45 protein-coding genes are annotated in these 57,671 nt (G+C 40.4%); 13 read left to right on the top strand and 32 right to left on the bottom strand.

Features of this window, described 5'->3' with window-relative positions; translation table 11 throughout:
- Positions 1 to 81 precede the first annotated feature (81 nt).
- From ADS77_RS00480 to ADS77_RS21465, 13 genes are all read right to left on the bottom strand, one after another.
- Positions 82 to 375, bottom strand: a complete 294-nt coding sequence (locus ADS77_RS00480; protein WP_054452308.1) for a cyclic-phosphate processing receiver domain-containing protein — start codon at positions 373 to 375, stop codon at positions 82 to 84.
- A 73-nt stretch (positions 376 to 448) separates the two neighbouring features.
- Positions 449 to 1,546, bottom strand: coding sequence for a cell division protein FtsZ (locus tag ADS77_RS00485; protein ID WP_054452310.1), 1,098 nt, complete (start codon positions 1,544 to 1,546; stop codon positions 449 to 451).
- A 72-nt stretch (positions 1,547 to 1,618) separates the two neighbouring features.
- Complete coding sequence (locus ADS77_RS00490; RefSeq protein WP_082355568.1) at positions 1,619 to 2,593, bottom strand: helix-turn-helix transcriptional regulator; 975 nt, start codon at positions 2,591 to 2,593, stop codon at positions 1,619 to 1,621.
- 15 nt (positions 2,594 to 2,608) lie between these two features.
- Entirely contained in the window at positions 2,609 to 5,179 is a 2,571-nt protein-coding gene (locus ADS77_RS00495) for a DEAD/DEAH box helicase (RefSeq protein ID WP_054452312.1), read from the bottom strand.
- Positions 5,172 to 7,169, bottom strand: coding sequence for a hypothetical protein (locus tag ADS77_RS00500; RefSeq protein ID WP_054452314.1), 1,998 nt, complete (start codon positions 7,167 to 7,169; stop codon positions 5,172 to 5,174). Before ADS77_RS00500 ends, ADS77_RS00495 begins: the two co-directional genes overlap by 8 nt.
- On the bottom strand, positions 7,162 to 8,421 hold the full coding sequence (locus ADS77_RS00505) for a hypothetical protein (RefSeq protein WP_054452316.1): 1,260 nt from the start codon (positions 8,419 to 8,421) through the stop codon (positions 7,162 to 7,164). The genes ADS77_RS00500 and ADS77_RS00505 overlap by 8 nt, the downstream gene beginning before the upstream one ends.
- A gap of 99 nt (positions 8,422 to 8,520) precedes the next feature.
- A complete protein-coding gene (locus ADS77_RS00510; RefSeq protein WP_054452318.1) occupies positions 8,521 to 11,895 on the bottom strand; it encodes a type I restriction endonuclease subunit R in 3,375 nt (1,124 codons plus the stop codon).
- Positions 11,896 to 11,943: 48 nt separating this feature from the next.
- Entirely contained in the window at positions 11,944 to 13,449 is a 1,506-nt protein-coding gene (locus tag ADS77_RS00515; protein ID WP_054452320.1) for a restriction endonuclease subunit S, read from the bottom strand.
- Positions 13,439 to 13,561: a hypothetical protein gene (locus ADS77_RS22850; protein WP_268794789.1), complete on the bottom strand. Its 123-nt coding sequence runs from the start codon at positions 13,559 to 13,561 to the stop codon at positions 13,439 to 13,441. Before ADS77_RS22850 ends, ADS77_RS00515 begins: the two co-directional genes overlap by 11 nt.
- Positions 13,551 to 14,993, bottom strand: coding sequence for an ATP-binding protein (locus tag ADS77_RS00520; protein ID WP_054452321.1), 1,443 nt, complete (start codon positions 14,991 to 14,993; stop codon positions 13,551 to 13,553). Before ADS77_RS00520 ends, ADS77_RS22850 begins: the two co-directional genes overlap by 11 nt.
- Positions 14,983 to 15,591, bottom strand: coding sequence for a DUF1016 N-terminal domain-containing protein (locus tag ADS77_RS00525; protein WP_235575687.1), 609 nt, complete (start codon positions 15,589 to 15,591; stop codon positions 14,983 to 14,985). The genes ADS77_RS00520 and ADS77_RS00525 overlap by 11 nt, the downstream gene beginning before the upstream one ends.
- Positions 15,566 to 17,293, bottom strand: a complete 1,728-nt coding sequence (locus tag ADS77_RS00530; protein ID WP_054452323.1) for a type I restriction-modification system subunit M — start codon at positions 17,291 to 17,293, stop codon at positions 15,566 to 15,568. Before ADS77_RS00530 ends, ADS77_RS00525 begins: the two co-directional genes overlap by 26 nt.
- Before the next feature lie 200 nt (positions 17,294 to 17,493).
- Entirely contained in the window at positions 17,494 to 17,739 is a 246-nt protein-coding gene (locus ADS77_RS21465; protein WP_082355570.1) for a YfhL family 4Fe-4S dicluster ferredoxin, read from the bottom strand.
- Positions 17,740 to 17,951: 212 nt separating this feature from the next.
- Between ADS77_RS21465 and ADS77_RS00535 the strand changes: the two genes are divergently transcribed.
- Together ADS77_RS00535 and ADS77_RS00540 are read left to right on the top strand one after the other, a co-directional pair.
- On the top strand, positions 17,952 to 18,119 hold the full coding sequence (locus tag ADS77_RS00535; protein ID WP_405630015.1) for a helix-turn-helix domain-containing protein: 168 nt from the start codon (positions 17,952 to 17,954) through the stop codon (positions 18,117 to 18,119).
- A gap of 592 nt (positions 18,120 to 18,711) precedes the next feature.
- Positions 18,712 to 19,443, top strand: a complete 732-nt coding sequence (locus tag ADS77_RS00540) for a FadR/GntR family transcriptional regulator (RefSeq protein ID WP_054204096.1) — start codon at positions 18,712 to 18,714, stop codon at positions 19,441 to 19,443.
- 262 nt (positions 19,444 to 19,705) lie between these two features.
- Here ADS77_RS00540 and ADS77_RS00545 read toward each other — a convergent pair whose 3' ends face one another.
- The 12 genes from ADS77_RS00545 to ADS77_RS00600 form a co-directional block, all read right to left on the bottom strand.
- Positions 19,706 to 22,660 (bottom strand): TonB-dependent receptor, encoded by a 2,955-nt coding sequence (locus tag ADS77_RS00545; protein WP_054452326.1) that lies wholly within the window; start codon positions 22,658 to 22,660, stop codon positions 19,706 to 19,708.
- 484 nt (positions 22,661 to 23,144) lie between these two features.
- The gene (locus tag ADS77_RS00550; protein WP_054452328.1) at positions 23,145 to 24,113 is read right to left on the bottom strand and encodes a class 1 fructose-bisphosphatase; all 969 of its coding nucleotides are present in this window, start codon (positions 24,111 to 24,113) and stop codon (positions 23,145 to 23,147) included.
- Positions 24,113 to 25,192: a class II fructose-bisphosphate aldolase gene (gene fbaA / locus ADS77_RS00555; protein ID WP_054452330.1), complete on the bottom strand. Its 1,080-nt coding sequence runs from the start codon at positions 25,190 to 25,192 to the stop codon at positions 24,113 to 24,115. The genes ADS77_RS00550 and fbaA overlap by 1 nt, the downstream gene beginning before the upstream one ends.
- A 10-nt stretch (positions 25,193 to 25,202) precedes the next feature.
- Positions 25,203 to 25,823, bottom strand: a complete 621-nt coding sequence (eda, locus tag ADS77_RS00560) for a bifunctional 4-hydroxy-2-oxoglutarate aldolase/2-dehydro-3-deoxy-phosphogluconate aldolase (protein ID WP_054204092.1) — start codon at positions 25,821 to 25,823, stop codon at positions 25,203 to 25,205.
- An 84-nt stretch (positions 25,824 to 25,907) separates the two neighbouring features.
- Positions 25,908 to 26,834: a sugar kinase gene (locus tag ADS77_RS00565; protein WP_054452332.1), complete on the bottom strand. Its 927-nt coding sequence runs from the start codon at positions 26,832 to 26,834 to the stop codon at positions 25,908 to 25,910.
- 65 nt (positions 26,835 to 26,899) lie between these two features.
- Positions 26,900 to 28,198, bottom strand: coding sequence for an MFS transporter (locus ADS77_RS00570; RefSeq protein ID WP_054452335.1), 1,299 nt, complete (start codon positions 28,196 to 28,198; stop codon positions 26,900 to 26,902).
- Between the two features lies 1 nt (position 28,199).
- The gene (locus ADS77_RS00575) at positions 28,200 to 28,547 is read right to left on the bottom strand and encodes a cupin domain-containing protein (protein WP_054204089.1); all 348 of its coding nucleotides are present in this window, start codon (positions 28,545 to 28,547) and stop codon (positions 28,200 to 28,202) included.
- An 11-nt stretch (positions 28,548 to 28,558) separates the two neighbouring features.
- Positions 28,559 to 30,721: a heparinase II/III family protein gene (locus ADS77_RS00580; RefSeq protein WP_410054808.1), complete on the bottom strand. Its 2,163-nt coding sequence runs from the start codon at positions 30,719 to 30,721 to the stop codon at positions 28,559 to 28,561.
- Positions 30,722 to 30,776: 55 nt separating this feature from the next.
- On the bottom strand, positions 30,777 to 33,035 hold the full coding sequence (locus ADS77_RS00585) for a polysaccharide lyase 6 family protein (protein ID WP_054452338.1): 2,259 nt from the start codon (positions 33,033 to 33,035) through the stop codon (positions 30,777 to 30,779).
- 118 nt (positions 33,036 to 33,153) lie between these two features.
- Positions 33,154 to 34,032 (bottom strand): NAD(P)-dependent oxidoreductase, encoded by an 879-nt coding sequence (locus tag ADS77_RS00590; protein ID WP_054204086.1) that lies wholly within the window; start codon positions 34,030 to 34,032, stop codon positions 33,154 to 33,156.
- A 605-nt stretch (positions 34,033 to 34,637) separates the two neighbouring features.
- The gene (gene yegQ, locus ADS77_RS00595) at positions 34,638 to 36,032 is read right to left on the bottom strand and encodes a tRNA 5-hydroxyuridine modification protein YegQ (protein ID WP_054452681.1); all 1,395 of its coding nucleotides are present in this window, start codon (positions 36,030 to 36,032) and stop codon (positions 34,638 to 34,640) included.
- 215 nt (positions 36,033 to 36,247) lie between these two features.
- On the bottom strand, positions 36,248 to 36,835 hold the full coding sequence (locus ADS77_RS00600) for a hypothetical protein (protein WP_054204085.1): 588 nt from the start codon (positions 36,833 to 36,835) through the stop codon (positions 36,248 to 36,250).
- A gap of 298 nt (positions 36,836 to 37,133) precedes the next feature.
- Here ADS77_RS00600 and ndk point away from each other — a divergent pair, with 298 nt between their 5' ends.
- The 9 genes from ndk to der all read left to right on the top strand — a co-directional run bounded on the left by ndk (position 37,134) and on the right by der (position 47,857).
- The gene (gene ndk / locus ADS77_RS00605; protein WP_054204084.1) at positions 37,134 to 37,565 is read left to right on the top strand and encodes a nucleoside-diphosphate kinase; all 432 of its coding nucleotides are present in this window, start codon (positions 37,134 to 37,136) and stop codon (positions 37,563 to 37,565) included.
- 185 nt (positions 37,566 to 37,750) lie between these two features.
- Positions 37,751 to 38,884 carry a bifunctional tRNA (adenosine(37)-C2)-methyltransferase TrmG/ribosomal RNA large subunit methyltransferase RlmN gene (locus ADS77_RS00610; protein ID WP_054204083.1) on the top strand — a complete coding sequence of 378 codons (1,134 nt, stop codon included), beginning with the start codon at positions 37,751 to 37,753 and terminating at the stop codon, positions 38,882 to 38,884.
- A 108-nt stretch (positions 38,885 to 38,992) separates the two neighbouring features.
- Positions 38,993 to 41,056 (top strand): type IV pilus biogenesis/stability protein PilW, encoded by a 2,064-nt coding sequence (gene pilW / locus ADS77_RS00615; protein ID WP_054452341.1) that lies wholly within the window; start codon positions 38,993 to 38,995, stop codon positions 41,054 to 41,056.
- Entirely contained in the window at positions 41,053 to 41,961 is a 909-nt protein-coding gene (locus ADS77_RS00620) for a RodZ domain-containing protein (protein WP_054452343.1), read from the top strand. The genes pilW and ADS77_RS00620 overlap by 4 nt, the downstream gene beginning before the upstream one ends.
- A 5-nt stretch (positions 41,962 to 41,966) precedes the next feature.
- Positions 41,967 to 43,085 (top strand): flavodoxin-dependent (E)-4-hydroxy-3-methylbut-2-enyl-diphosphate synthase, encoded by a 1,119-nt coding sequence (ispG, locus tag ADS77_RS00625; RefSeq protein WP_054204080.1) that lies wholly within the window; start codon positions 41,967 to 41,969, stop codon positions 43,083 to 43,085.
- A 127-nt stretch (positions 43,086 to 43,212) separates the two neighbouring features.
- Positions 43,213 to 44,493 carry a histidine--tRNA ligase gene (hisS, locus tag ADS77_RS00630; RefSeq protein WP_054452345.1) on the top strand — a complete coding sequence of 427 codons (1,281 nt, stop codon included), beginning with the start codon at positions 43,213 to 43,215 and terminating at the stop codon, positions 44,491 to 44,493.
- An 18-nt stretch (positions 44,494 to 44,511) separates the two neighbouring features.
- Positions 44,512 to 45,132, top strand: a complete 621-nt coding sequence (locus ADS77_RS00635) for a YfgM family protein (protein ID WP_054204078.1) — start codon at positions 44,512 to 44,514, stop codon at positions 45,130 to 45,132.
- Between the two features lie 9 nt (positions 45,133 to 45,141).
- Positions 45,142 to 46,320, top strand: coding sequence for an outer membrane protein assembly factor BamB (gene bamB / locus ADS77_RS00640; protein ID WP_054204077.1), 1,179 nt, complete (start codon positions 45,142 to 45,144; stop codon positions 46,318 to 46,320).
- Positions 46,321 to 46,393: 73 nt separating this feature from the next.
- Positions 46,394 to 47,857 (top strand): ribosome biogenesis GTPase Der, encoded by a 1,464-nt coding sequence (gene der / locus ADS77_RS00645; RefSeq protein ID WP_054204076.1) that lies wholly within the window; start codon positions 46,394 to 46,396, stop codon positions 47,855 to 47,857.
- 260 nt (positions 47,858 to 48,117) lie between these two features.
- Here der and ADS77_RS00650 read toward each other — a convergent pair whose 3' ends face one another.
- The 4 genes from ADS77_RS00650 to ADS77_RS00665 are packed head-to-tail and all read right to left on the bottom strand — an operon-like array spanning position 48,118 to position 55,012.
- Positions 48,118 to 49,269: a cytochrome-c peroxidase gene (locus ADS77_RS00650; protein ID WP_054452347.1), complete on the bottom strand. Its 1,152-nt coding sequence runs from the start codon at positions 49,267 to 49,269 to the stop codon at positions 48,118 to 48,120.
- Entirely contained in the window at positions 49,269 to 49,499 is a 231-nt protein-coding gene (locus ADS77_RS00655; protein ID WP_054204073.1) for a hypothetical protein, read from the bottom strand. The genes ADS77_RS00650 and ADS77_RS00655 overlap by 1 nt, the downstream gene beginning before the upstream one ends.
- A 12-nt stretch (positions 49,500 to 49,511) precedes the next feature.
- Positions 49,512 to 52,205, bottom strand: coding sequence for a TonB-dependent receptor plug domain-containing protein (locus ADS77_RS00660; protein ID WP_054452348.1), 2,694 nt, complete (start codon positions 52,203 to 52,205; stop codon positions 49,512 to 49,514).
- On the bottom strand, positions 52,205 to 55,012 hold the full coding sequence (locus tag ADS77_RS00665; protein ID WP_054452350.1) for a cadherin-like domain-containing protein: 2,808 nt from the start codon (positions 55,010 to 55,012) through the stop codon (positions 52,205 to 52,207). The genes ADS77_RS00660 and ADS77_RS00665 overlap by 1 nt, the downstream gene beginning before the upstream one ends.
- A gap of 160 nt (positions 55,013 to 55,172) precedes the next feature.
- Here ADS77_RS00665 and ADS77_RS00670 point away from each other — a divergent pair, with 160 nt between their 5' ends.
- Positions 55,173 to 55,553, top strand: a complete 381-nt coding sequence (locus ADS77_RS00670) for a VOC family protein (protein WP_054204185.1) — start codon at positions 55,173 to 55,175, stop codon at positions 55,551 to 55,553.
- 107 nt (positions 55,554 to 55,660) lie between these two features.
- Positions 55,661 to 55,897, top strand: a complete 237-nt coding sequence (locus ADS77_RS00675; protein ID WP_054204070.1) for a hypothetical protein — start codon at positions 55,661 to 55,663, stop codon at positions 55,895 to 55,897.
- Between the two features lie 24 nt (positions 55,898 to 55,921).
- On the opposite strand, the gene ADS77_RS00680 is transcribed toward ADS77_RS00675, so the two are convergent.
- From ADS77_RS00680 to ADS77_RS00690, 3 genes are all read right to left on the bottom strand, one after another.
- Positions 55,922 to 56,515: a DUF4202 domain-containing protein gene (locus ADS77_RS00680; protein WP_082355571.1), complete on the bottom strand. Its 594-nt coding sequence runs from the start codon at positions 56,513 to 56,515 to the stop codon at positions 55,922 to 55,924.
- 109 nt (positions 56,516 to 56,624) lie between these two features.
- Positions 56,625 to 57,089 carry a mechanosensitive ion channel family protein gene (locus ADS77_RS00685; RefSeq protein WP_054204068.1) on the bottom strand — a complete coding sequence of 155 codons (465 nt, stop codon included), beginning with the start codon at positions 57,087 to 57,089 and terminating at the stop codon, positions 56,625 to 56,627.
- An 8-nt stretch (positions 57,090 to 57,097) separates the two neighbouring features.
- On the bottom strand, positions 57,098 to 57,568 hold the full coding sequence (locus ADS77_RS00690; protein ID WP_054204067.1) for a TlpA family protein disulfide reductase: 471 nt from the start codon (positions 57,566 to 57,568) through the stop codon (positions 57,098 to 57,100).
- Positions 57,569 to 57,671: the final 103 nt, after the last annotated feature.

Consider the following 57,671-nt stretch of genomic DNA (forward strand, 5'->3'; position numbering starts at 1 on the left):
CAGGGGTATCAAAAATATCCGATACTTTTCGCTCAGTGGCGATCACTTTAGAACGTGACTCATTTTTAGTCTCATTCAGTATTAATGCCTAGCCAGTAAATTAATTTGTGCAATTGCGCATTCCATTTTAATTCGTGCTGAGCTATTGGCTGAATGAACGGCTATTGTTGGTGGTACAAAGCCATCAATAAACACTGCCCGCTCAATCCAAAGTAAAACGTCATAGCCAGTGCCTTTGTTATCATTACCTAAATCATGATCAAGGCTGAGCTGTTTTACTTTTCCGCTCTTCAAAAATGCAATCACTTCATCAGGCCAATAGGCTCGTAACCAACCGGCTGGTGTTTCTCTTTCATCATCTAAATATACGTTCATAGGTATCTCACTGAGAAATGTTTTCAGACTCTGAAAGCAATAACTAACAACACTTTAAGCTATATAATAATAGTTATTTTCCAGATGGTGCTGGAGCTTGGTTACGTATAAACGCTGGTATGTCAAAAATATCAGAAGCTTGAGGTTTAACTCTTGCAGCTGGCGACTGTTCGACTTCGCTACTAGGCGCATTATTGAAAGGTTCAACAATCATCTTAGCGCTTGCACCGGTTGCGATGATCAACAGCTCATAATTAGTTGCTAAGCTCTCAATTTTAGATACACCACAGATCACTAGCGCATTAGGGCTTACTTGTTGGCGAACCGTGTCGGTAATGAGATTATAACTTCCTAATGAGATCTCGTCTTTACAGTTTACTTGCACAATAACACCCGAACTGGATGACATATCCACTTGGTTCACTAACGGATTATTGAGCGCGTCATCAAGTGCGTTAGGGAATTCATCCTCAAGATCACATTTACCCACACCTAAAACAGCATCACCTTTGCAATCCATAATTTTCGCAAAGTCATTTAAATCAACGTTAATCAAACCTTGATAGCACAGCATATCAATCAATGATTTGATAAGTGAGTGTAATATTTGGTTGCTGTGTTTAAATGCATCAAATAAATCAACGTCATCCCCTAACACCTGAATCAGCTGATCATTAGGTAAAGTGATCACTGCATTTGCATGCTCTTTTAAGGCGTTCAACCCGGTTTGTGCAACATGTGATCTAAACTGCCCTTCACTGCTAAAAGGCAGTGTTGCAACAAATATCACAGGCTTATTTTGTTCACGAGCAAGCTCTGCGATATAAGGACTGGCGCCGGTACCAGTACCACCACCTAGCCCTGTTGCGCACAATAAAATATCGCAGCTATTTATTAATGTTAACAGTTGATCTTTGCTTTCTTGCGCCGCTTGTAAACCAACCTCAGGATCGGCGCCAGCACCATAACCATGTGTCAGTTCAGCGCCAATCAGCACGGCATCATCACTTTGGGTATGTTCGAGCACTACTTTATCGGTATTAACACTAAATAACTTTGCTTGTTTACTCTCGCGCTGCTCATAAATACTATTTAACGTATTACAGCCACAACCTCCAATGCCAAATACACCAATAGATAAACCATCTTGCTGCTCAATTAATTGAAACATAACTACTCCTTAACTTTTAAAGGAGCATAACAAACCGGTGCGTCAAAAATTGACGCATCCAACTAATTAGAGTTATTGATAGTTACTAGCAGCCGCTTTAAGTTTTGTGATGATTCTTTTCCTGATTTGCTCAGGTTTTATAACTTCAAGCCAATGAGCACATTTAAATAGCTCATTGGTGAGTTGTTCTGTATCAATCGTTTGATAGGTGAGTAATACATTTTTATCGTCAATATATTGTTTGTCAGTCAGCTCACCAAGTTCAATAAAACCTTGATTAACTGCCGAGTGGTTAGGCACTTTTACAATTAACTCGATCGTTTCTTGCTTCATGCCTTTATTAATCGCACTGCGCAGCGACTTTAACTGCTCATTGTTTGGCTCACGTCGTGTTTTTTGCAAAATGTGTACATTACGAATGCGGTAAACCGGCATCTGGTAACATTTATCGTGAAGCGACCCCACCATAAACTGCGCCATTAAAACGCCGCCTTGCTCGACTAAGTTATAAAAGCTCAATTCAGCAAATTTTAGCCAATGTGCCTCATCATAAAGCACCCTATAAAGCTCAGCGCTCACCGCACGCTTATGCTTAATCGCATGCTCAATTTGCGTCACTAACTGAGTATCAACATTCACTTTTAACGACGGTTTAGGCAGGGTTGCAAGCCAGTCAGGCACATGACCATTAAAACGTTTAAGAGCCTGCTCTGCTTTAGTATGCACAGAGCGTATCACATCGCTCGGTATAGATTGCGGTAGTAGCTGCTCTAGCAGCAAATAATGCTCTGCAACTTCAGTACTCATTACTCTTGAGTTACCACCTCTCCACTGCGCATTGATTGACCAGCCAAACGGTTTACTGCGCGTGTCTTTTTCAAGGCCAAAACAACCTTGCTCGTAGAGTGATTGTAGGTCACGTTGGAGCATGCGGGTTGAAAGGTCAAAGCCACGTTCAATTAACTGCTGTTGTAATTGTTGTGTCGAGATAGAGCTTGGCCCCATTGGCACAAGCTCGAGAATAAATAAATGACGATGTGAATTCATTAATAAACTTTTATATCAAGGAGTAAAATCCGGTGCAGCTGAGCATAATTCATCATAATAATGTGAAAACGCATCATCTCGTTCACTTATAGGGATGACAACTCCATGTAATTGTGAGCGAAGTTGATCCCAGCGTGCATGCAATACCTGCCAATTATATTCGTCATAAGTTCCCTTAAATATAACCTGCTTAATTTCAATAAACGGAAGCTCTCCCCCTTGGTCTTGTTGCTCATAAAACTCTTTCTCCCAACGAGATCCGAGCCTATCAACACGACCTATTTGTTGCTCAACAACGCCAGGATTCCACTCTGGGTGTAATAAATATACGAACCGACAAGCTTGATGTAAATTTAACCCTTCTCTTCCAACTACTGACTGTGCAACTAACACATAAGGAAAACTGTTCTTACGATTAAAACCCAGCTGTAACATGCGACGACTTGCCGCTGATGTATTCCCATACATTAAGCGCGCCATGCCACCTCTAACATGTTCATACTCTTCTTTTACCCTTGCTTCTATACAGGGCCAAAGCTTGCTTGCTTCTTTTTCATCTAATTGACCATCACCATCGGCATCACCTTCATTCTCTGCTGTGACTGCACCCATTAGATCAATAAAACCCTGAGCAACCTCTTCAGATGTTAAATTAAAATCGCTTGAATCTGATAGCTCATAAATAGCACGCGTCATAAAGGTAAGAACAGCATGTTCCTCTGAGCAGGCTTGTTCAACAGATTTTTTAAATGCTTTGAAGAGCTGTTCACAACGTGTATCCAATAAAGAGATTGAGTGTTCAATATTTTCAATCAGGTGTTGTTTAGTTTGATCAACTTGATTAGCATGCTTTTCATATTGACGTTTTAAACGATCATTTATTTCATCAATACTCCAATTTAAACCAAGTTGCTTTGACGCAAATTTGGCCGCATGCACTTCAGAGTCATCATTTTCTTTATCACTGATATGAACTTTAGTTTGAGGCCAAAACTCTTTTTTATCTAGCCTGCGTAGCATTTCTCTTGCATTTAATAAATTAACTAATATCCTCATAGGCTTGGTCAACTTACCAAACACTAATGCTTTTTGACCCAACATTAAATTATTTTCAATTTCTGAAATAACTTTTAATAATGCAGGATGTTGATATAACGATTCATCTCCACTTGCATATACCTCAGTAATCTGTTTTTTCCACCAGTGAGCCCGTTGAAGCTTTTTACTATCATCATTGTTCAAATCATTTTCTAGCTCGTCATCTTCATGAGATGAATAAGCTGAGTTATCTATAATTGCAGCAATCCCGTGACCATTAGCTAGTGTAAGTCGTGCTCTTTTTGAAGTCGCATCTTGCATAATTGAAGCAGCAGATAGCCCTTCAACAGAGCACACTATTTGCTTCCACTGCTCTGATAGTTCTTCTACTTTAATTTCTACCTGGGTATGCTTCCTATATGCATTAATTGGTAAATTTGAAACAGAGTGAAATTGTTGAATTGTTGGGTCTTGTCGCTTATCTCTTCTTAATAAATAAGGTTTCAACGAATTCTCAAACGCTCTAGCGGCCCGCTGAAAACTCAACCGAGATTGCTCATCAACCTTCCAATATAACTTGAGTTTAGCGACAGCTTTAGCATAGTTATCAACACTCTTTAAAATAGGCTGCTGATCAGATTCGGATAACTCTATTCTATTGAGCATTTGTTGCCATTGCTCAACATTTAACTCAACAGGTGTAGCCGTCATAGCTAACCGGCGACCATTATCATTTTGAATAATAATTTCATTCAAAATTCGGCTTAAGCTACTGCTTTCACCTCGACTTTTATGTGCTTCATCTATAACAACTAAGTCAAATGAACCGAGTCCTAAACCTACCGTTTTTTCCAACAAATTTCGGTATTCACTTCCAGCAGAAAAATTATCCCCGCCAAATGAATTTACACCCCATTCAAAGTTTTCAATGATGCAATATAAAATTTTCTTTCTAGGATCACTATTCGATAAGTAATATGTTTGTTCAACTATTCTACGTGCGCAATATTCAGCATCCATATATTTTAGGTCTTCATGGCTATTGTAACCATTAGGTAACCTGTTATTTTTAGCTTTTCGCCACTGTGCATACACTTCTGGTAGCAGTGCCCAACGACTTGAATGAGAATTACCACCAATGCGCCAATTCGCAAAATTTTGAGATAATAAAATAACCGACTGTTTATCCCAATGCTCTTGCTTATCACCATCAGCCCAAGCAGACATAAAACGCCAGAGACTATTTACTGTGTGCTGTGGCGCTAAATCTGCTTCGCGATCATTAAGCTCTTTTTGCCATTGGAATCCTAATGTTGTGGGCACAATAATGGCTGTACGACCACCTGCTTGTTTAACAGCATGGATAAGCTCAACTGCTATTCGTGTTTTACCCATGCCAACTTCATCAGCAATAATTACTCCTGTGTTAGCTATCCTATTTAATATCGCATTTACACTTTCTTTTTGGGTTGAGTTCAGACGCTCATTGAATGCGAGAGTATCTTTTATTATTTTAGCAACCTTTTCCCAACCTAAAAAATTACTCACCTTTGCCTCCAAGCGTTATTAACTGATTCAATTCCAAACTATGTTCAATTTTTCTTAATAATGACTCATATAAACGACCTTGCTCAGTACTTGAGTCTTCTGCAAAAAGAGGTCTAAAAGGGGCTGCCCATAAAGGGGACAATGGATTAATATTAATTTCTTTAAAGTAAAAGATTGCTGCTGACTTACTCATTTGACAAAATATTTGCTCTAAACGATAACACCACTGTTCCCAGTTGAATGGATCTAGTTCTGTTTGTTTTTGTGCTACATGTTCAATCAATAACATCATTTTATTTATATAATAATTAGAACCTGATGCCTCTTGCTGACAATTTAATGCCACTGAATGACTTTCATCTAGCACCTCGCCATCGAAACCGTCCTCTGCGGGCAAAGTAGGGAATGCGCCTAGCAAGTTCCATGCGTCATCTATCTCTAACTCAGGCAAAGCGGTTGCTGCCATTCGTCCAAACTCATCGAATACAGGTATATAAATGCTGTGCGTCTCATCTTTGATATTCCACGTAACTTTCACTTGCCTCGGAGTATTATCGGGCCAAATTATATTTTCACCTTTACACTCACACGCGTAATTTTCAGCGTACCAAACTTGATAGCTTTTTGTATCATCAGTATTAGGTCGTAATAAGCAACCTGTCTTAGTTAAGCTACAAATAGTAAAATAACTTATCGGTGCAGCTACAAATTCACCGTCGAGTTCTGGCATCCCTTTCCCTGAGCACAACTGCGTAGCATCTGTAATAATAGTTTCTTCATCCCAATTAATAGGCAATTTATCACTAATACAATTAGCTGAGTCATCTTCGCCATACCAACTCAATTCTTTTGGAGAAAACACAACTCCCGCTTCTAGGTTGCCGCCATGCAAACTTGCTTTACTTAAAAAGCCAGGCGTTGTTAAATTTCCTGACCCTAAATACAACCATGATCTTTTGCAGATATCGTCACTTCCATTTTTGGCTGAAAATATAAACTTTGCATGCAATGATCTTCGATAATTTTTACTTTGATAAACAGCATCGTAAGCAGGCCTAACTGACCAATCATTTGTATTTAATATATCTAAAGTTTGAGCGACTAGTTGACAATTATCAGGGTTGACATAAATATCTTTTTCAGCTGTTTTAGTTAAGAGACCAGCCTGCTGTAATACTTTTTCAATCTCAGAAATCACTTTTGGCACTTTGCTCTTATTATCTCCACCTTCATAAAAACCAGAACCAAGGGCTAAATAATTGCACTTTGTATTATTACTATGTGTTTTTATTAAATGTGGTAACTGTGTAATGAGTGCTTGCTTTGTATTATCAAAAAAGCGAGGTTGTACATTTTTTACTGGCTTAATTTCACCTAAAACATGTTGATAGTGTTTAAACCTTAACGCTGTCGCTGTCGCTGTTGCTATTGCTGTTGCTGTTGCTGTTGCTTTATTTTCTATTCTTACGCTATTTAATATATCGATATTAAAAAAAGTTAAAGTGTGATTGATAAAATCATTCACCTTGGCAATATCAGTTTGCACTTGATGATTATCACTATAGGCTACTTCATAATCAATCGACCAAACCATATCTAAACTGTCTTCTATTGTTTGGCGTGTCCAATTCCCCGTAGACACAATAACCCTAATAATTTTTTGCTCTGTTAGCTTATTTTTAAATAGTAATAACGCTACTTTTGCATGTAACAATCTAAACTTTTTTTCTGTATTAGATTTAGCTGCTAAATGAACCAACCCAGGGCAGTCAACCGCAGATATCTGGTGATGGTTTGGGTCTAACATCATGGCTAAATAACCACTTCCTTCATAGGCTCTTTGTGATTTAATTGTTTGCGTAAACTTATCAAGTGCATCATTAAAAAAGTGAGTATCTGCCGAATATCCAGTCAACAAGCCAAATTCACCAATACAATCTGTCGGTGGCACAAAATAAGCCGATAAAGAAAGTGGTAATGGATTACTCATCTGCTTTCTCCTTTTTATTTAGCCACATATCAAGCTGCCCATCGAAGTCAATATTCAGTAAATACAAGTTCCAAAAACGAAATGAAACGCCTTTTGGAAACAAGCTTTCTGTTTCGCCAGCGTCGTTAGCTTCTTGCTGCTCGCCACCAAAAGCAGATCCTTTAATAACAGCTTTATCTCTTACTTTAAGTACTAAATTATCTCTTTCAACAACACTTAAAATAATTAATTCATCCTGACTTTGTAAGCATTCACGTGCAAAACTCAGCGCTAATTTATCAGGCGTAGGATCATGGCTTAAATTAACAAAACTAGTTGCTGCCGACTTCACTCTGGTTAATGCGTTTTGCAAATCTAAAGGAGTGCCTTTACGTAAATCTAAACTCCCCGACTTTTCATTAGCAACTGCGGTTTCAATAGCGTCTAATAACATCATCACACTATCTCTGAGTATGAAAAAGTAAGCTCCGCTTTTTATGTCTTTAAAATGTAAGTCTGTTAATTCTGATGGTTTTCGCCAATTTATACATGGGTTTGTATTTATATTACTAACCCACGTTAATGCATTTCTTCTTCGAAGTGCAGACTCATCATTACCAGAAACCAAACGATCTTTTAAAATGGCTTTAGCGTCTGCCGCTAAACTATAAATAGGCGCTAGCGCCTTTATTAAACCACTTACTCTAGGGCTTCTATGATTACCTAGCACCCACTTAACTAAAAAATTAACAATACTACTGTTATGACATTTAAAATCAGCGCAGCCGGCAATAACTAACTTCAATCCATTGTCGTTCAAACTATAGCTATTAAATCGCTCTCCTTGTGATTCAACTAACCCAAGCCCTGGTAATAATTGCACAGTAGCCATACGCATAGGCTGTGTTACATAATAATTGTTAGCGCCAACTACTTTATATGATAAATCTTTTGCACCTGCTAACTTGGAGTTTCCCCTTAACCTTTCATCAGACTGCCAATTATTTTTTTCAAACGACAAAATACAGCCGAGCGCTTCAATTGCATTTGCAACTTGTATGTTACTTACCTGCTTACCTTCTAATCTTACTTTTTCAGCCACATGAATGCCCAAACAGGCTAAAAAAACATTTTTACTAAATTTTACCCCACCTAAATTAGGTACTGCCAAGTCATTAAATGCACGTACAGCAACTGCAAGACCCAAGGTGCGAGTACGTCGTTCAGATTCAAGTTTATCAGGGCCAAGTAGACCCCAGTTTATTATTGTCATGTAAACCTTCTTAGGCCGTTATTTTATTAAAGTAAATAAAAAGCACTCAACCGAAATCTTGCAAACTCAGTCAGCAAAATAAACGAGTTAACGGATGTTTTACCCCTCTTTATTCGCTTTCACGCTCTGCGCTTGTTCAAATATTTCTTTGTATACTTCATCGCGGCTGATTGGTGGGTACTTAAATTTAGCCAGTATTAAAATAAGCTCTACTCTTAGGGATGATTTAATGTCTTCGCGGTGGTTCCAATCTACAAATTTAACTTTGTCGTCTACGATTACTTTTACCGCTTGGGCAAGCTCAATGAGCTTATCTTCGGGGTAGTCAAAGTCGTATTTAACGGCAAGTGCTTTTAATGCATCGTAAAAGCCTTTTTCTTCAATATCGATTCCTAGCTCGTCGCCGGCTTTCATTTCGTCGCGTACGCTGTAAATCATATCAACCATGCTTTCTGAAAAGTCATCTAGTACGCTGCTTACCAGTACGTCATCTTCTTTTCGCTCGTTGTAGCGCTGTACTAGCGATTCAAAGCGTTTAGTAAAGTCGATGCCTTGGGTTTGGTTTACTTTTTTAAGCTCGCCTATGGCTTTAGCTAGCATTTGTTGCAGTATTTTAATTTTGGTATTGGGGAGTTTTATTTTTTCTATTTTGGCGATGTAGTCGTCATTAAAAATATCAATTTCGCCCCCGTCTTCATTGCCGAGTTTAAATACTTCTTCTACGCCGTCGCTTTGTAGGGCTTCGGCTATCATTTCACGTACTTTGGCGTTCATTTGCGCGGTATCGGGCGCTTCGCCTTTGGTTAGCTTGTAAATAATAGAGCGAATAGCGAGGTAAAAGTGAATGTGGTTACGCTCGTTTTCGTTAATTTTTTCACTACCACAACATACATCGTAAGCGGCTTTTAAACGCTTAACTAAATCCATAAAACGCTTTTGGCGCTTTTCAGTAATTAGCGCAAACTCGGCGGCGTGGTTTAAGTTATTTAGCTGCGTAACTGCTTCGCCTGTAAAGTAAGGGCTGCTGTCAAATTTATGAAATAACTGGGCAAGTAGCGCTAAGTGATTTTTTACTTCAATAACCGACGCGGTAATATCTTCAAAGTTGGTTTCGTCTGTTTTTGAATACTGCGCTAACGCTTTATTCATTTCAGATTTAATACCGATGTAGTCGACTACCAAGCCTTTATCTTTGCCTTCAAACTGGCGATTAACCCGCGAAATAGTTTGTATTAAGCTGTGCTTTTGCAGTGGCTTATCAATGTACATGGTGTCTAAAAATGGCACGTCAAAACCGGTTAGCCACATGTCTACCACTATGGCTATTTTAAAGTTTGAATGTTTGTTTTTAAATTGCTTATCAAGCTCTTTACGCTCGTCTTTACTGCCAAGTAAATTATACAAGCGTGAGACGTCGTCTTTACCACGCGTCATCACCATTTTTACTTTTTCAGAAGGGGCTGCAATACGGCCTTCGCTAATAGCACGCTTTCGCTCGGTATCCGATAAATTTTGAGCGTTGTCCTGCTCGTTTAAAGAGTCGACAACCTCAAACCAATCTGGGCGTAATTCTTCTAATTCTTGATACAACTGATAAGCAATGCCACGCGAGCTGCACACAAACATTGCCTTACCTGCAACTGTTGAGCATTCTTCAACACGTTTTTCGTAGTGCTGTACAAAATCTTTTGCTAACACTTTAATACGGTCTGGGTCACCTAGAATGCTATTCATGTTGGCGGTGGCTTTTTTACTGTCTTCTATTTGCAGCTCGTTACTGCCAGCATCGGCGCATTCTTTGTAATAGGCTTCAATTTCGGCCAGCTTACTGTTGTTTAAACACACTTTGGCCGCGCGGCCTTCGTAAACTATGCGCACGGTTATTTCATCTTTGACCGATTCGGTCATGGTGTACGAGTCAACCACTTCACCAAATACATCTAAAGTCGCGTCGACTGGCGTGCCAGTAAAACCAACATAGGTGGCATTGGGCAGTGAGTCGTGCAGGTATTTAGCAAAACCAAAGGTTTTTCTCACTCCGGCATTAGGGCCTTTGTCGGTAATAGTAATTTTTTGATCAAGATTAACTTGGCTACGATGCGCCTCATCAGAAATACAAATAACGTTAGTGCGCTCGGTTAATAACTGAGTGTCTTCGGTAAACTTATGAATGGTCGTTAAAAATACACCGCCACTATTACGCCCTTTAAGTAACTCGCGTAAGTGAGTACGGCTGGTGACTGTTTTAACTGTGTCGTCGCCAATGTAGGTTTTAGCATTACCAAACTGCAGGGAGAGTTGATCGTCTAAATCGGTGCGGTCGGTAATTAAAATAATGGTGGGGCTTTTAAGTTCAACGCTTTTCATCAACAAGCGTGTTAAAAATTGCATGGTGTAACTTTTACCGCAACCCGTTGCGCCAAAGTACGTACCACCTTTACCATCACCTTGTGGCTTTAAATGCCGTTTTATATTTTCGAACAATTTATTAGCCGCATAATATTGCGGATAACGCGGCACAATTTTTATCTCTTTTTTGCCAGCGCTTTTATTATCAGAATCAGGGAAAAACACAAAGTTGCGCATTACATCGCGCAAGCGCGCTTTATCAAACAAGCCCTGCAATAAGGTATGTAACGAGTTTATGCCCTCTTGCGCGGTTAGCTCTTGCCCCGTTACCTTACCCCACGAGTAAAAAAACTGATACGGCGCAAATAAGTTACCCATTTTGTTGTTTACGCCATCGCTTATAACGCACAAGGTATTAAACACAAACAACTGCGGAATAGCGCGTCTGTAGCGCACCGTTAACTGCTCATACGCTTCAAAAATAGGGGCTTGCTCGCGTATCGCGCTTTTAAATTCAAACACAACTAGTGGTAAACCATTCACATATAAAATGCCATCGGGAATACGCAGTTCAATATTGTCGTAGCTTGTGGGGCTTTCTATTTCTAACTGGGTAACAAAGCGGTAAATGTTGTCGTCTTGCAGGTAAGTAACGCTGGCTTCACTTACATTATCGAGAGCCATATTATCCAAAGCAGCCATAGCACTGCCTGCTATTAGGCTGCTTTTAATACCTTGCTCAACGTTGTCGTAGTCAAGCAGCTGAATATACAAATCCTTTTGCGCCGCACTACCTGCCACCATGCCACGCTCGCGACTCAGTACTTCTCGTTTAAGTACTTCCCGTTTAAGTAAAAAGCCATCACTGAGCCACTTACAAAAGGTTTTATTACTCTCATATAAATCACTGGCTGGCAGCTTTTCAAGCTTTGCAATAATTGAGTCTACTTCACCGGTGGTAATATTATTTTTAGCGTAACGCTTGGTTAAAAAAGCACGAAGGTCGTCTTTAATTAATACCTCACTATTATTGCGGCTTAGCTCACCACCGAGTAAATGCGGGTAGCCTTGCTCGCCTAATAGCTCAACCACCGCTTGTTCTAATTTGGCTTCAGTAAATTTCATCAAACATCCTTATTGTTGTTTTTATGGCCTTTAAACGCTTAGCTAAGGTTAATCTACTATTTCTTCATCAGTGGCTACATCGGGTATTTGTAATTCGCCAGAGATGAGTTTGGGTAGCAAAGTATTTCGTAAACTTTCAAGCTGGTTGATATTTAATTTGTTGAAATCTATCTTGTTAAAATAATCCTCGATTACTCTGTCAAACTTATAAAGAACTTCTACTGAAGGAAAAAGTAGCTCTAAGCTATTAAGTACTTTAGTTGTCATGCTTGGTACAGCTGACCCTACATTCATTGCTGCAAAGTCTAAAGCTTTCAAGTGGTAAAACATAAACTTTGCAACCTTTGGTACTTTAGGGATCGTGTAAAACATAGTATCAACAGTCCAAAATGAGCCATTTATATGCATAATATTACTCAAAGTGCCTTTCCTAGGGATAAGTACAGACTCCCCATCATACAAAAAACTTTCGGCATAACGCATAAGTCCGCCCGAGCCGTAAACAGGATACTTTCCATCATCTAATTTTTTGTGATCTTTACCATATTTAACTTCAAGTAAATCACTTAGATATTTTTGCTTCCAGCCTTTTGGTATCCAGCCTAGTTGTTCGCTGTGCTCGAACTCATTGGTGAAGTGGGCGTGGGTGTTGGCGTGTTGGGCCAATATGTTAGGGTTGGCGTTAAAGTTTGCTTTAACGGGTGTTTCAGCGGTTTTACCTAATATTTGCACTGCTGCTTGTGTTGCTTCTTTTGTTGGTAACTGTGCTTGTAACTCGTGAGCGAGCGCAATGAGTGAGGCTTTGCATTCTGTCGCATTTTTTAAACTGTTCAGTGCCACTAAGCGGCGCTGTGCTTTTTGTATTAACTCGTCAGGCAGACTAGTTTCAAGGTTTTCTAAGTTAAAATCAACGCTCGCAAGTAGGTTGTCGAACACAGGATCAAAGTCGACAAACCAGCTTTTGAACAAGGTCTGCGCCATCTGCTCAAGGGTTTGGTTTGTTTGATTATTGAGTATGATTTTCTCATCCAAAGAGCGAGCAATATCAGCGATATATTTACTTTGATTAAAACTAACCTTAGGACAAGGTAGCAATTCAATAATCTTTCCACTTATATTCGCTTGGTTCGCACTTCCAGATGAATTAGAAACTAAAAACTCTTGGCTTTGTGGTAACGATAATAAATAGAATAAAAAATCGGGATGAATTCTACCCTTATTCTTTAATTGTATTCTACCTACACGCTGATTTATCCATGCGGCTGGTTCATTCTTCCAAACTCTAGCAACACGGCCAACTAACGATTGCGGTGCATTTGGTCCAGAGCCTGTCATTGAAATTAATATATCACCTTCTTTAGCTTGCCAAGCTTTTGTTGCTTGAGCTAATTCATCCGATATATATCCGCTATCAGCATAGTTAACTGTACCAAAACGCACATTTTTAATTTTAAGAACTTTATTTGAACTTTTTTCAATAAAATCCTTACTTTTATATGCGTTTCCACCTTGTACTTTGGCATATTCGCCAAATGTAGTTTGCTCAAAGCCCATAACCCATCGCCTCCACATTTTTTCGGATCGCTTTACCTAACTCAGTCGCTTGGTTCATTTGGTAATAAAACGTTTGGCTAAATGCGAGTTGTTTATATTTATTATTTTTCATTGTTTAACACCTGCCAATATCCGTCTTTGTTTGAACCAATCCGTTTTATTACCTTGTGGTCTTTTAACCATTTAATATGACGCTCAACCGTTGCCGTGCCCACATTAAGCTGTTTAGCGAATACTTTTGTAGACAATGAAGGCGAGTGCTTAATACACGTTAACAATGGCTGAATATTTTTAGGAACAACCGAACTATGATTTATTCCATCATTTATTCCATCATTTATTCCATCATTTATTCCATCATTTATTCCATCACTCGCTACTGATACTTCATTACTACTTTGTATTTTTCTTGGAAACTCCCAATCGGTAAAATCACCTGACTCAGAAAACACTGGTAAACCGATGTTCGCCTTGGTGCAATACTCTTTTATTCTTTGTATACCGCTGCCCCACTGCTCAACTAAGTCCAGCTCCTTAAATACTCTTGCAATTACCGTATTGCGAATTTCAGAGCGACCTTTTAACGCATCAAGCATAGTTAATCCATTTGGTAAACCGCCTGGCGATACAATATTTACAATATCATCGTAAATACCTATTTTTATATCTCGTCCAAAATTGCTGTAATCTCGATGCATTACCGCATTGAGTAATGCTTCTCGAATTGCTGGAAATGGGATTTCAAAGGTATCGGTGCGTTGCAGCCCCAGTACCTCTGCGCGTAAATGAAGATGGTTTTTTATAAATAATTCTGCGTTTTCTATTTGCTGAAAAAGATCACCCGTGTACTCTTTTTTATCTAAAAAGATAGACATAGTGGTGCCTTTAAATCGGCTACATTTTATTTCTACATGCTCATAAAAGCCTAATAAGATTAACAAGCCATGTGTGGGGTAAAGCGTATTATTATCGTTTTTGACCAGCTTTAAACTTAATAACTTTTCTGGCGTTAATGGTTTACCATGCGCTGCAAAACGCTGTTGAAGTGGCGTTAAATCAAGGGTTGATAAATCCACTTCGTAATTAATAAGTGAGTCAAAGCTAATATGGTTACGCTGGCGTTCAAGCTCTATCACTTGCGCCTGACTGACTAGGCGATTAGTGGCACCAATACGTTGATAACAACCCAGCTCTTTGCCTTTACTCTTTAAATAATAAGGGAGTAATGCTCCGCGCTGCACTTCTATTACTAATAACTCAACCCCGTTAATATTCTCTATATATATATTAGGTAATAGCGTAGGCGCAACCAGCTCATGCATTGTTGAACTAATTTTATCCATTAATTCAAATAGGTCAAAATGTTGCAAACCTATAAGCGTTCTATTATCAGAAACGCCTATAACCAACTTTCCACCCGCAGAGTTGGCAAACGAGATAATGCTTTTAACCCACTCTTTACTGGTTGGTAATTGCACTTTAAATTCTAAACTTTTGCTTTCACCTTTTTCTATTTCATGCAATAAAGGATGTTTATTTTCCATTGCATCGCTCTCCATAATTCTGCGTTTCCACGATTTTAAGGATCGCTTTACCAAGCCCTAATAAGAACGGTTGTAGGTTATTTATAATACCTTGCTCTACGGGTTGTTTGTTTTTACTTGAGAGCAAACGCTCGTAGTAAAGCGTACCAATTTGACGTTCTAACGCGCGCGCCGACCAATTTTGTAAAATGGCTTCATCTCGATACCAGTTGCGCGCAGTTGAACTATCAACCCGTAATAGTACACGATAATGCGTCCAGCTTAATTCGAGACGCACTGCGTCTCGTTTTTCAAAGGCGAGATAAAAGCGGCGCATATTACGCAGGTTGGTTATGTCAAATCCTCTGCCATAGTCTGTGCTGAGTTGCTGCGATAAACGTTTTAATGTTGCTTTGCCGTAGGCTGCGCGTGTTTCACCGCCTTGCTCATCCTCTACAATTAAGCGCCCTATTTGCCAATACGCTTGTAGCATGGCGGTATTAACAGTTTGTTTAACTTGCCCACGGGCTTGCTCAACAATGCGGCGAATATCAACTAATAAGAGCTCGTTTTGAGTCGATGGCTGTTCTTCACTATGAGTCATTACGTTTTGCTCCATCACGCTCTTCACCATAGCCTAAGGCCTGCAAGTTTTTACGAATGGCGTTATCAAGTTCATCGGCTTGATTCATTTGGCTATAAAGGGTTTGGCTAAGTTCGCTCATTTTAGTTTCGAACGGGATACCGTCGTCGATAATATCGGCCGCGCCTACATAGCGCCCTGGAGTAAGTACATAGTCGTTCGCTTTTATATCGGCAAGGGTGGCTGATTTACAGTAACCGGCGACATCTTTGTACTCTTGCTCTTTATTTTCGCTTTGCTCTTTTTGTGCGCTTTGCTCTTTATCTGCGCTTTCTGGCTTCGCAGTTTCAGTGGTTAGCTCTTCGCCGCGCCAAATATGGTAGGTTTGGGTAATTTTAGCTATGTCGTCGTTGGTGAGTTCTTTTAAGGTGCGGTTAACCATAGTGCCCATTTCGCGGGCGTCTATAAATAGCGTTTCGCCTTGGCGATCGCGGCGCTTTAGTAGGCCTTTTTCGTTATTACCGCGTTTGTCTTTACTGATAAACCATAAACACACCGGAATTTGTGTGGTGTAAAACAGCTGCCCTGGTAGGGCTATCATGCAATCGACTAAATCGTTTTCGATTATTTTTTGGCGAATATCGCCCTCGCCACTGGTGTTAGAGCTCATTGAGCCATTAGCCAGTACAAAGCCAGCGGTGCCATGTTCGCTGAGTTTTGAGATCATGTGCATGATCCACGCATAGTTGGCATTACCGGTAGGCGGTGTTGGGTAGCCTGCCCAGCGGGCATCGTCGACTAGTTCGTTATCGGCGCGCCACTGTTTTTGGTTAAACGGTGGGTTTGCCATAATGTAATCGGCTTTTAGGTCGGGGTGCTGATCTTTAAAAAAGGTATCGCCCGCTATATCGCCTAAATTGCCCGAAATACCGCGCACGGCGAGGTTCATTTTTGCCAGTTTATAAGTGGTGTTAGTGTACTCCTGCCCATAAATAGACACATTTTTTTGATTACCGTTATGGCTATTTATAAATTTAAGCGACTGCACAAACATACCGCCCGAGCCACAACAGGGGTCGTAAATTTTACCTTCGAATGGTTCAATCATATCAGCAATGAGTGTAACGATTGACTTAGGCGTATAGAACTCGCCTCCACCTTTACCTTCAGAGGCGGCAAATTTACCTAAAAAGTATTCGTACACACGGCCAACTAAGTCTTCTTCTGTTTTTTCGTTTTGGTTGGCAATGGTGTCGATATTATTAATGGTATCGATTAACGCAGAGAGCTTACTGGCATCAAGCCCTAAGCGTGAAAAGTAGTTATCGGGCAATGCGCCCGCGAGTGATTTATTGTTTTTTTCAACGCCGTGCAGGGCGGTATCTATTTTTACAGCGATATCGCCTTGCTTGGCGTTGGCTTGAATGTATGACCAGCGAGCGTCTTCTGGTAGGTAAAACACGTTATCCATCGCATAAAAGTCAACCATATCAATGTATTCATCACCATACTCGGCAATAATGGCTTTTTGACGTACTTCAAACTTATCACTAATAAATTTAAGAAAGATTAAGCTTAAAACAATGTGTTTATATTCGGCTGATTCAACACTGCCACGTAGTTTATTGGCGGCATCCCAAAGCGATTCTTCAAACCCGACTTGTGCTTGTTTTGTGGTTTTTTTAGCAACTTTTTTAGTAGCGGGCTTTGTGGCGGTTTTTTTAGGTGCGGTTTCCATAGCTATCTCAGACCAGAATATCAATACAAATTATTGAGTTATCATACCGTAAAGAGCGCGAATTATTGAGACTTAATTAAAAATATATGAAGGGATATTTATCGATCACAATACGCAATATGCGAGCAGTTTGATTGCTGCGACAGTATCGCCACTTTCGCTTCGTAGTAACCCATTAAGCATAAAAACCAACCGACAAACTACCCCGTTAACCTCACATATTTCTCTGCCAGCTCATCTATACTTTCACGGTGATTAGGATCGGGCTTTATGCAGTCAATTGGGCATACACTCACGCACGTAGGTTTGTCGTAGTGGCCTACGCATTCGGTGCATTTTGCAGGGTCGATTTGGTAAATTTTAGCGCCCATATAAATCGCTTCATTTGGGCACTCTGGATCGCACATGTCGCAGTTAATGCACTTACTATTTATTAGTAAAGCCACTCTCTAACCTCATTTATTAAAGCTAGTACTTCTAGCATAAATTTGCAGTCGCAAATTATGCATTTTATGCTGGGTTTCCTTGTTGATCTCAATCAATAGAAATCATATTAGTTAATTCGCATTCAACCATTAACTTTACAACCCAAAAATGGACACAGTAATGTCCAATCAAGTTCGCGAGGTTCTATCATTAATTATTAAGCGAAAGTGATGTGCAGCTGGCTTTTGCTGAGCATTTAAAAGAGCGCCGCAAAAAAGCAAAGATGTCACGCGAGGCGTTAGCTAAAAAAAGCACAGTACCTGCATCTACAATAAAAAAGTTTGAGGTTACAGGGCTTATTTCATTCAGGCAGCTATTGCTTTATAGAGCAACAGCTTGATAATACGTACGCCATGAATAAGCATTTAACGGGTAGTTAATTGCCTTAGGTTAATTGTATTGAGCGATTAAATTAATAATAAATGATACTCAATAGCGCTCATAAGGAAATATCATATTTTCTAGCGCAAATCCCAACCCTATAGAATGCATACTTGTTCTTTTAATTTTACTCAACGAATACACTGGGAGCCCTTTATTTATTCCGAGTTATATAAAGTTAGCCCTCGCATTTTTGGCTGTTTATTTTTCCATCACTGATTTAACGACTAGCAATACCATGCCAACAGAAAACGTTCATAAATACATTTAACCCACTAATTATATTGATGAAAAAATATTCTCGGATGACAACATCTCCTCTTCAGCGCTGAATAATTTAAATAAAGCAGTTTCAATCGTCTGTTTGCAGCTAAATTTAAAACAAAAGCAAATTGACAAGCTAAACTAAGAAATGTAATTTACCAATTAGATTAATTTTTTTACCAACTTTTTTACCAATTTGTGGAGTGATTTAGCCTACTCGGTTCGGCTTAATTATTATCCACATCAAAGCTGTGCATCTACCGTTTACTAAACTTGGGGAATATAAAATGAAAAGGCGTAGACGTTTTTGGAACGTTGTTGATAAGTTAGAAGCCGCAATAGATCAAGGTGTCTATCATGTTGGAAGCCGTTTACCTGCAGAACGTGAATTAGCAGAAACTCATCAAGTAAGTAGGCCTACAATTCGAGAGGCTATTATTGCGCTTGAAGTCAGAGGCCGTGTTGAAGTTAAGACCGGCTCGGGTGTATTTGTTACAGACACTAATAAAGTAGAGGCTAGCGATAAGCCCATTAGTGCATTTGAACTAACACAGGCCAGAGCACTCATTGAAGCTGAAGCTGCGGCCTTAGCAGCGGCAACAATTCAAGATCACGAACTGGCCGATTTAAAGCAAAGTTTAGATGATATGCAAGTGCCAGAAATGGCGATTGAAGCTGATCAACGCTTTCATGAGATCATTGCTAAGTCGACCCGTAACAACGCAATTTTCATGTCAATTCAAAACTTATGGAAGTTAAGACGCAGCGAGCCACAAATCATCGCGGCCTATGACGATGTGTGTTCACAAAGCGACGAGCAGCGTTTACAAGAGCACACATGTATTTATGATGCTATCGCCAGCCATGACTCATCGGCAGCCCGTAAAGCCATGCACAACCACTTTAACCGTTTAATTAATTCACTCTTTGCCGCAAGCGAGAAAAAGGCCCTTGAAGAAATAAAACGTAAAACAAGTGAAACGCGTGGCTTGTATTCTATCTCTCATTTAACTCAATAAATCTTACTTTTCTATTCCCTAAAAGGCACATAACTGTGCCTTTGCTATGTGTGTTGTCTTATTTTTTAACGACCCCGCCTTCTGCTATGATTATTTAATAAAACGGCTTTCAAATAGGCTAAACAGCCAATATACATTTTATTAAATGTACGCACACAAATGTTTTAAGCGTTGGGTACACCTAAAAATAATGCAAAAAAAAAGCAAGCCTAGTGGCTTGCTTTTATACCAATTACCAATTGGTACTCACACAATTAACTTATTAAAAACGGTAACTTGCACCAAAAGTAATACGACGATCTGTTAAGCCTTGATAACACAGTAATGATCCTTCGTTAACACAAGACTGACTCACATCTGACTTCGTTAAGTTCACGGCTTCTATACCAACACTAAATTGCTCGGTTACATCATAATTAACACTTGCGTTTAACTGACCACGGTCCTCTTGAACAACTGGGAAGCCCCATGGGTAACTAGATGTACTGCCAAAGTCTTCTGAGCGGTAACCTTCTCGCCACGTGTATCTTGCACGCGCTGAAAAACCATATTTTTCATAGTACAAGGTAAAGTTATATGCGTTTTCAGAAAGATCTAAAAGCGGCTGTTTGGCAGAGACATCAATGTTCTCAATGCCCGTTGTTAATGCAAATACGGCGTTTGCACGGCTCGTTGCATTATCAATTGCTTCACCTCCTGATGATTTTTGATACGTATAATTAGCCATCACGCCAAAGCCTGATGCCCAGCCTAAGTCGCTTTCGAATTCAGATAAGTCATATTGAAATGCCAACTCAATACCTTGTTGGGTGCGTGTATCAGCATCATTAACTGTCGTTTGAGTAGGCACACACAAACCAACTCCGGGCTCTGGCCCAAAGACATTAATATCGGCAATGGGGTTAAATGTGCCACCGGCTTCACAGGTTGGTCCTACAACATCACGAAATCCCGTGGTTGGGTCTTCATAGGGGTCAACTTGCTTTGTGACATGCAGGTCTTTGCGCTTTTTATGAAAATAGCCCACGCTTACTAACGCTGAAGGAGCGAAGTACCACTCGGTTGAAATATCAAACGATGTTACCTCTTCTGGCCCTAAGCCTGGGTTACCAATGGCAACCGCTGAATTAGGACTTGTGCTGTATGACACGGACGTAGATAAGTCGTCATAATCAGGGCGACGAATATCTTTAGACCAACCCAAACGAACTAACACATCTTCAGACACGTCTGCGCTGATGTTTATACGTGGTAATACAAAATTATAATCCGCTTCAGACACGACTTGTGAAACGACTTGATTCCCATCATCGTCGGTTGTTACTGAGTTACCTGTTGACGTAATGTCCGTTTGTAAATATCGTACGCCAACATTACCTCGAAACATTTCATATTCGAAATTTGCTTGTGCGTACAATGCATGCGTTGTTTCTTCAATGTCAAAAAATGCACTCACCTGAGATGTAGGCGAACTGATTGGCGCACGATCAGAACCTGTAAGCGCATTATTTGCTGTAATCGCATCATTTAATACTTCAAGTACATAGTCTGGGTTTGAGCCGGCAAGCTCAGGGTTAACTAATAAAAAGTCTTTTATAAAGAGTGTTCGCCCGTCTGCTTTGTTAAAATTATCAGGCCCGGCCACCAGCAGCTCTGCAAATAAATCACCTGATGGGCTATCTGCCATTTTACGCAAGCCCACATTATTACGTACTTGATCTGAGGTGCTGCTTGATCTGTTATAACGGTACCCAAAATCGACCGACGTGATCATGCTGTCTAAGTAATAATTAAAATCAGCTCTGATCGCATCTTCTTTATTTTCTGTCGTATCACGCCCTTGGTTTACATCGCGTAATACAACATTTGCAGGGTCTAGTAACTGTGCACTGGTTGGCGCATTTGCTTCACCTTGGGCAATACCAAATGCAAGCGCTCCCCCGCTCAAGTCATATTCAAAAGGGGTGCCATTTTCGTTCGAGTCATTGGTTGCTACATTAGGGTTAATGAAGTTCAATGTTGTATTGAAGCTTGGTGTATTTGAATCAGAGCGTGACGATGACGCTTCCATACTCACAAATAACTTATCACCCTGCCATTGCCCACCCAATCGAAATATTTGGCTATCAGTTTGACGTGCATTTGTATCACTTGAAAAGCGTAAATTAGGATCTGCTCCCCCGTCTTCAACAGGGATAACACCTTTTAACGCCGCTTGAATACTTCCTAAATCTTGGCCGTCTAATACGCCAAAATCAACCGTTTCAAATTCGTTAGGAGCTGCAACATTACGAAGGTCACTCACGCCAGAGGCTTGAACCCGTGAGCTTTCTTGACGTCTGTCTTGGTCGTTCATCACGGCATCAAAAAAGAACTTGGTGTTCTCATTAGGTGCCCATTCTAGCGTACCAGCAAAGTTAACCGTTTCTGACTCGTAATTATCATAATCCTGAATCAAGAATTGAATAGGTAAAAAGTCAAAAGACTGGGCACTTGCTGCATCACTCCCCGCTGCGACGGAGTTATCGCGATCAGCTCGAGGACGAAATGCTGTTACGTCTTGCTCTGCATAACTTGCGCTAAATACAGCGCCAAATTCGCCACCAGAATCTAGTTGCCAATTGTCACCCCAAGAACCCGATATTCTTGGTTTAATGCTATCAGTGGAGAGGCTGCTGTCTTCAGCTTGTACGCGAAAAGCTGCTAACGTATCATTAAGTTGCAATGGGCGGATTGTACGAAGGTTAATCGTGCCTCCTACAGATCCTTCTATTGTTTTAGCTTCTGGTGATTTAATCACTTCAACACCAGAGATCATCGATGCCGACACATCTTCAAAACTGATACCTGTTCTACCAGAGCCGGAACCCACTGTAGAAACACCATTAATTTCTGTACGATTCGCATTCGTACCACGAATTTGTACCCCCGTACCGACACCTGCTTGACGCGTGATCTGTACACCGGTTACATTTTCTAATACTTCAGCTAAATTTTGATCCGGTAACTTACCAATATCTACGGCTTCTATCACTTCTACAAGGCTTGCGGCTGAACGTTTTTGTGCTAATGCATTAGTAAGCGACTGCCTGATACCTGACACTTCAATTACTTCAAGTTCATCCACAGATTGCTGCTTTGCTTCTTGCGCTGATGCAACATTCAATGCTGTAGCTGAAAGTATCGCTAATGTAACGCTAGATAATTTATGCTTCATAGTGTTTCCTGTGTGTTCGAATGCTTTGGTTTATATTTGTTGTCATTGGCCGTTCGCTTTCACAAAAGGTTAACCAAATAATTACACTTGAACAAAAAAAGATCAACCCTTTTGGTAATAACATTTAATAAAAAAGTCGACCAATTTACATTACCAATAAGTCACCGTGCAGATATAAAAGTAAGGCATTGATAAATAGCAATTTAAATAATTACAGGATTAATTCTATTGCTGAATTAATTTACCTTTAAGACTAATGTAGCAGTAGTAAAATTCAAAAAAAACAAATTGGTTAACCAAATAATCAATTCATAACGGGCAGCTTGCCAAATATGAGCACCGAGTTGCGCACCAAAACTGACACCCGTTTATCATTGGTCGTATTCATGCCAGTAAAGAAGATCTCGTTAAACTTACACTGGGGTTTGCTGTATCTGATTAACACCTGTCATAACGCATCGCCTCAAAATACACCACTGTTTTGTTATGACTCATAAACAGTCCGATTAAAAAATGCCACAGCAGAAGATGACCCCATGACAACCGCTACTCGCTGGTGAAGACTGTGTGGCTCTATGGTTAAAATTCGCTGACCACGAGCGCTGGCTTGTCCTCCTGCGTTTTCAATCAACATCGACAGCGGATTGGCTTCATAAAGTAACCTTATTTTGCCATTGTCATTACCCGCACGTTTGTCCTCTGGATACAGAAATGTGCCGCCTCTTGATAAAATACGGTGAATATCCCCTACCATAGCTGCACTCCAGCGCATTGAGCTTTTTTCAAACGCTTGGCTCGCATACAGTACGTTATCGAAATAAGTCTGAATAGTTTCATGCCAATAGCGGTAGTTAGCCATATTCACAGCAAACTCTTTACTTTCGTGCGCAACGGTCATTTCAGGGGTTGTTAGCAAAAAGCCGCCATGAGTTAAATCCAGCGTATAACAGCGTGTTGGGCCACCTGTGCTCATCACTAACAAAGTGGAAGGGCCATAAAGCACATAGCCTGCGCACAGCTGTTTTATACCAGCTTGAACAAACTGTTCATCACTGTCATGGGGCACATCATCACGCTTCGCATAAATGGTAAAAATAGTGCCGATTTGACCATTTACATCAATATTTGAAGAACCATCGAGCGGGTCAAAAGCAACAATATAGCGACCATCGGGATTACCTGGCACAGCATGATCTTCTTCTTCGGAGGCAATAGCAGCAACCGAATCTTCCTCAAGTAACATATCTTTGAGTAACTGATTGGCAATCACATCGAGCTTTTTTTGTACTTCACCTTGGATATTTTCATCTAGCGTAGAGCCTAACACCCCTGCAAGTTCTCCTTGGCCTACACGAAATGCAATCTCTTTACTGGTCGCTAAAATAGTGCGGATCAACATAATTAAATCTGTTTCCACACCATCATTTTTTAAAACTGGGATTAGTCGTTTCATTATGAGTACCTATTAACGCAATTAAGGTCGGTAAAACACTGTAATAATCTCATCGTCATGTTTTGCTCTGAATGGCTTAACCACACTCGCGGATCATAGTATTTTTTATTCGGCTTATCGTTGCCATCTGGGTTACCTATTTGACTATGTAAGTAATTTTTATTGTTTTGATAATAATTAAGTACGCCGTCCCAACACGCCCATTGCGTATCGGTGTCAATGTTCATTTTTACAACGCCATACGTTAATGACTCTGTTATTTTTTCTTGCTCTGAACCACTACCACCATGAAATACAAAATTTAAGCTATTGTGGGGCAGGTTAAACTTTTGCGAAACATAGGCTTGTGAGTCTTTTAAAATACGGGGGGTTAAAACAACGTTGCCCGGTTTATAAACGCCGTGAACGTTGCCAAACGAGGCTGCAATAATGAAGTTAGCACTGACTTTACTTAACCTTTCATAGGCGTATGCTACTTCTTTAGGTTGCGTATAAAGGGATGCGCTATCAAGGTGGCTATTATCCACGCCATCTTCTTCGCCCCCAGTACACCCTAGTTCAATTTCCAAGGTCATGCCCATTTTTGCCATACGCGCTAAATAACGCTCACAAATTGCTATATTTTCTTCTAATGGCTCTTCAGAAAGATCGATCATATGTGAGCTAAAAAGAGGCTGCCCTGTTTGCTGAAAATAACGTTCGCCTTCATCTAATAAGCCATCAATCCACGGCAGTAACTTTTTCGCAGCATGATCCGTATGCAACATAACCGGCACGCCATAATGCTCAGCGACACTATGAACATACTTAGCCGCACTTACAGCACCAAGCACTGCACTTTGTTGCTCAGGTAAGGCAAGACCTTTGCCACAAAAAAATTGCGCGCCACCGTTCGACAGTTGAATAATAACAGGCGACTGCGCTTTTTTTGCTGCATTCAAGGTTGCATTAATCGATGATGTACCAATAACATTAACCGCAGGTAACGCATATTGGTGCTCTCTGGCATGCCCATATACTTGTGTAACATTATTTCCAACAATTACGCCGGGGTTAACTTTGGCTAATAAAGATCCCATTATCTATCCCTTATACTTTGTTTGCCTCAACACAGGCATCGGTAATCGCCTGCCAGTTTTCTTGTTCAACCCACTCTTTAGGCGCAACCCAAGTACCTCCGACGGCAATTACATTGTCTAAAGCAAGGTACTCATGTTTATTTTGCGCATTGACCCCACCTGTTGGGCAAAATGTAACGCTTTGAAATACGGTTGACACTGCTTTCAAAAATGGTGCGCCCCCTGATAATGAAGCAGGAAATAACTTTTGCTCAGTAAAACCTGCTTCTAATGCAAGTAAAATATCAGCGGTGTTAGACACACCAGGCACGACGGGCACTGAGCATTGTTTTAATGATTCAAGTAGTAAAGGTGAAACCGCCGGAGTAACAATAAAATCAACACCCGCATCAAGTGCCTGCTGTAAAATTTCAGCATTGATGACTGTACCTGCGCCCACTTTTAATGAAGGTACGGCTTCCTTGATAGCCCTTATTGTCGCTAACGATGCATCCGTGCGTAACACGACTTCCACTAAACCTAGTCCTGCCGCCGCCATTGCTTTGGCTATATTCACCCCTTGATCAACACTGTCGGCTTGAATTAAAGGTAGCAGTGTTTGTCCTGACATGAGTTCAGTAAAACGAGTCATAGTTGTATCTCTCTTAATAGTTATTATGTGTTGAGACAAAAAGACTCAGGCATTACATTGGGGCCTTTTTGTTTAAGTTACATATTACGAATCAGCCATAGCCTGATTGAAAACCGCTTTTGCGGTAATTGCGCCCGGCTGTTGGATTACGACCGCAGCAGCTTTTGCGGCTTTACTAACCGCTTCACACACTGGCAGCCCAGATAACCGAGCTCCTAGGTAAACACCATTAAACGCATCGCCTGCTGACGTTGTATCAACAACATTATCTACCGGTGTAATTGTGTGGCGTTGTAATTGGCCATCAACCATGGTTAATACTGATTCGGGGCCATTTTTTATAACCACTTCGTTGATGTCATAATCACTAAGGTGCGCAAGGACATCTTCAACCGAATCCACCCCATACAAAGCGTGTAAATCTTCTACGCCCGGTAGCGTGATATCTGCACACTGAAAAGCAAGCGCATACTGCTGCTTAGTTTCTTCAACAGACTGCCATAATCTCGCTCTATAATTAGGATCAAAAACAACCTTCACACCGGCAGCTTTTAAAGTATGAATGGATTGCCAAAAAATAGCGCGAGTATCGGGCTCTATAACAGCAAGCGATATTCCTGAGAAAAAAAGCATGTCGCCTGACGCAAGCTCATCAATAACTGTGGGATTATAAAAATCGATCACCTTTCTTGCCGCTGAATCATTACGCCAATAAGTAAAGCTGCGTTCTCCTTGATCATCTGTTTCGATGTAATACACACCGGGCACTTTATCTGAATGAGCAAACACTAATTGTGTACCTAGTTGTTCTTGCACAAAGCAGTGGCGCATTTTTTGACTGATTGCATCGGTGCCCAATGCGGTCACAATTGCCGAGTTAATACTGTTAAAGCAGCGCTTAAGGTACACGGCAGAATTATATACATCACCTGCGAATGATTGGTTGAGCGTACTCTCATCAATCGCTCTAAGCTCGAGCATACACTCGCCTAAAAAGAATATTTTTTTCATTAATTAACTTACCCTTGTTGTAAGTAAGCGGCAGGATTTTGGTTGCTCTGCCGCTAAACACGCTGTTACTTGGGTGCTTTTAAAGGCTCAATTTTTGGAATCAAAATCCAGACGGCCAACATTGCAGTAATAGCCAAAGAGGCACCAATAACAAACGCAGGCGTATAATTTCCGCCAGCGGTTAAATAAGGAACTAAAGAGGTGAGGCCAACAGCGCCGAGTTTTGCCGCCATGCCTGAAAAACCAGACAAGGATCCGACGGCTTTTTTGCCAAGTAGATCACTTGGTAGAGTCTGTACATTACCTATCGCTGTTTGAAAACCGAATAGAATAACGGCCATGATTAGAACAGCGACAACAGGCTCGCCAGGGTTCGCCATTGCAAGCAATGCAGGCAACATGATCAAACAGCCTAAGGTGATCGTTAGCTTACGAGTTTTATCTGTACTCCAACCAGCTTTTAAACGATTTTGCGCTAACAAACCGCCAAACCACGCGCCAAACATGGCTCCCACATAAGGCACCCAACCGTAAATACCAATAGATTTAACATCCATGCCATACACTTCGTTTAAATAGATTGGGATCCAGAACACAAATAACCACCAAATAGGGTCAATTGCCGCTGATGCGATGATCACACCCCAACTTTCCTTTCTGCTTAACAGCTCTTTAGTCGAAGGGTTATATTCTTCCTCTTCTTGTCCTTCTTCATTCACTTCACGACGCTGGCCAGATAAAATGTAGTGCTTTTCTTCTTCACTAAGCCACGGGTGTGATCCAGGTGGTGCTTTAACTAACACTAACCAAGGCACTAACCACAAAAAGCCCATAATACCCACAGCGACAAACACCATTTGCCAGCTAAAATACACCGTTAGATAGGCAATAAGGGGGATCGCTATAATACCGCCAATCGCTGCACCTGAATTAAATATACCTTGTGCTAATGCCCGTTCTTTGGTTGGAAACCATTCTGCATTCCCTTTTGCGGCGCCCGGCCAGTTGCCCGCTTCTGCTACACCTAAAATGGCGCGAAAAACACTCAAGCTAAGAACGCCCTGTGCAAATGCATGTGCAATGGTGGCAAGTGACCACACACCTATCGACAGAACAAAGCCAAAACGCGTACCAACCCAATCAAATATTTTACCAAAAATAGCTTGGCCAAACGCATAAGCAAATACAAACACGATAGAAATGTTGGCATAAATTTGCTTACGCTCAAGTGCAGATTCGTTGGGGAATAATTCTTCTACTATATCAGGCCACAGCACACTTAAGGCTTGACGGTCGATGTAGTTTATAATGGTTGCCAACGCAATTAATGCAATGACCCACCAGCGCAAACCTTGAAGTTTCATGTTATTTATCCTCTAAAAAATCTTCGCGCGCAGGGCTGAATGTATCAATTAAAATTCCCCCCGTCGGGCACGTTGCGCCGTGATCAGCATACGGAGGAATGAAACAGCTATCGCCCGTTTTTAAAATTTTAGTTACACCGTCAATATTAAAGTGAAACTCCCCTTCTACAACATAAGTCACTTGAGAATGACGGTGTGCATGGTTATAACCAATTGCCCCCTCTGCAAACCAAATCTTGACCGCCATCAGCTCTTCGTTATAACCCAACATTTGGCGCTTTAAGCCATTACCTAAGTCTTCAATTTCTGCTTCGTTAGCAAATGTAAAGTGATTGCTTTGCTTACTCATAGCAAATACTCCTAAATGTTGTTCATTAAATAAACGCCTAAACGGCCGTTTAATGAATATGATTGATGTTGATATTTAAATGATTTTTTACTCGCAAGCGTCGCATTATTAATCGCGATCAAATAGTGCTTTTTAGCTATTTCTAACTCAACAAGTACCATCTCACCCTGCTGTGAGTGCTTTAAGTTTGTCACTCTGCTTTGGGCCATTAAGGTATATTCTTTACTGGGGTTATATTCACCATGCGGTTCAAGTACTGAAATAAACTGATGTTGCTTAGTACCTGATACGCGGCGGATAAAACCGTGCTCATTGCGTAAGTTGAAGTTAGGATCAGTCGCACCAATCTGAGTGAATAAGAAGGATTCATCACCATTAACAAGTGATGTTGATGTGTAAAAGCGGCCATTGTCGTTCAGCCAAGATACCTTTGCTAATCCTTGCTTTGGTGTTGATCCTGCTTTTAACCAAAGATGCTGATAACCATTTTTGTCACCCAGCGCCGATAACTGTTTAGTATTGGCTTTGAGCTTAAAGTTGGTATCAATAAGCTGTCCTTTATAATGAAGCGGTAAATCAAGTTGATGCGCTTTATCTGCCACTACACTAAATAAATCTAGAGCGACTGTACTGTTCAACTCTTTTAGATTCACTAGGGCTAATGTGCGTTCAAGCTCAACACCTTTATAAGCGGTGCTAATTTCACCACTTGATACTGTGCCGTATTTTGACGTTTCAAAAAAGTTAAGTGTTGGCGCATTTTTATTGCCTACTTCTACGTCACCATTGAAGTGGCTCGTTTCATCAACCACCACGGTATTGTGAGCAACCGTTTGTTTAGCGTAACTATTATTCTCTGGCAGGTACCGGCCACCAAACTTAGCTTCCACATTTAAAAACCGCGCGGCACCGTAGTCAGAGACAATCTCTTCGCCTTTATCATAAAACTGCCATGTTAATTTATCGAAATGGCCATGCCCTAAACCTTGTGCTGCAGGCTTAAATAACAGTGCTTGGTCGCCATCAAGTTGGCTACGCATAATAACTAATGCGCCTTCTTTACCATCACTGCCGTCACCAAATGCCACTGATTTAAACGTGTAAGGTGTTGCTAAACCTTTATCAAGCGCCTGTGCTACTTTTAGGCCATCACCTGATAGAATGATTTGCCCTTGCTGCTTTGCAATATCTAAGTAGCCAGTATCATTAGTTAGGCTGTAGGCAACCGTAACACCATGTACAAGCTCAATGGTATCAATACCTTTACTTTTAATAGCATCATTAATAGGAAAAAATAAGCCGTTGTAGCTCAATTGAATGGTGGTATCTATTGCTTTTAACAACACGCCATCACGGTGCTCAGCAATTTTTCGTTGTGGCTCATTGTGTGCAATCGCTTGTGCAAAAGTAACAAAGGGTAATAAGGCAAAACGTTGGTAATAAGGCCCTTCGTTATAGTAACCTTGTGGAGAGAACAGCATATCTAGCTGCTTTAAAAACCCTCCTTTACCTGACTTATCTAGGTCATATAACGCTTTTTCAACCCATTCGGGTTCGTTCATAACGTAACCCGCCATGCCTACGCCAGCAGTTGCCCACGTACCATGGTTGTGCACTTTATTGAATGTTGTTGGTTGCCCTTGCGATAAGAATAAGGCAACAGGACGAAGTAACTGTTGCTCAATGATATTAGTTTGCTGATCTGTCAGCGCATCATGAACCAAATCGTATGCTTGGATAGTATAAACTAACCACATTGCCTCATTTAGGCTTTGCCAAAACAATTTCCCTGGGTTTTGTGATTTCACTTTACGTTTCGGGTGTACATCTAAGCTAGGATAAAGTGTTGCGTACTCAAGTAACATATCGCGAACATAATTTGCGTATTTTTGTTGTTGGCTAAGCTGATAAATAATCCCAGCACGATACATTAATTGATAATTCTTTTTATGGCGCTCATGAGTGTAACCACCGCCACCATCTTTAGGCACGGGCACCACAATTGGAAATGCAATTTCTTTATCAACCTGCGCCTTTAAACTGTGATAGCGTTCACTAAAGTAGCCTTGACTATCAAGTGCGCCACGCATTTTGACAACATCGCTTTGCGTGATCACTAAATTAGGATGCGCAGCCAAAGAACTAAATGAAGCGACAGCAAGCACAACTGACATAGCACCCGCTTTTAATTTTGTTTGTAAGCTCGATAATGACATCAACAACACCCCACTAATTCTTAATTACTTTATTGTTTATTAATGTGGCCGTGTGCGGCCCTGCAACTCTAAGCTCAGTAACACTTGGCTGTTCAGTACTATCGAAGGTATTGTTAATGATCATCGTGTTTGGCTCACCCACTGTATGCTCAATAATAATAGGTGCTGATTTAACAAAGGTATTGTTATCTATATTCGTAACTTGCACACCATGGAGGTAAACACTCGCATTGCTTTTATTGCGTTTGCCAAGGCCTACATTTGTTAAGGTGTTACCTGTCATGCTCAAGTGGGGACCAAACGTGCTTTCATCAGTGCCACCACGATAAAGCTTAATTAAACTGCCATTGATATTGCTAAAGCGATTATCAACAAGCGTTACATAATCCGCGTTATAGATACCTAAATCTTCAATTTCACTGTCTAAGCGTAGGATATCGCCAGACACTTTATTAAATGTGTTATTCGTGAATGTTATTTCATCAGCAAGCGCACCTTTACCGGTTTTAAAAAAGTCAAAAGTATGGTTTATATCAAGGTCTGTTATCTGGCTATTCATCATCATTAAGCGATAATTATTAACCATGCCCCACTTTTTCGTCCTCACTACACTGTTGCCAGCGGAGTCTGGGCTGCTTTTGCCTGAAATAATTAATCCATCAAGCTTTAAGCTGCCACCATCATGAATTTCAAATAATGTTGAGCGCTCAAATGTCAGTGTTGTCTTGCCTTTTTTGTGTGCTTTAATAGTGAGTACTTTATCAATCGCAACAAGCTTAGATACATCGTATTGCCCGCCAGTCAGTTCTAACACATCGCCAGACTCAGCCGCTTCAATCGCGTTCAGTAATGCGTTTGCAGAGCCTTTAACTCTACGTGTTTTACCTGAGTCAAAAGCGATAATAGCGGGCACTTTTTCATACCAAGTAACACCCGTTTGGTCTTTAGCCAATACAGTTAAATTAGCTTTTGCACCTGCGTTAAACTTATTTGTGTTTGGCAGAAGTAACCCAGCTTTATTTCGCTTAAGTGATATGGCTTGTCGCTTTACACCGTACGCTACATCACTAAGCACCTCAGTATTGGCAAGATTACCAGTAAATTTAATGCCACTTACGTCGTCAAACGCGGTAAAAGGTTGCTGGTTATTTTCATTAATAATGAGGTTGTTTTTCATTACACTATTAATTGGCACTGCACTGCGCTCAGCATCACTGCCTGCCGCTAGCTGAATATGCCGCACGTTAACAAACGTATTATTTTCTATTTGTGCGTTTTCTACTTGGTGATATCGATTAATCGATGAATTAGGCACGCCGTTCATCACAGTAAAGCCACTGCCAAAACGAAAGCCAGTTAATCCTTCAAGGTAATTATTACGGATTATTTGATCTTTATTGATAACCCGAATCCCACCGGTATGATCTACACCATTACCAAAAAAGATATTTTCTTCAATTAAGTTCCCATTACCATGGCGCATGGTCAATGTACCCCGGGCTTCAAAAAACACATTGTTACGGACAATGTTTTTACCTGATTTAATCGAAATAATTTCTACTTCACCATTCGTTTGCTCAAAATAGTTCTTCTCAACAAGCGTGAATGAGTCCGTCAAAGAGTAATGGCTTGTACCAATGCGCAACGTTTCCCCTCCGTTTGAACCAAACGTCGGGCGATAACCAAAGTAGTTATGGTCTATCTGATGGTAGTTTTCTTGGCTTTGTTTATTATTCAAACGTACAGCAACCGTTACGCCTTTATTGCGTTTACCCACTAAATGGTTATGATCAAAGCGATTATGTTGGCCATACAACGCAACCCAATAATCTGATTCTCGCTTATCGGGATTGTTATAGTTATCGATTACAACTTCTGAAACTCGTGAATGACGAGCTAGCTCATTTTTATTGCGGCGAAACTCAATAACTGCAGAAGTGGGGGTGAAGCCATTTTTAAATACCAAACCGCTGGCATGAAGGTATTCCCCAGCAAGGCGAAGGTTAGACTGACCAGTTAAAAAAACCTTACCTTTGGTTTGTGCAGTCAACTGAATAGGGGATGTTTCTGTGCCTTGACCTTGAAACAAAATCTCAAAATCTGTCCACGTACCATTTTTTAAAATAACTGTATCGCCCGCTTTTAAATCTTGGGCAATATCAGTGTAAGCTTGCTTATTATCAACAAAGTAGTCTTTGGCTGTTGCTGCTGTTGAAATACAACCAAGGATAACTAGGCTAAATTTTATTATAGTTAGATTGATCAATCGCATAGTTAACTCGTTTGACTGGATTATACTGTTACCCGATTAAGATAACTCGCTTTCCCAGTGTTTATATGTGTGTGTAAAGGTGCTAAACATCTTGCCTAGCACCTAAAATTAACCAGAATTATTTATCTAGTGTTTTAAAGTAATCAAAAATTTCAGGTACGTTGCCTTGCCCCATGCCTGCATCAAACGCTGCTTGTAAATTAGCTGATGAACCTTCTGCAATTTTCGATTCAGTACCAAGGTCAGACACCATTTGCAGGAAGTAACCCAAGTCTTTATTAGCATTTGCGATTGAAAAACCCAAATCACTTACATTATCTACAGCGTAATTTTTGCAAAATTGCATAAACGGCGAGTTAGAAGGGCCCGTTGACATAATGTCAAACAATTGTTGACGATCAACACCTGCACGATCCGCCACTGCAAATGCTTGCGACATTGCACACACTGTTGTCATCCCCATAAAATTATTAATTAATTTTGTTGTGTGACCAGCACCAAGTTCACCTAAATGAAACACGTTCTCGCCTTGCTCTGCTAACACAGGCTTCACTTTATTGAATGTTTCTAAATCACCTGCGGCCATAATATTCAACAACCCGTCTTTAGCGTGTGCTGGCGTACGGCCCAATGGCGCATCAATCATACCAACGCCTTTTTCAGCGAGATCTGCACCAATTTTCTTTGTTGATGATGGAATTGATGTACCAAAATCAATAAGGACTGAGCCGGCTTTAAAACCGGCAAGCAAACCATCTTCTGCGTATACGACTTTTTCAACAATTGTTGATGTTGTTAAACACAGCATGACAATGTCAGCTGCGGCTGCAAGCTCTTTTGCTGTGGCCACCGTTTTCGCGCCACGCTCAACACATTTAGCAACAGACTCTTTATTAAGGTCCATTACAACCAGCTCGTAGCCTTTATTTTGTAAGTTCTCGACCATATTGCCGCCCATAAGGCCTAGCCCAATGAAACCAATTGTTGGTTTAGACATGAATAACTCCTAAATTATTGAGCGTTTATTTCAACGCTATTTATCAGCTAAGTATCAGTGACACAGCTTCGCTTTATTGAACCTCTGGAGTTTCCCTAATAGTAGTAAAACTCTGAAAATTTGCTGAGAGGTAAAATACATCACTCGTAAAAACTTACCAATCAACGTATGAAAACAGTATTACCCAGTAAGCATATTGTCAACCAATTTGTATATCAATAATTTAAATGGGTAATAATAAAACTATAGTGTTTTCATAATTAAAAAAGCTACAAGTAAAAAAAGCGGAGAACAAAAACCAATAAAGTACTGATAAATATAAACAAAAGTAGCAAGCAAAACCAGATTCAATAGATAGGAGAAAAAACCAAAGAATTGGTAATAACAAAATTAAAAAGTGGTAAGGTGGTAAGTTCTTAAATCTCGATTGTGTTTGAACTTACCAAATACGTTCAGATCAACAAAAGAATCATGTATGAGCTTAAAGGTAAATTGTTAACCGAGAAATAAGGGATCGTAAAAGTAGGGATTAGCTTTAATAGATTGATACATTTTTTTACAGAAAGAGGTGAATTAATACAAAGAGTTAAATCGTATTGCCGTGGTTAAACCACGGCTTTTTTAAACGGATTACGGGTATCTTGGTTTTCATCCAAGTTACGCATCAAAATAGCATGTTCTAAGTTTATGCTTTCAGGTAATAGGATACTAACGATGTGGCCAGAGCCTTTGGCGTCAGTAATATTCTCACCTTTTTTGTTCTGCATCGCTTGCAGTGTAAAGTTAAAGTTACCCAGCGGGGTCATTAGCTCCAGTGAGTGGCCCACGCAAAACTTATTCTTCACATCAATCTGCACTAACCCGTGCTCATCTCGACCAAGCACTTCGCCAACAAACTGTTGTTTGTCTGACACTGAATGGCCGTATTCGTAGTTTTGGTAGTCTTGGTGAGCGTGGCGTTTTAAAAAGCCTTCGGTATACCCTCGATGTGCTAGACTCTCAAGTGTTTTAAATAGGTTGGCATCAAAGGGTTTACCTGCCACGGCATCATCAATGGCTTTGCGATAAACCTGTGCGGTACGCGCTACATAATAAAATGATTTAGTACGCCCTTCTATTTTTAAGCTGTGCACGCCCATTTTTGTTAACTGATCTACGTATTGTACGGCGCGTAAATCTTTTGAATTCATGATGTAAGTGCCGTGCTCGTCTTCAAACGCGGGCATGTACTCTCCGGGGCGGCCTTGCTCTTCAAGCATCACAATATCGTCGCTCGGTGCGCCTTCGCCAAGTGTCGGGATCACATCTTTCGGATCAATTTTATGTACCATTTCGCCGGTTTCGTTCTCAGTGCCGGGCTTTACGTCGTACTCCCAACGACATGCATTAGTGCATGTGCCTTGGTTAGGATCGCGCTTGTTTATGTAACCAGAGAGCAAGCAACGCCCTGAATACGCCATACATAGTGCGCCATGTACAAATACTTCGAGCTCTGTTTCTGGGCACAGTGTGCGAATTTCGCTGATTTCTTCAAGTGATAATTCGCGCGATAAAATAACGCGTTCTATGCCCTGCTTTGCCCAAAACTTAACGCTTGCGAAGTTTACCGCATTCGCTTGTACCGATAGATGAATGGGCATATCGGGCCACTTGTCACGAACTAGCATGATTAAACCAGGATCTGACATGATCAACGCATCCGGTTTCATAGCTATCACAGGTTCAATATCACGCAGGTAAGAGTTAACTTTAGCGTTGTGCGGCGCGATGTTTGATACCACATAAAACTTTTTACCTTGTGCGTGAGCTTCGTTAATGCCTATTTTAAGGGTATCGAGATCAAATTCATTATTTCGCACCCGTAAACTGTAACGAGGCTGCCCCGCATACACGGCATCTGCACCGTAGGCGAATGCGTAACGCATATTTTTTAAACTGCCTGCTGGCGATAGCAACTCAGGCACAAAAAGATCTGGGGTAGATGAATTAGGGGTAGAAATAGCTGACGGCATGCGCGCTCCATACATCGAACTGAGTGCAAATCAGTTGCATGAAAATTGAGATTAAATGAAGCGCGAGAGTGTATGGCGTTTAAGGTAGCTTTATGTTGATCAGAATCAATCAAACCCGTCTTATTCTTTTTTAAATTATCTCAGCTGCAATAGCAAGTGAGCCTTTACAGCTGAGATGTTAACCATACAGTGAGGTGTGCCAGTTAGTTAGAAAGTAAAACCTCAGGGGTCTCTAGTAAAAACTGCTTACCGTTGTCTAAGCTAATTTCGATATAAAACACATGGCTGCTTTCAAATTCAGGCGCTGTATTTAGTGTAAAATTAAAGTACCTTTGCATCATAACGGGCAGTAACTCTTGCACTTTTGTAACTGTAACCGCTTCTTGACTATTCTCAATATTAAATTCAATGACACTAAACACATCGTTTAAACTGCTGCCAGCTGTTAAGTCAGCACTAAAGTCAGCGGACGAATAAACATTAAGCTTGGTTAATTTATTATTAGCCGGGATAACAACAGGCAAGGTTACGCAATTTTCAGCATACGTTTTGTTTTCATCGAATTCGTTACCGGCACTGTAAACATTGGTGCCTGAGGCTTCAAATGATACGTTGATTTTGTCGTAGGAAATTAAAGTATTCGCTTGGTACTGGCCATTATTAACCGCTAATTCAATGTCATTTATATCAATTGCAATCGCTGTAGGCGGGCATTCTAATGCAGCCTCGTTGTCTGAACCACACGCTGTAATAAAGCTGGCTAACAGCGCAATCACTAATAACTTTTTCATTTTTATTATCTCCTTTGTGTAAGAAAAAAATCCTATAGAGCGGCTAAACTTACAGTACATTTTCACCCCCAGCAACAACTCACCTTAAAATTAACAAAGCAACACAAAAGGTAACAATAATTAACAAAACGTCATCAAAATCAACCTAGAAAACTAAAATCATTTTCCTCCTATTCTCTGAAACGGTCTAATTGTCATTTTGCTCGTTTTTAATAATACTAGGCATTACCTGCTAAAGCGCGTATAATTCGCGCCCGTTAATATTCACACTTTTACTTAAAATTATTGGAGCATAAAGATGGCTTTAGAGCGTACTTTCTCAATCGTAAAACCTGATGCAGTTGCAAAAAACCACATTGGCGCTATCTACAACCGTTTCGAATCTGCTGGCCTTAAAATCGTTGCAGCTAAAATGGTTCACCTTTCACAAGAGAAAGCTGAAGGTTTCTACGCAGAGCACAGCGAGCGTCCTTTCTTTGGTGCTTTAGTATCTTTCATGACATCTGGTCCAGTAATGGTTACAGTTCTTGAAGGCGAAAACGCTGTTCTTAAAAATCGCGAAATCATGGGTGCTACTAACCCTGCTGAAGCACTAGCTGGCACTTTACGTGCAGACTACGCTGATAGCATCGACGAAAATGCTGTTCACGGTTCTGATGCTGTTGAATCTGCTGCTCGCGAAATCGCGTATTTCTTCGCTGACGAAGAGCTTTGCCCACGTACTCGTTAATTCGAGTTTCACAGCTAACCCTGTGATGCAAAGTATGAAAAGGGCTTTCGAGCCCTTTTTTAGTCATTATGTAAAGTATTAAACACTCTATTTATGATGTTTTACTTAATGATTAAAGTGTGTGAATTGTGTACAATTCGCCCTTGTAAATTTTTATCACCACCGTCACTGATTAAGGTTGTTTCATGACCACCGAGCAAAAAAAGATTAATTTATTAGATTTAAACCGAGAAGCAATGCGCGAACTATTTGCATCGTTCGGTGAAAAACCGTTTCGTAGTGACCAGGTGATGAAATGGATTTATCATTTTGGCGTTGATAACTTTGACGACATGAGCAACGTAAACAAAAAGCTAAAAGAAAAACTTAAAGCTGAATGCGAAATTGTTGCACCTGAGATCACTGTACGCCAGCAAGCCAGTGACGGCACGATTAAGTATGCGCTTATACTTGAAGGCGGCCAAGAAGTTGAAGCTGTTTGGATCCCTGAAAAAGAACGCGCAACTTTATGTGTATCTTCACAGGTAGGTTGTGCGCTTGAATGTACATTCTGCTCTACTGCACAACAAGGCTTTAACCGTAACTTAAAAGTATCTGAGATCATTGGCCAAGTTTGGCGCGTTGCTAAAGATATTGGCCTTGATGGTCATAGTGAAAAACGCCCTGTCACTAACGTCGTAATGATGGGTATGGGTGAGCCATTACTTAATCTTAAAAACGTTGTGCCTGCAATGGAATTAATGATGGACGATTGGGGCTTTGGTTTATCTAAGCGCCGCGTTACGTTAAGTACGTCTGGTGTTGTACCTGCACTTGATTTATTAAAAGAAAAAATCGACGTTGCATTGGCAATTTCTCTGCATGCGCCTGATAACGCGTTGCGTGATATTTTAGTGCCAATCAATAAAAAATACCCGATTGAAGAGTTTTTAGCTGCATGTCGTCGTTACATTGATGGGTCTAAAGCTAATAAAGACGTAACCATTGAGTATGTAATGCTAAACGGTATTAATGACAGCACAGATCAGGCTCATGAGTTAGTTAAAACGCTAAAAGGCACCCCGTCTAAAGTGAACCTTATTCCGTTTAACCCATTCCCGGGTAACGAATATACACGCTCAAGTAATAGCCGTATTGATCGCTTTTCAAAAGTGTTACAAGCAGCGGGTATTACCTGTATTGTTCGTCGTACTCGTGGTGACGACATTGATGCAGCCTGCGGCCAATTAGTGGGTGATGTTGTTGACCGTACTAAACGTTTAGCGAAAAAGAAAATGCGTGACGATAATGCTATTTCGGTGAATATTCACCAAGCTTAACTTATCTAAAAAACCAAAAGCACCTGTGTTGAGTAAATAATTGATGCAACACGAGTGCTTTTAGGTAAGATAGGCACAATATATGGATAATAATAAAGAGATTAGGAAATGCGATCCTTACTTGCTTTAACTGTCAGCGTACTTGCTCTAACAGGCTGTGTGACTGAGAATAGTTATGATGGCAATGACAAACCCGTTGTCGAAAATAAAATCAACAATGTCGGTGCAGCACGCACGCGTATCGCTCTTGCTCTTCAATATTTAAATACTGGTAATAATTCACAAGCAAAGTATAACCTCGAGCGAGCCGCATCTTTCGCGCCAAACTTACCCGAAGTACACTATTCATTTGCTTATTACTACCAGCAAGTCGGTGAGAATATACTTGCTGATAAATCCTACCAAAAAGCACTTGAAATAAACCCTGATGATCCAAATACACGTAATAACTATGGTGTATTTTTGTGTGGCATTGATGAATATGACCGCGCCACAGAGCAATTACTTAAAGCAATTTCGATCCCGAGCTATATTCGGGTTGCTGAAAGTTATGAAAACTTAGCATTATGTGCAATAGAATTTGACGATTTTGATAATGCCGAGAAGTATTTCATATCAGCGATAAAACATAGTTCAATGCGTGCATCGTCACTCATTAGTTTAGCTGCTTTATATTATGCCAAAAGTGACTTACATAAAGCACAAGCACTCCTTGAACGTTATGAAAATTCAGGGCAAATATCGTCTCGATCGTTGTTTTTAAGTTATTTGATAGAACAACGTATGGGGCATATCGAAAAAGCTGAAACCACTGCCGCAACGATACTGCAAACCTACCCTACAACAAATGAAGCGGTGCTTATTCGTGAACAACGAATCAAACGCAGTGAATTTGAAATATTGCGCTTACAATATCGGCAAGCAAAATTAGACGAGTTAAAAGAAAATAGCCCAAGTGGCACTTTTAACTCAGCGCCAAAAATGCGCATTGTAAAAAAGAAAAAAGCGCCGCCAAAAACCACAGCGGCGCAGGCAATCAATAAGCCAACAAGTATTGACTCTGTAACAACGCAAAAAAATGACGTTGTACGAGCAAGTTCTAATGACTTAAATTCTGCTTTATTAACTGTGCCTGCAGAGCCCACAAAGGCCGAGCCTGTTACGGAAGTTGAGCTGAAGTCTACTGAAACAATTACCAAGCAACCGGTTAATATTAGCAGCCCTCCAGTTGATACTGGTGCTGTACTAGCAGCATTGGCGATTATAGAAACCAATGTAACCGAAGAGCAGCTTGCAATAGTGACGCCACCAACGCAGGTTGTTAAACAAGTACAAAAAAATAATGATGCCGCTGCTGTCATGTCTGCATTAGCCTTAACACCAGACAAAAATGAGACACCTGATACGCCAATAGAACACACAGCTAGTTCTGTAATAATACCAGACGTGATTGTTGAGAAAGCACCTGAGCCAACATTAGCGGTGCCAACGGTGCATTTAGCCGCTAATCAACAAATAACACAGCCAGTAGTAAATAAAAATGTCCCTACTGTTGTAAGTGTCGATACCAAGCCTGTTACAAAAAAAGAAACGCCCCCTCAAGATGGCATTAAAATTGTTTCTTTTGGCGCACCCAGTACCAATAACAACAACTCAAGCCAAGCTGCACCAACCAACCAAGTTCAGTTTTCAAGTGAATTGAGTGAAGATGAAAAGGTGGTATTTTATCAACCGCAGCGTAATGAAGCTGTATTTGCAGGGCAAAATGAACGTTATAGCAATCAACCTGAAGTACGCTTCTCTGGCACTGAGCAATACAATCAAGCACCTATGCTCAACTCTCGCGTCCCTCAACTAACAACTCCTTACCATGTTCTACAAGATGGTGAAAACCTATTTAGCATTTCTGTACGATACAATGTTAAACTACAAAAGTTACTCCAATGGAATGGTCTAAGAGAATCTGATCGGGTGGCCAATGGGACTAATATTTACCTCAATGACCCCAATATTTATTACAAAATTAACACTGGTGATACCTTATACAGTATTGCCACTGAGCGTCGTTTATTAATTGATCAGTTAATGCGATGGAATAAATTAAGCCCGGATGTTGCACTTAAACCTGGGCATAGACTGTTACTAGTGGATCCTGAATCATACGCTTTATGAATGATGAAAATACTGAATCAACGCCGATCACTCTTGGTCAGACTTTAAAAAATGCCCGAGAGCAGGCCAATGTTAGCCGTGAAGAGCTAGCAAATAAATTAAAATTATCCGTATTGCAATTGCAGCACTTGGAAAACGACGACCATCTTCTTCTTGGCCCTGCAACCTTTACTAAAGGGTATGCAAAAAGCTACTGCCGTGAATTTAATTTAGATAAAACAGCAGTGATGAATTTGTTTCCTGAACAACCCGAAGTGCTTAAAAAAAGCAATATGCAAAGTTTTTCAAAACGCACAGAAAAAGAAGCAAACGATAGCCGTCTAATGCTGGTTAGCTATGCAATTTTAGCCATTGTTATTGGTTCTTCTGCACTTTGGTGGTGGCAAAATGCCACTCCCATCAAAGAGTCAGTGGTTACACCATTATTAAATAATACACTCGGTAGTGATGAAGAAAACCAAGTACCAAAAAACACAACTGAACTTAAAGAACGTGATATTACCAATGCTGATTTTACAGCCGATGACGCTAATGATGACAGCGTTTTACCAAATGACGAAAAACGCACTAAAATAGAACAAATGAGGCTTTCGGCATCACAAGTATCGTTTCCAAGTAGCAAAGCGACGCAAACAGCGACAGCTGATAAAGAAAATGCTTTAAGCACAATTGTTATGCGCTTTAATCAAGAGAGTTGGGTAGAAATACACGACGGTGAAGGCGATAAAGTCGCCTTTGGTGTGAAAAAAGCAGGTTATGTGATGACGGTATCAGGAAAACCACCTTTTTCTGTCGTCTTGGGCAAACACCAAGTTATTGATATCACATTAGACGGTGATGCTATTGATATATCACATTTTCCACAAAACCGTTTAGCCAAATTTAATTTACCACTAGCAGAGTAGTCGCTATGTTTTCAGAATCTCCAATCAAACGCAGAAAGTCAACGCGTATAAATGTAGGTAATGTACCTATAGGTGATGGTGCCCCGATTGCCGTGCAGTCAATGACCAACACCGATACTATGGATGTTGATGCAACCGTTGCACAAATTCAGGCAATTCAAGATGCAGGCGCAGATATTGTGCGCGTATCTGTGCCAACCATGGATGCGGCCGACGCATTTAGAAGTATAAAAGAGCAAGTAACTATCCCGCTTGTCGCAGACATTCATTTTGACTACCGTATTGCGCTCAAAGTAGCGAAATATGGTGTAGATTGCCTGCGTATTAATCCGGGCAATATCGGCAGCGAAGAACGTATTCGTGCGGTCGTTGACTCTGCTCGTGAGCACAATATTCCCATTCGTATTGGTGTTAATGGCGGCTCGTTAGAGCGCGATTTGCAAGAAAAATATGGCGAGCCTACACCAGAGGCTTTGCTTGAATCAGCCATGCGCCATGTGAATATTTTGCGCCGCCTCGATTTCGACCAATTTAAAATATCAGTAAAGGCCTCTGACGTATTTTTAGCGGTTGGCGCATACCGCCTGCTCGCGAAAGAAATTGACCAACCTTTACATCTTGGCATTACAGAAGCTGGCGGCATGCGTTCTGGCTCAGTTAAGTCTGCAGTTGGCTTAGGTATGTTACTTGCCGAGGGCATTGGCGATACTTTACGTGTCTCCTTGGCGGCTGATCCTGTGCAAGAAATCAAAGTCGGTTTTGATATTCTAAAATCATTACGAATTCGTTCTCGTGGGATTAATTTTATTGCGTGCCCAAGCTGTTCTCGCCAAGAGTTTGATGTGGTTAGCACCATGAATGCACTTGAAGAACGCTTGGAAGATATCATCGAGCCGGTGTCGGTGTCGGTCATTGGTTGCGTAGTAAATGGCCCAGGTGAAGCACTTGTCAGTGACATTGGTTTAGCCGGTGCAAACCGCCGTTCAGGCCTTTATATCAATGGTGAGCGCCAAAAAGCCCGCATTGATAACAACAATATTGTTGATCAGCTCGAAGGTTATGTACGTGACTTTATCGCCGAAAAAGAAAAACAGACCCCTATTGACATAAAAATCGTCGAATAAAGTCAATATAGTCGGCAAACTGGGTGGTTTGCCGCACGCATGCCAGCTATAATGGCGGGTCAATTTTTAGCATTCTTGTTGTGTAGTCTTTTATTTATTACACAAAAACAGTTTTTAGGATTTATCAGTGGCAAAACAAATTCAGGCAGTTCGCGGTATGAACGATTGTCTGCCAGGCGATACACAAGTTTGGCAGAAAGTAGAAAACATTTTACGCGAGACGGTAGCATCGTTCGGTTATCAAGAAATTCGTTTTCCAATTGTAGAATCAACCGATCTTTTTAAGCGCTCTATTGGTGAAGTAACCGATATTGTAGAAAAAGAAATGTATACCTTTGCAGATCGTAATGGCGACTTACTAACCTTGCGCCCTGAAGGTACTGCAGTGTGTGTTCGTGCAGGTAACCAAAACGGTTTACTGTATAACCAAGAGCAACGCCTTTGGTATATGGGCCCAATGTTTCGTCATGAGCGTCCGCAAAAAGGCCGTTATCGTCAATTTCATCAGTTTGGTTTAGAAACGTTTGGTATTGCCAGTGCTGATATTGATGCAGAAGTGATATTACTAACTGCACAATTATGGCAAGCATTTGGTATTAATGAACACGTTCGTTTAGAGCTTAATTCTTTAGGTTCGAATGAAGCGCGCGCTGATTACCGTGATGCATTAGTTGCTTATTTAGAGCAACATATTGATGTACTCGATGAAGACTCAAAACGTCGTATGCATTCAAACCCTTTGCGTGTACTTGATAGTAAAAACCCAGACGTACAAGCCATCTTAACTGATGCGCCTAAACTGTCTGAGCACTTAGATGCTGAATCAAAAGCACATTTTGAAAATTTATGTGAACGTTTAGACGCAGCTGGCGTCATATACACGGTTAATGAAAAGCTCGTACGCGGCCTTGATTACTATAACCGCACTGTTTTTGAGTGGGTAACAGACAGCCTAGGTGCACAAGGTACTGTATGTGCCGGTGGGCGTTACGATGGTTTAGTTGAACAGCTTGGCGGTAAAGCCACTCCTGCTGTGGGCTTTGCTATGGGACTTGAGCGTTTAGTACTATTGTTACAAGCTTTAGAATGTGTTGGTGACATTCGCCGTAATGCTGATGTATATTTGGCGGCAATGGGCGATAAAGCAAGTATTCAAGCGCCACTTATTGCGGCTAAATTACGTGCTGAAGTACCTGGCCTGCGAGTTATGGTTCACGCAGGTGGTGGTAACTTTAAAAAGCAATTAAAACGTGCCGATAAAAGTGATGCATTGGTTGCACTGATCATTGGCGATGACGAATTAGAACAAGGCGTTGTGACTGTTAAATATTTACGAGAACGTAAAGAGCAAGTCACATTAGAATTAGAACAAATTAAAACGCTGTTAGCTGAGCTTGTGCAAAGCTAAATAGTATAAGAGGTAAGAATGGATATTTATTCAACAGAAGAACAACAAGCTGAAGCAATTAAGCGCTTTTTCCGTGAAAATGGCCTATCACTTGCGCTTGGCGTAATTGTTGGTTTAGGTGGTTTGTATGGCTGGAAAGCCTATAACCAGAATCAACTAACCACGGCTGAATCCGCATCAGATGCCTACACTCAACTAGTTGAAGGTGGCGAAGTTCTTGGTGCTGCTGATCAGTTTATCGCTGATAATAAAGATACTAACTACAGCGTACTTGCCGCTTTTGTTGCTGCAAAAGAAGCCGTTGAACAAGATAAATTAGATGTTGCCAGCGAAAAATTAAACTGGATTATCAGCAACGTTGCTAATAGCGACTTAAAAGCAACTGCGACGACACGTTTAGCACGAGTTCAAATTGCACAACAGCAATATGACCAAGCATTAACAACATTAAATACCACGCTATCGCCTGCATTTGCAGCTGCAGTGGCTGAGTTACAAGGTGATGTTTACACAGCTCAAGGTAAACAAGAGCAAGCTCGTACGGCGTATCAAAGTGCCGCAGATGCAGGTGGCCTTGAGAATAACCCATTATTGCAAATCAAACTTGATGACTTGGCAGTAACTAGCCCAGCGGCATAAGGGGTTACCATGAAAAAATTAACAGCAGCAAGTATCGCTTTATGTATGGCTACCCTAATGGGTTGCTCATCTAGCGATGACGAAGAAGAACTCGTATTACCTGAAATCGTTAATCAATTTGAAACCGACGTAGTGTGGCAAGAAAGTATTGGCGATGGTGTAGAACATTATTTTTCTCGTCTTACGCCAGCCATTTACAATGATCGTGTTTTTGTAGCAAACCGTGAAGGTGAAGTCGAAGCTCTATCACTGGTTAATGGTGATACTATTTGGCAAACTGACGTACGTGAAAATACAACATTTTGGCCATGGGAAAGTGACGTCAGTGCAAAACTCTCTGGTGGTATTTTACAAGCTTATGGCAAAATATTTATCGGCTCTGAGCACGGCTATTTAACAGCGCTTGACCGTGAAACAGGTGAAATTGTTTGGCGTAAAACAGTCCCTGGTGAAGTATTATCTAAACCAGCGGCAGGCGATGGCCTTATTTTTGTTAATTTAGGTTCTGGTAAATTACTTGCCCTACACCCTGATACTGGCGAAGAGCGCTGGAGTCATGAGCAAGAAGTACCAGCACTAACATTACGTGGGCAAAGCTCACCAACCGTTGCTAACGGTGGTGTATTAGTTGGCCTTGAAACAGGCAAACTAAGTGTATTTATTTCTGAAAGCGGTTACTCAGCATGGAGTTCTGAAATAGCAACAGCAAAAGGCTCATCAGAGTTTGAACGCCTAGTTGATGTTGACACACAACCACTGATCAGCGGACCTTACGCGTATGCTATTGCCTATAATGGTAATTTAGCCGCTGTTGATATTCGCTCAGGTAACGTTGTATGGAAACGCGAGTACAGCAGTTACCGTGAGATGTCTATGGATGGACAAACTATCTATGTAGTAGATAGTGACGGCGTTGTATATGCACTTGATAAAAGCTCTGGCATTGAACGCTGGAGTCAACCGGCCCTTCGTGGTTGGTATTTAACAGGGCCTGCGGTAGCAGGAAATTATTTAGCATTAGGCGACCAAGAAGGTTACTTACATTGGCTAAATAAAGAGTCAGGCGAGCTTGTATCGCGTGAAGACTTCGACAGTTCAGGTTTCTTTGTTGAGCCAGTTGTTGCGGACGACAAACTGATTTTATACACCCGAGATGGTGAAGTAAGTGCGGTAAAAATTCCGAACTAACTTACTAATACTAAATGTATTTTTTTAAGGCTTCGCACTGCGAAGCCTTTGTTGTTTTTTTAAGAGGTAGTTTATGCTTCCCGTGATCGCTCTAGTTGGGCGACCCAATGTGGGCAAATCCACATTATTTAACCGTTTAACACGTACTCGTGACGCACTCGTTGCCGATTTCCCGGGCCTTACACGAGATAGAAAATATGGCCAAGCTAATTACGATGGCTATGAATTTATCGTGGTAGACACGGGTGGTATCGATGGCTCAGAAAAAGGCATTGAAATCGAGATGGCTGATCAATCGCTACTCGCGATTGAAGAAGCTGACATCGTATTATTCTTAGTTGATGCGCGCGTAGGTATGACGGTGGCTGATCAAGCCATTGCAAACCATTTACGCAAACAAGAGAAGAAAAGCTTTGTTGTTGCCAACAAAACCGATGGTATTGATGCCGATTCAAACTGCGCTGAGTTTTATCAATTATCGTTAGGCGAAGTACACCATATTGCTGCAGCACATGGCCGCGGTATCACTTTGTTACTTGAGCAAACTTTGCAGCCCGTGATCGCTGAGTTATCAGCATTAAATGATGATGGCACTGGTGATGACGAAGAACTTGTAGATTTATACGCTGAAGATGGCGAAGAGATTGAGCAAGAAGCGTTTGCTGATAAGCCAGTGAAATTGGCTATCATTGGTCGCCCTAATGTTGGTAAGTCAACGCTAACTAACCGTATATTGGGTGAAGAGCGGGTTATTGTTTATGATATGCCAGGCACAACACGCGACTCTATTTACATTCCAATGACGCGTAATGAAAAAGAGTACGTATTAATCGATACCGCTGGTGTTCGTAAACGTAAAAAAGTAAGTGATGTCGTTGAAAAGTTCTCAGTGATCAAAACACTACAAGCAATCGAAGATTGTAACGTCGTGTTATTGGTTGTTGATGCGCGTGACGGTATTTCTGATCAAGATTTAAGCTTACTTGGCTTTGCTTTAAACTCTGGTCGTTCACTGGTTATTGCCGTGAATAAATGGGATGGTCTGGATGACTACGTCAAAGACCGTATCAAATCTGAGCTTGATCGTCGTTTAGGCTTTATTGACTTCGCACGCTTACACTTTATCTCTGCTTTGCATGGTACGGGGGTTGGCCATTTATTTGAGTCAATTGACGAAGCTTATGCCTCAGCAACTAAACGTATCAGCACCGCTATGCTACGTCGTATCATGGATATGGCACAAGCCGATCACCAGCCACCGCTTGTTCGTGGTCGTCGTGTGAAGCTTAAATATGCCCATGCAGGTGGTTATAATCCGCCACGTATTGTGATCCACGGTAACCAAGTACATGATTTACCTGATAGCTATAAACGCTACCTGATGAACTACTACCGTAAAGCACTAAAAATTATGGGCACGCCAATCAAAATTGAATTTAGAGAAGGCGAAAATCCATTTGCAGGACGTACTAATAAAGTAACGCTTTCGCAAAAACGTAAGATCCGCGCGTTTAGTAAAGAAAACCGCAATAAATAGTAAGCTGTAAGCTGTAAGCTGTAAGCTGTAAGCAATAAATAGTAAGCTGTAAGCTGTAAGCTGTAAGCTGTAAGCTGTAAGCTGTAAGCTGTAAGCTGTAAGCTGTAAGCTGTAAGCTGTAAGCTGTAAGCTGTAAGCTGTAAGCTGTAAGCTGTAAGCTGTAAGCTGTAAGCTGTAAGCTGTAAGCTGTAAAATTAAACCTTGTAGAGTGCGTCTCTACAAGGTTTTTTTATGGCTCACTATAATGTTTACTTACCATTTCATTTTGATCGCGATAAGAATGAAAAATGCGGGCCTCTTGCTGGGTGAGCTGTAATGGCATTTAAAAACGCCTCTAGCGCTTTCATTTCTTCTGTGGTCAGTAATAAAGGCTGCAAAATGGGTGATGTTTCAGGGAAAAACACATCATTTTTGTCCTTAGGGATCCGTACGCCTCCTGCATTATAAATATTGATAATACCTTCCATGCTTGCAAATAAACCATTGTGCATCCAAGGTTTAGTGTTCATCACCCCACGAAGACTAGGCGTTTTAAATTTACCTACATCATCAGGCATACCGGTGATGTTAAATAATCCAAGGTCTTCGTACTCCCTTTTATAGTAAGTAAGACCGATATTGTGAAATTTGTTATCTGAAAAAAGTGCGCCAGAATGACAGTTCATACATCGCGCTTTGGTTCTAAATAAGTGCATCCCCCACAACGCTTGATCGCTTAATTTTTTAGCGTAAAAGTCCTTCTTTTTGGGGTCCTCTTGCGTAATTGCATGCATAAAATAATCAAAGTCTGCATTACGTGAACGAATAGTCCGTTGAAAAGTCGCCAACGCTTTTGCGACATCACTCACTTCAATTATATTTTTGCCAAACACCTCATTGAACTTACTTTTATAGTACGCGTTAATATTTAACCTTAGCCCTAACTCAAACAGCCGAAAGTTCATTTCGTTGCTATCTTGTATTGGCATTAACGCTTGTTGCTCTAATGAGCTTGCTCTGCCATCCCAAAATAAGGTTTCCCAAAGCGCTGCATTTTCAATACTGGGCGCATTACGTTTACCAAAACGACGGTTATGGCCAAACGACACTTCACGACCATCTGCCCAACCTAAATCTCTATCGTGACAACTCGCACAGGCTATATGCTTAGATGAAGATAAAATAGGATCGTGAAATAGCGCTTCCCCTAGTCGCATTTTAGCCACTGAAAAAGGGTTTGATTCAGGAAATGTGATCGCTGGTAATAAACCAATCTCATGATGCGCAATACCAGGGTCTAAAAAAGGCTTTGGCCACTTATCGCTAGGTTGAAGGTATTGCTCACGTAGAGATTCAAAGTTAATAGGCTGAGCACTTAAATTAAATGCCCCGCTTATTAACACAACTAAAAATAAATAAGCGGGTTTACACATTACTTATTTTTTTCTAATGAGAAGGTTTTACCATCAGCTGCAACAAGCTTTTTTACTTCATCAATGTGTAATTCATTTATATCAATACACATATCTTCGCGTTTTTTTCTTGCCGACAGTAGCGCTGCAGGTTCAGAAATAAACCGCTCGATTTTAATCGCGTGCGTGTCAGCGTCTGCGTTATAGCACAGCTGCGTAGCCGTAAGGGTTAATACAAGTAGTGATGTCATAATAGTTTCCTCTTAATAATCTAAATTAATGCCTAACCAAAAGCGTCGTCCAAGTTCGACACCTGTTGTATAAGGGCTAACTTGATGCGTGCGTTTGTTTAAAATATTTTCACCTTCAAAACTTAAAGTCATCGTGTAATCACGTGCTACTACTAACGAGTATTTAACGCTACCGCTGAGTAACCAAAAACTTGGCCGTTTTTCTATTCGATACACGGGGTATTCTTTTCGGTTTGGTGCACAGCCATCGCAGATAGAGGTAGCTTCATTGACTGATTTTGTGGTGCCTGTTGCGTAAACCACATCCTGCGCACCATTAAAGCGCGCATAGACAGACAGCTGCCAATTACCAAAATCGCCACCCCAACTTAAATTAGCGATTATTGGACGGTTAAAATCTTGTTTTTCAAGCTCCATATCATGACGAGTAATTAAGTGATAAGTATCGTTCACACTTCGACTACTCAATTCATAATTATCAGATCTTAAATAAACCAGTTCATTATCGTCATACGAAAAATTTAGGAAATAATCGTTGCTGTTAATATAAGTGCGCGTTTCGCCATCGAATTGATCAGCGCTTGTGGTATTACTTGCATGTGATACATTAAATTCAATATGTTGATTATCGTATGTTGCCATCCATGAAAGGCTATAACGTTGATACTCGCTACTGCCTGAGTTAGCCCCATATAATATTGCCTCACCTAGGTCATTGGTTCCTCTAACGCGATTTATACTGTCTTGTTGATCACGATACAGCCACTTTAACTCGAGCGTTCCACCGAACAGTTGATGTCGATAAGCGGCTGTGAGTTCATCACTAAACGGGGTTTCTAAATCATTATAAACATAGCGATAACCACTGTTCGTAAGTGAAGCTTGCCATTGCTGAGGCCGATGCTGATAAATAGCCCTCACTTCACTGTGGGTTGGGAGCATCGCTTCATTTAATTTATAATTAATTGCATCACTTGCGTAATAGCGATTTGCACCAAGTACAATTTTTCCATCTCCTTCAAACAGCGAAACAGTGCCGCGTAAACGAGGTGCTAAATTATGATTAGTAAAAAAGTCATTGTAATCGTACCTAAAGCCCAATGTTAATGAGTAGTTTTGCCACTCAAGTTGATTCTCAAGATAGGCTGAAAACACGTTTACTTGCGCTTCTGCTTTAGCTTTTGGCGTTACTTGGCGACTTTGAAAATATTGCCCTGTTTGTTGAATATTACTTTGATACAGTAAAAAATCGTCATTGTTTTGCAGATCAAGTGGACGTCCTAGCTCTTTTTCTAGATCAGCGATAGATCTGTAAAGCTGTGTTTCTACGCAATCAAGCTGATACCCTGCACAATCAACCATCGGGGAAATAATTGACCCGTTATACACTATGGCATCTTCTAAACGATCAAATACAGATGTTTGCTGCTCTAGTGAATAACCTATTGAAAGCCTATAATCACCGTCCAATACTTTTGCTAAAGGGATTTCAAAATCCTGTTTAGCGCTAAGTGTTTGTTGAGTTTTCTTGATATCGCCAAAGCCACCTTCCAGACTGTTTATAGACCCATCATATTCACCCCAACTTTTACCTGCGGTATTTAACCAGGTGTACCATGCTGAATTCGCATTTTTTGAGTTTTCACTGCTGCGCCAGCTTAATTGAGAGTTAATATAGCCCCAGCTTCTATCTGCTTGCCAAGTAAGTGCCGCATTTGTGCCCCCACCTTCAATGGTATAATCGCTATTACGCGCATTAACATCAAAGTAATTTCCCTCATAAGGCGCGAATAAATAGCTCAGTGAAATATCATCATTTGCAGTTAAGGCATAATCAAATTTAATAAAACCATTGTGGTTAATTTGTTCTTGCAAGCTTAACGCACCTAATTGCTCTAAGCTTTCTTGCGATTCTAGGTATTGAAACTGTGCCACAACACCGAGCTTATCTGTAACTGGTGCTGAAATATAAGTACTAAAATCGCGTTTTTGAAACACCGCATTGTCTAAGATGTCTGAGCCATCAAAATCAGGTGAGTAATAATTATGATACTCGACCCAGTCATCAGCCGTTTGCCGATAGCTTACCCCAAACGATAACTTATCAAGCGCTTTACGAGTTTGTGCTTGTACTAAACCACCGTTAAAATTGCCGTATTTGGCAGGAATATTACTATCGTAAACCTCTATACTTTCAATTAGGTCAAGGTTCAAAAACACTTCTTGGCTATGACCTGCAACATCTTGGAGTAAATTTCTATCGGTGTTCCCTGCTACATTGTTTAAGTTTGAATTATTCGAAACACCATCAATGAGGTAAGCAGTAGCACGACCATTAGCGCCTGAAATAGACACTTCAGCGGGTTTAATATTGCTTACTTGTTCAGCCGTGTAAGCAGACTCTCCATATTGCACGCCGGGTAAAACACCTAAAAGATCATTTAAATTACCATTACCAAAACGATAATCTTTAATTAACTTACGATCTAACGTATATACACCCTGAGCCCCCATAGAGATAGGGTTTAACTTTTCTCCCTTAACCTCTATAACCTCAATATTTTTAACACAATGAGAATCTTGACCATCGCACGTTTCATAACGACTATCAGTAATTTCTTTATCATCACTTGCGGCTTGCTGTGCATAAATAGGCATCGTGAGCGCAAAGCTAACGATGCCTAGAGTAGAATTTATAAAACTCATCACTGACGTGTCTTATCTAATGGGTAAGCATCAGTTAGATCATCAACACCATCGTTATCGCTATCTAAATCAAGTTCAATTGTAGACTCTTCAATCATTTGCTCACTTGCATACGGTAAGAAGAAGTTTGCTTTACCATCGTTATCTGTATCTACGGTGGCAATGTTATCCCCCGTAAACGCATCAAACTGGCTTAGGGATTCAATCACAGAAGTCAAAATAGAGTCGTGCTCAACCACCCCAAGTGAATCTTTGTCTTTTAGCTCAATTGCACTATCAAATTGCCCAATTGCCAAGTATTGCTCAGCAAACTGTGGATAATATTGTAACTGCGTTTGTAGTGAGGCTTCATCTAAACGAGTGGTATTCCATTTCACTAAATCTGCCCATAAAGTTGCCGACTCTTCACGAAGCTGCTGATAATTATTAATTCTCCCAGCTTGTCTAAGCAATAACCTATAGTAGGATTCAAAGCGGTAATCATCTTTTGTAGTGGTTGCTTCAAAATAGTCTTGTGTCACTGAAAACTGATATTCACTGCTTACCAACGACTCTATTTCTTTAATTAGTTCTACATATTCAGTGTAATGAGTCAGCGCTGTAGCAAAGTCACCGCCGTAGGCAAAAGCAGCAGCTAGTTTACCTGTGTCTCTTAATTTTTGCGTAATTTGACTGTCATCGTATGCTGTAATAAAGCTTTGTGCTTTTTCAACTAGTGGGCTTACTAGTTCAGCTTGTCCTAATAAATAATGGTATTTAATCAAATCAATACTTGAATCAACAATGTGGTTAGCGGTTACATCTGTACCACTGACTTGCCCATATTTTTGCAATGAAATTTCGCGGCACACCGTTAAGGTTGATACGGCTTGATCGATGTACTTTTGCTCATCCGTAAAGCTAATTATTGTTGATAGCTGATTCAGTATAAGCTGACACCCCGTGACACCAGTAACAAATGCTTGTTTTGCTATATTTTGCGCTAAATATTTTTCAGAACTTAAAACGCTTAAACCCTCTGCGATGTATTTTGCTGCATCTGCATAACGCCCTTGCTCAATCAAAATTGCAGAACCACCAGGGTTAGAACTATTAAAAGACGTAATTGTTGTAAATAAATTTCTTAAATCACTCTCATCTTTTTGTGCAAGAATTAGCGCTAAACTTTCATCTGCATCTTCAATGCTGCGCACATATGCAAATAAACGTGCTTCCTCTGCATCTTCTTTAGCCCAATTATAGTGAAAACTATCTTTGTCAAACTTACTTAATAGTACTGTTTCAATATCTATTTCGGGATAAAGTGTCACCAAATGCTTGGCGTAGTCTATTAATCCAAAAGGGTACTCGGTAAGGGTAACTTGCGCATATTCATCTGCTTCTCGAGGGTATGTATTATCGTAATTAACAACGCCATTTAAAGCTAATGCGTCCGCTATTGCATTTTTTGCGTCATTTATTTCATTTAATGTTATGTAGTTTTCTACAACATTAGTTAATGCTACAAGGCGTATACTGTAATATTTTTCCCCTTCATTGCCATTTCTGTCGTTCGACACATAGCTGTAACCTATTTTATTGGCAAATGTATATAGTCTATCCGCCATATTTTTAGCATACTGAAAATCTTGCTCAGTACGGGTTTCAAGCCAAATATTTATTACATCTTCAACCGTATCTCTAAATCCAAAAAATAATCGCAGCGCTTGAGTAGTCTGTTCTTCATCAAGGGCTGAGCTTAATAAAATATCTAGAATATTATAGCTTTGTAGTGCAAGTGTTGGCTCACCCGCGTTTAGGTATGACTTAGCTAAAGAGTAGAAAAAGTCTTGGTCGTCTGCTGTAAATGCCGAAATGCCTTTGGTCGCAATATAGGCAGAGTATAAGTTACTTGCCTCTAATCTAAGCTCATTCGCTCTTTCAAGTTTACCTAATAAAGTGTATTGATTAGCAACATTAACAAGTGCTAAAGCGCGTATTTCATCACGAATAATGCTGTCTTGTGTAATTAAACGCTCTGCCTCGTTCTCTAAACCAGCTTCTGCGTACCCTATTGCCAAAGCTGAGTTTACTTCACCAATATTAATGTCATTTTGTAACGTAGTAGTAAGCTGCTCTGAGCGCTTTAAATGTGATTGTTCTGACGCGTAATAATAATAAGCACGATCTGAATTAGTCGATAAATTAGCCGATATTTCGAGTGTTTTACTTACAATACCACCGTTTCCATCATCAACAGTTAGTTCAAAGTTATCAACTGCATTGGTCAAAGCAGTCGGCGTATAGGTAATTTCACCCGTGTCTGAATTAAGCGTAAGCTCACCATTAACAGCTTGTTTTGAAATTGTATATTTAAGTGTATCTGCATCGATATCTGTAGCGGTTACCGTTCCAACTTTTGTCTCGCCGCCACTAACCTGAACTTTATCTATACTAATAACAGGGGTATCATTCACTGCTAACACGTCGATTGATACTGTTGTTGTTGCAGAGCCTTTGCCATCAGACACCATCACTTGAAACGAGTCAGCGCCGTTAAAGTTGCTATCCGGTAAATACGTCACCTCGCCGGTGCTGGTATTAACATTCACGCTACCATTACTCGCAGCATTCGCTAAAGAGTAACTAAGTTGATCATTGTCTACGTCTGTTCCATTTACCGTTAATGTCACGTTTGAATCTTCATTTAATGATGAAGAATACGTCGCCTGAGAAAATTGTGGTACGGAGTTTGACTCAGAACCTGAGCCGCCACACCCACTTAGAAGTATTGTGCTTATTGCTATAGATAAAAATTTTAATTTCATGTCAATCCCCTGTCAATTTGACGCAGATCCTAATGCAACTCATTATCATTTTCAATAGCAATTTGAGTATTAATTCTAATTTTTTATTTGCGCTCAAATAATTTATTAAAATAGCGTCAATAGGCTATGTTTAATGGATGAAGGTGATTTTAGGAATAATATGCAATTTATGACTAACGTTATCTATGTTGATAACGTGGAAGAAACATTAGATTTTTATTATCAAGCGTTTGGTTTTATTACTTTTTCATTAAGTGATAACGCTGAGTACGGTGAACTTGATACCGGCAATGTAAAAATAGCATTTGCTAATCACCCCTATGCGCAAGCTCATTTTAAACAAGGCTATATTCGCGCGCACCCAAAGCAGCCCGCATTGGGGTTTGAGCTGCGTTTTACATGTAATAATTTAAGTGAAAGCTATGATAAAGCAGTATTAGCTGGGGCTGAACCACTTTGTCCACCCTGCCAAAAAGAATCTCTCCATTATGCTTACGTGCGTGCAACTGAAGGCACTTTGATCTGTTTAGTGCAGCTTTAAGGCGTTCATCAAAACACCATTAAAGTTTAACAAAGCAGCAATATAAGCCACACGCTGCTGTCATCAAATTTCCTTATCTTAGCGGTAATTTAAATAAGGAGATGAAAATGAATACGCTACTACTTACACTAATGCTATTAAGTCCAAATGAAGCTCAATTAAATGAACAAGTAAACCTGCAAACAACGCAAGTATTAAACGCTCTACAAAAACAGACAACTATTGAACTGAAAAATCAAATTAAAGAAACACTGGAAAATATGGAATTGACCCTACCGCTGGCTGTTAATAAACTAACTGTAGCCAAACTACATACTGAAAAAAAGCAACTTAGCGAAGACTAAGTTGCTTTTTCACTCATAAGAATATTATTTTCCTGACAATGCTTTTTCAATCAATGGCACTAAAGGTTGAGGTAAAATCACATGCCCCCCGAGTACAAATTCATGTGCTTCTATAGACATTTTTTGCCACGTACGCTGCAAAATACCTATCCATTTTTGCTCGTCGTAATCTGGCTTTGTTTGTGCAAATGCCCACATGTAGTGCTCAATAAACACCAGACTGGCAATATCTTCCACTAATTGGCTATCAGGATTACGTTTGATTTGCTTTTTAGCCACCGCTTCATACACGCGCTGTTGATCAACCTCAGAGCACCCCACTTGTTGCATGAGTTCAACCACTGTTTTTGCATGAAAAACATACAATGCACTGCGCCACTGATGATAACCCTGCTTATCCATAGGAAAATCACTGCGCGGCGAACACCAACGTTTAATATGCTGAGCTCTAACGGCAATATGCATTAACGGATCAGCATCAACGTTAAAACGGTTCAACATCTGCGTCATACGCTCTGAATACAGTCGCTCTTTAGGCCAGTTTTTTCCTGCAAACTCTTCACAGTTTGGATCTTCGCTATTCGCTTCATCAATTAACGCTATCACATGTTCAAACATTCGGGTGGTCACTACGGTTAAATTTATAGACTATTTTAATCAGCTCATTAGTAATTAGCTAGTTGAAAGAACAGAAGATCTTCCATGCGGTGTAAAAATTATTAAACTGTTACGGGTTATTTATTGTGACTTTATTACTAAGAATTAATGAGTTGGGTACTAAGTGACGACAACCATCTGTTTTTAAGGTAATGTATCTGAGGTTTAAATCAACAACCACGCCTTTGCAGCTAGCGACTTCGATACTATCACCTAATTTAATAGGCCGATAAAGCACAATCATAATACCTGCGACTAAGTTAGATATTGCATCTTTAAGCGCAAATCCCAGTGCAAACCCCGTTAATCCTAATCCTGCTACTAAACCCGTCACATCAAAGTCGAGTTTTGATAAAGCCAGAACTGTACCAATAAAAATCAGAATCGCTTTTTGTGAATTTGAAATCAACCTGAAGGATTCCGCTGTATTACCATCAAAACGGCGTTCAATTTTTTTTAATGCAAAGTGAATTATCAAACTCACAAATAAAAAAACCGCGAAGACCGTTATCGCTGCAATAATTTTATCACTCATTAAGTCAGTTACTCTTCATCAAAATTTGTTAAATCGATAACAAGGGAGCTTTTAGGTTTTTCAACAACACGGCTTAGCTCTTTACCTTCTTGCATGACGATCATTGTTGCCGTGTATTTTAGTTCATGTGCCGATGCAACACCTGCAGGGTCTTTCTTGTTATACCCCACTGCAATTAGCTGCAAACTATTCACGGCCACTTTTGATTTTTCTAATAATTTGAGTAAACGAGGCACTTCACGCTGGCTATCATGACACCAAGTACCAAATAGCACCAAAATGTCTTTTCCTGCTAATTTTTGGATTAATTCGAGTTCATCTGACGTTGCTGTAAAGCGCTCATACTCTTGGCTAAACTTATTGTAATCTGCCAATAAAGTAGACGCTGAAATATCACCACTAAATGGCGCTTCATCACTGGCGCTGGCGCTCCAAGACAAACACACCAAAGTACATAACATGAGTAAATTTTTAAGCATAATTAAATTCTTTTATGAGTTAATGCGGTGACTATACCCAAACAGTAAAATAATGCGAGTGTCTAAAATAGATAGGCATCATTTATAATCAAAACCTTCAATA

This window comes from Pseudoalteromonas porphyrae, from assembly GCF_001298125.1.
GTDB lineage: Bacteria > Pseudomonadota > Gammaproteobacteria > Enterobacterales > Alteromonadaceae > Pseudoalteromonas > Pseudoalteromonas neustonica.

What these genes read in the sequence shown, in the direction of transcription:
- ADS77_RS00480 (WP_054452308.1), bottom strand. Translation starts at nt 375, where the DNA reads ATGAACGTATATTTAGATGATGAAAGAGAAACACCAGCCGGTTGGTTA.
- ADS77_RS00485 (WP_054452310.1), bottom strand. Translation starts at nt 1,546, where the DNA reads ATGTTTCAATTAATTGAGCAGCAAGATGGTTTATCTATTGGTGTATTT.
- ADS77_RS00490 (WP_082355568.1), bottom strand. Translation starts at nt 2,593, where the DNA reads ATGAATTCACATCGTCATTTATTTATTCTCGAGCTTGTGCCAATGGGG.
- ADS77_RS00500 (WP_054452314.1), bottom strand. Translation starts at nt 7,169, where the DNA reads ATGAGTAATCCATTACCACTTTCTTTATCGGCTTATTTTGTGCCACCG.
- ADS77_RS00505 (WP_054452316.1), bottom strand. Translation starts at nt 8,421, where the DNA reads ATGACAATAATAAACTGGGGTCTACTTGGCCCTGATAAACTTGAATCT.
- ADS77_RS00510 (WP_054452318.1), bottom strand. Translation starts at nt 11,895, where the DNA reads ATGAAATTTACTGAAGCCAAATTAGAACAAGCGGTGGTTGAGCTATTA.
- ADS77_RS00515 (WP_054452320.1), bottom strand. Translation starts at nt 13,449, where the DNA reads ATGGGCTTTGAGCAAACTACATTTGGCGAATATGCCAAAGTACAAGGT.
- ADS77_RS22850 (WP_268794789.1), bottom strand. Translation starts at nt 13,561, where the DNA reads ATGAAAAATAATAAATATAAACAACTCGCATTTAGCCAAACGTTTTAT.
- ADS77_RS00520 (WP_054452321.1), bottom strand. Translation starts at nt 14,993, where the DNA reads ATGGAAAATAAACATCCTTTATTGCATGAAATAGAAAAAGGTGAAAGC.
- ADS77_RS00525 (WP_235575687.1), bottom strand. Translation starts at nt 15,591, where the DNA reads ATGGAGCAAAACGTAATGACTCATAGTGAAGAACAGCCATCGACTCAA.
- ADS77_RS00530 (WP_054452323.1), bottom strand. Translation starts at nt 17,293, where the DNA reads ATGGAAACCGCACCTAAAAAAACCGCCACAAAGCCCGCTACTAAAAAA.
- ADS77_RS00540 (WP_054204096.1), top strand. Translation starts at nt 18,712, where the DNA reads ATGAAAAGGCGTAGACGTTTTTGGAACGTTGTTGATAAGTTAGAAGCC.
- ADS77_RS00545 (WP_054452326.1), bottom strand. Translation starts at nt 22,660, where the DNA reads ATGAAGCATAAATTATCTAGCGTTACATTAGCGATACTTTCAGCTACA.
- ADS77_RS00550 (WP_054452328.1), bottom strand. Translation starts at nt 24,113, where the DNA reads ATGAAACGACTAATCCCAGTTTTAAAAAATGATGGTGTGGAAACAGAT.
- fbaA (WP_054452330.1), bottom strand. Translation starts at nt 25,192, where the DNA reads ATGGGATCTTTATTAGCCAAAGTTAACCCCGGCGTAATTGTTGGAAAT.
- eda (WP_054204092.1), bottom strand. Translation starts at nt 25,823, where the DNA reads ATGACTCGTTTTACTGAACTCATGTCAGGACAAACACTGCTACCTTTA.
- ADS77_RS00565 (WP_054452332.1), bottom strand. Translation starts at nt 26,834, where the DNA reads ATGAAAAAAATATTCTTTTTAGGCGAGTGTATGCTCGAGCTTAGAGCG.
- ADS77_RS00570 (WP_054452335.1), bottom strand. Translation starts at nt 28,198, where the DNA reads ATGAAACTTCAAGGTTTGCGCTGGTGGGTCATTGCATTAATTGCGTTG.
- ADS77_RS00575 (WP_054204089.1), bottom strand. Translation starts at nt 28,547, where the DNA reads ATGAGTAAGCAAAGCAATCACTTTACATTTGCTAACGAAGCAGAAATT.
- ADS77_RS00580 (WP_410054808.1), bottom strand. Translation starts at nt 30,721, where the DNA reads ATGTCAGTTGTGCTTGCTGTCGCTTCATTTAGTTCTTTGGCTGCGCAT.
- ADS77_RS00585 (WP_054452338.1), bottom strand. Translation starts at nt 33,035, where the DNA reads ATGCGATTGATCAATCTAACTATAATAAAATTTAGCCTAGTTATCCTT.
- ADS77_RS00590 (WP_054204086.1), bottom strand. Translation starts at nt 34,032, where the DNA reads ATGTCTAAACCAACAATTGGTTTCATTGGGCTAGGCCTTATGGGCGGC.
- ADS77_RS00600 (WP_054204085.1), bottom strand. Translation starts at nt 36,835, where the DNA reads ATGAAAAAGTTATTAGTGATTGCGCTGTTAGCCAGCTTTATTACAGCG.
- ndk (WP_054204084.1), top strand. Translation starts at nt 37,134, where the DNA reads ATGGCTTTAGAGCGTACTTTCTCAATCGTAAAACCTGATGCAGTTGCA.
- ADS77_RS00610 (WP_054204083.1), top strand. Translation starts at nt 37,751, where the DNA reads ATGACCACCGAGCAAAAAAAGATTAATTTATTAGATTTAAACCGAGAA.
- pilW (WP_054452341.1), top strand. Translation starts at nt 38,993, where the DNA reads ATGCGATCCTTACTTGCTTTAACTGTCAGCGTACTTGCTCTAACAGGC.
- ADS77_RS00620 (WP_054452343.1), top strand. Translation starts at nt 41,053, where the DNA reads ATGAATGATGAAAATACTGAATCAACGCCGATCACTCTTGGTCAGACT.
- ispG (WP_054204080.1), top strand. Translation starts at nt 41,967, where the DNA reads ATGTTTTCAGAATCTCCAATCAAACGCAGAAAGTCAACGCGTATAAAT.
- ADS77_RS00635 (WP_054204078.1), top strand. Translation starts at nt 44,512, where the DNA reads ATGGATATTTATTCAACAGAAGAACAACAAGCTGAAGCAATTAAGCGC.
- bamB (WP_054204077.1), top strand. Translation starts at nt 45,142, where the DNA reads ATGAAAAAATTAACAGCAGCAAGTATCGCTTTATGTATGGCTACCCTA.
- der (WP_054204076.1), top strand. Translation starts at nt 46,394, where the DNA reads ATGCTTCCCGTGATCGCTCTAGTTGGGCGACCCAATGTGGGCAAATCC.
- ADS77_RS00650 (WP_054452347.1), bottom strand. Translation starts at nt 49,269, where the DNA reads ATGTGTAAACCCGCTTATTTATTTTTAGTTGTGTTAATAAGCGGGGCA.
- ADS77_RS00655 (WP_054204073.1), bottom strand. Translation starts at nt 49,499, where the DNA reads ATGACATCACTACTTGTATTAACCCTTACGGCTACGCAGCTGTGCTAT.
- ADS77_RS00660 (WP_054452348.1), bottom strand. Translation starts at nt 52,205, where the DNA reads ATGAGTTTTATAAATTCTACTCTAGGCATCGTTAGCTTTGCGCTCACG.
- ADS77_RS00665 (WP_054452350.1), bottom strand. Translation starts at nt 55,012, where the DNA reads ATGAAATTAAAATTTTTATCTATAGCAATAAGCACAATACTTCTAAGT.
- ADS77_RS00670 (WP_054204185.1), top strand. Translation starts at nt 55,173, where the DNA reads ATGCAATTTATGACTAACGTTATCTATGTTGATAACGTGGAAGAAACA.
- ADS77_RS00675 (WP_054204070.1), top strand. Translation starts at nt 55,661, where the DNA reads ATGAATACGCTACTACTTACACTAATGCTATTAAGTCCAAATGAAGCT.
- ADS77_RS00680 (WP_082355571.1), bottom strand. Translation starts at nt 56,515, where the DNA reads ATGTTTGAACATGTGATAGCGTTAATTGATGAAGCGAATAGCGAAGAT.
- ADS77_RS00685 (WP_054204068.1), bottom strand. Translation starts at nt 57,089, where the DNA reads ATGAGTGATAAAATTATTGCAGCGATAACGGTCTTCGCGGTTTTTTTA.
- ADS77_RS00690 (WP_054204067.1), bottom strand. Translation starts at nt 57,568, where the DNA reads ATGCTTAAAAATTTACTCATGTTATGTACTTTGGTGTGTTTGTCTTGG.